The organism is Cognatishimia coralii (assembly GCF_037478305.1).
GTDB classification, from domain to species: Bacteria; Pseudomonadota; Alphaproteobacteria; order Rhodobacterales; family Rhodobacteraceae; genus Cognatishimia; species Cognatishimia coralii.
Genome location: NZ_JBBGAZ010000009.1, coordinates 1 through 57,671 on the forward strand (window position 1 = coordinate 1; position 57,671 = coordinate 57,671).

General features: G+C 56.7%; 54 protein-coding genes and 1 tRNA gene (1 of these 55 running past the window's edge). 24 read left to right on the top strand and 31 right to left on the bottom strand.

The annotated features are described in order from the left end of the window. Positions 1–331: 331 nt before the first annotated feature. Entirely contained in the window at positions 332–1,492 is a 1,161-nt protein-coding gene (locus tag WG622_RS14350) for an acetyl-CoA acetyltransferase (protein ID WP_339404244.1), read from the bottom strand. A gap of 214 nt (positions 1,493–1,706) precedes the next feature. On the opposite strand from WG622_RS14350, the gene WG622_RS14355 reads away from it, so the two are divergent. Further along, complete coding sequence (locus WG622_RS14355) at positions 1,707–2,591, top strand: UTP--glucose-1-phosphate uridylyltransferase (protein WP_339404245.1); 885 nt, start codon at positions 1,707–1,709, stop codon at positions 2,589–2,591. A gap of 42 nt (positions 2,592–2,633) precedes the next feature. On the opposite strand, the gene WG622_RS14360 is transcribed toward WG622_RS14355, so the two are convergent. The 3 genes from WG622_RS14360 to WG622_RS14370 form a co-directional block, all read right to left on the bottom strand. Next, entirely contained in the window at positions 2,634–3,428 is a 795-nt protein-coding gene (locus WG622_RS14360; protein ID WP_339404246.1) for a 3-deoxy-manno-octulosonate cytidylyltransferase, read from the bottom strand. Between the two features lie 11 nt (positions 3,429–3,439). Continuing rightward, complete coding sequence (locus WG622_RS14365) at positions 3,440–4,405, bottom strand: KpsF/GutQ family sugar-phosphate isomerase (protein ID WP_339404247.1); 966 nt, start codon at positions 4,403–4,405, stop codon at positions 3,440–3,442. A gap of 124 nt (positions 4,406–4,529) precedes the next feature. Beyond that, entirely contained in the window at positions 4,530–5,090 is a 561-nt protein-coding gene (locus WG622_RS14370) for a TetR/AcrR family transcriptional regulator (protein ID WP_339404248.1), read from the bottom strand. Positions 5,091–5,192: 102 nt separating this feature from the next. Between WG622_RS14370 and WG622_RS14375 the strand changes: the two genes are divergently transcribed. The 5 genes from WG622_RS14375 to WG622_RS14395 all read left to right on the top strand — a co-directional run bounded on the left by WG622_RS14375 (position 5,193) and on the right by WG622_RS14395 (position 9,773). Further along, complete coding sequence (locus WG622_RS14375; RefSeq protein WP_209357612.1) at positions 5,193–5,654, top strand: (2Fe-2S)-binding protein; 462 nt, start codon at positions 5,193–5,195, stop codon at positions 5,652–5,654. Positions 5,655–5,656: 2 nt separating this feature from the next. Beyond that, the gene (locus WG622_RS14380) at positions 5,657–7,903 is read left to right on the top strand and encodes a xanthine dehydrogenase family protein molybdopterin-binding subunit (protein ID WP_339404249.1); all 2,247 of its coding nucleotides are present in this window, start codon (positions 5,657–5,659) and stop codon (positions 7,901–7,903) included. An 8-nt stretch (positions 7,904–7,911) separates the two neighbouring features. Continuing rightward, positions 7,912–8,535: a hypothetical protein gene (locus WG622_RS14385; protein WP_339404250.1), complete on the top strand. Its 624-nt coding sequence runs from the start codon at positions 7,912–7,914 to the stop codon at positions 8,533–8,535. Positions 8,536–8,547: 12 nt separating this feature from the next. Beyond that, entirely contained in the window at positions 8,548–8,895 is a 348-nt protein-coding gene (locus tag WG622_RS14390) for a hypothetical protein (protein ID WP_209357615.1), read from the top strand. 212 nt (positions 8,896–9,107) lie between these two features. Beyond that, the gene (locus WG622_RS14395) at positions 9,108–9,773 is read left to right on the top strand and encodes a L,D-transpeptidase (protein WP_209357616.1); all 666 of its coding nucleotides are present in this window, start codon (positions 9,108–9,110) and stop codon (positions 9,771–9,773) included. Between the two features lie 85 nt (positions 9,774–9,858). On the opposite strand, the gene WG622_RS14400 is transcribed toward WG622_RS14395, so the two are convergent. The 19 genes from WG622_RS14400 to WG622_RS14490 form a co-directional block, all read right to left on the bottom strand. Beyond that, on the bottom strand, positions 9,859–10,125 hold the full coding sequence (locus WG622_RS14400) for a hypothetical protein (RefSeq protein ID WP_209357617.1): 267 nt from the start codon (positions 10,123–10,125) through the stop codon (positions 9,859–9,861). A gap of 165 nt (positions 10,126–10,290) precedes the next feature. After that, a complete protein-coding gene (locus WG622_RS14405) occupies positions 10,291–10,899 on the bottom strand; it encodes a TetR/AcrR family transcriptional regulator (protein ID WP_339404251.1) in 609 nt (202 codons plus the stop codon). Between the two features lie 77 nt (positions 10,900–10,976). Next, positions 10,977–11,498, bottom strand: a complete 522-nt coding sequence (locus WG622_RS14410; protein ID WP_339404252.1) for a GXWXG domain-containing protein — start codon at positions 11,496–11,498, stop codon at positions 10,977–10,979. A gap of 45 nt (positions 11,499–11,543) precedes the next feature. Beyond that, positions 11,544–13,157 (bottom strand): GMC family oxidoreductase, encoded by a 1,614-nt coding sequence (locus WG622_RS14415; RefSeq protein WP_339404253.1) that lies wholly within the window; start codon positions 13,155–13,157, stop codon positions 11,544–11,546. 65 nt (positions 13,158–13,222) lie between these two features. Further along, the gene (locus WG622_RS14420; RefSeq protein WP_339404254.1) at positions 13,223–14,341 is read right to left on the bottom strand and encodes a CaiB/BaiF CoA transferase family protein; all 1,119 of its coding nucleotides are present in this window, start codon (positions 14,339–14,341) and stop codon (positions 13,223–13,225) included. After that, positions 14,338–15,501, bottom strand: a complete 1,164-nt coding sequence (locus tag WG622_RS14425) for an acyl-CoA dehydrogenase family protein (protein ID WP_339404255.1) — start codon at positions 15,499–15,501, stop codon at positions 14,338–14,340. The genes WG622_RS14420 and WG622_RS14425 overlap by 4 nt, the downstream gene beginning before the upstream one ends. Positions 15,502–15,503: 2 nt before the next feature. Continuing rightward, positions 15,504–17,651, bottom strand: coding sequence for a 3-hydroxyacyl-CoA dehydrogenase NAD-binding domain-containing protein (locus WG622_RS14430; protein ID WP_339404256.1), 2,148 nt, complete (start codon positions 17,649–17,651; stop codon positions 15,504–15,506). Between the two features lie 9 nt (positions 17,652–17,660). Continuing rightward, positions 17,661–18,869 carry an acetyl-CoA C-acetyltransferase gene (locus WG622_RS14435; RefSeq protein WP_339404257.1) on the bottom strand — a complete coding sequence of 403 codons (1,209 nt, stop codon included), beginning with the start codon at positions 18,867–18,869 and terminating at the stop codon, positions 17,661–17,663. 97 nt (positions 18,870–18,966) lie between these two features. Then, positions 18,967–19,845 (bottom strand): SDR family NAD(P)-dependent oxidoreductase, encoded by an 879-nt coding sequence (locus WG622_RS14440; RefSeq protein ID WP_339404258.1) that lies wholly within the window; start codon positions 19,843–19,845, stop codon positions 18,967–18,969. 17 nt (positions 19,846–19,862) lie between these two features. Next, positions 19,863–20,768, bottom strand: a complete 906-nt coding sequence (locus WG622_RS14445) for an alpha/beta hydrolase (RefSeq protein WP_339404259.1) — start codon at positions 20,766–20,768, stop codon at positions 19,863–19,865. Between the two features lies 1 nt (position 20,769). Then, positions 20,770–22,236, bottom strand: coding sequence for a flavin-containing monooxygenase (locus WG622_RS14450; protein ID WP_339404260.1), 1,467 nt, complete (start codon positions 22,234–22,236; stop codon positions 20,770–20,772). A 93-nt stretch (positions 22,237–22,329) separates the two neighbouring features. Then, the gene (gene speB, locus WG622_RS14455) at positions 22,330–23,292 is read right to left on the bottom strand and encodes an agmatinase (protein ID WP_339404261.1); all 963 of its coding nucleotides are present in this window, start codon (positions 23,290–23,292) and stop codon (positions 22,330–22,332) included. Further along, positions 23,289–23,597, bottom strand: a complete 309-nt coding sequence (locus WG622_RS14460; protein WP_339404262.1) for a hypothetical protein — start codon at positions 23,595–23,597, stop codon at positions 23,289–23,291. The genes speB and WG622_RS14460 overlap by 4 nt, the downstream gene beginning before the upstream one ends. After that, a complete protein-coding gene (locus WG622_RS14465) occupies positions 23,594–24,016 on the bottom strand; it encodes a glutamine amidotransferase-related protein (protein ID WP_339404263.1) in 423 nt (140 codons plus the stop codon). Before WG622_RS14465 ends, WG622_RS14460 begins: the two co-directional genes overlap by 4 nt. Positions 24,017–24,026: 10 nt before the next feature. Then, a complete protein-coding gene (locus WG622_RS14470; RefSeq protein ID WP_339404264.1) occupies positions 24,027–25,373 on the bottom strand; it encodes a glutamine synthetase family protein in 1,347 nt (448 codons plus the stop codon). A gap of 9 nt (positions 25,374–25,382) precedes the next feature. Continuing rightward, the gene (locus WG622_RS14475; RefSeq protein WP_339404265.1) at positions 25,383–26,186 is read right to left on the bottom strand and encodes an ABC transporter permease; all 804 of its coding nucleotides are present in this window, start codon (positions 26,184–26,186) and stop codon (positions 25,383–25,385) included. After that, positions 26,183–27,073 (bottom strand): ABC transporter permease subunit, encoded by an 891-nt coding sequence (locus WG622_RS14480; protein WP_339404318.1) that lies wholly within the window; start codon positions 27,071–27,073, stop codon positions 26,183–26,185. Before WG622_RS14480 ends, WG622_RS14475 begins: the two co-directional genes overlap by 4 nt. A gap of 10 nt (positions 27,074–27,083) precedes the next feature. Beyond that, a complete protein-coding gene (locus WG622_RS14485; protein WP_339404266.1) occupies positions 27,084–28,220 on the bottom strand; it encodes an ABC transporter ATP-binding protein in 1,137 nt (378 codons plus the stop codon). Positions 28,221–28,286: 66 nt separating this feature from the next. Continuing rightward, positions 28,287–29,372: a polyamine ABC transporter substrate-binding protein gene (locus WG622_RS14490; RefSeq protein ID WP_209357632.1), complete on the bottom strand. Its 1,086-nt coding sequence runs from the start codon at positions 29,370–29,372 to the stop codon at positions 28,287–28,289. Positions 29,373–29,521: 149 nt separating this feature from the next. Here WG622_RS14490 and WG622_RS14495 point away from each other — a divergent pair, with 149 nt between their 5' ends. From WG622_RS14495 to WG622_RS14510, 4 genes are all read left to right on the top strand, one after another. After that, a complete protein-coding gene (locus WG622_RS14495) occupies positions 29,522–30,172 on the top strand; it encodes a GntR family transcriptional regulator (RefSeq protein ID WP_339404267.1) in 651 nt (216 codons plus the stop codon). A gap of 80 nt (positions 30,173–30,252) precedes the next feature. Further along, positions 30,253–31,635 carry a glutamine synthetase family protein gene (locus WG622_RS14500; RefSeq protein WP_339404268.1) on the top strand — a complete coding sequence of 461 codons (1,383 nt, stop codon included), beginning with the start codon at positions 30,253–30,255 and terminating at the stop codon, positions 31,633–31,635. 11 nt (positions 31,636–31,646) lie between these two features. Continuing rightward, positions 31,647–33,041: an aspartate aminotransferase family protein gene (locus WG622_RS14505; RefSeq protein WP_339404269.1), complete on the top strand. Its 1,395-nt coding sequence runs from the start codon at positions 31,647–31,649 to the stop codon at positions 33,039–33,041. Positions 33,042–33,050: 9 nt separating this feature from the next. Further along, entirely contained in the window at positions 33,051–34,352 is a 1,302-nt protein-coding gene (locus WG622_RS14510; protein ID WP_339404319.1) for an NAD(P)/FAD-dependent oxidoreductase, read from the top strand. A 27-nt stretch (positions 34,353–34,379) separates the two neighbouring features. On the opposite strand, the gene tmpB is transcribed toward WG622_RS14510, so the two are convergent. Then, entirely contained in the window at positions 34,380–34,970 is a 591-nt protein-coding gene (gene tmpB, locus WG622_RS14515; RefSeq protein ID WP_339404270.1) for a (R)-1-hydroxy-2-trimethylaminoethylphosphonate oxygenase, read from the bottom strand. Further along, a complete protein-coding gene (tmpA, locus tag WG622_RS14520; protein WP_339404271.1) occupies positions 34,967–36,103 on the bottom strand; it encodes a 2-trimethylaminoethylphosphonate dioxygenase in 1,137 nt (378 codons plus the stop codon). Before tmpA ends, tmpB begins: the two co-directional genes overlap by 4 nt. Positions 36,104–36,208: 105 nt before the next feature. Here tmpA and WG622_RS14525 point away from each other — a divergent pair, with 105 nt between their 5' ends. Then, positions 36,209–37,060, top strand: coding sequence for a LysR family transcriptional regulator (locus WG622_RS14525; protein ID WP_339404272.1), 852 nt, complete (start codon positions 36,209–36,211; stop codon positions 37,058–37,060). Positions 37,061–37,094: 34 nt separating this feature from the next. On the opposite strand, the gene WG622_RS14530 is transcribed toward WG622_RS14525, so the two are convergent. The 3 genes from WG622_RS14530 to WG622_RS14540 are packed head-to-tail and all read right to left on the bottom strand — an operon-like array spanning position 37,095 to position 39,611. After that, positions 37,095–38,153: a 4-oxalomesaconate tautomerase gene (locus WG622_RS14530; protein ID WP_339404273.1), complete on the bottom strand. Its 1,059-nt coding sequence runs from the start codon at positions 38,151–38,153 to the stop codon at positions 37,095–37,097. 33 nt (positions 38,154–38,186) lie between these two features. Further along, positions 38,187–38,858 (bottom strand): 4-carboxy-4-hydroxy-2-oxoadipate aldolase/oxaloacetate decarboxylase, encoded by a 672-nt coding sequence (locus WG622_RS14535; RefSeq protein WP_339404274.1) that lies wholly within the window; start codon positions 38,856–38,858, stop codon positions 38,187–38,189. Between the two features lie 21 nt (positions 38,859–38,879). Continuing rightward, the gene (locus tag WG622_RS14540) at positions 38,880–39,611 is read right to left on the bottom strand and encodes a PIG-L deacetylase family protein (protein WP_339404275.1); all 732 of its coding nucleotides are present in this window, start codon (positions 39,609–39,611) and stop codon (positions 38,880–38,882) included. Positions 39,612–39,825: 214 nt separating this feature from the next. Between WG622_RS14540 and WG622_RS14545 the strand changes: the two genes are divergently transcribed. Next, positions 39,826–41,010 carry a LysR family transcriptional regulator gene (locus WG622_RS14545; protein WP_339404276.1) on the top strand — a complete coding sequence of 395 codons (1,185 nt, stop codon included), beginning with the start codon at positions 39,826–39,828 and terminating at the stop codon, positions 41,008–41,010. Here WG622_RS14545 and WG622_RS14550 read toward each other — a convergent pair. Continuing rightward, the gene (locus WG622_RS14550) at positions 40,997–41,890 is read right to left on the bottom strand and encodes a LysR family transcriptional regulator (RefSeq protein WP_339404277.1); all 894 of its coding nucleotides are present in this window, start codon (positions 41,888–41,890) and stop codon (positions 40,997–40,999) included. The genes WG622_RS14545 and WG622_RS14550 overlap by 14 nt on opposite strands. Before the next feature lie 138 nt (positions 41,891–42,028). Here WG622_RS14550 and WG622_RS14555 point away from each other — a divergent pair, with 138 nt between their 5' ends. The 4 genes from WG622_RS14555 to WG622_RS14570 are packed head-to-tail and all read left to right on the top strand — an operon-like array spanning position 42,029 to position 44,219. Continuing rightward, positions 42,029–42,727, top strand: a complete 699-nt coding sequence (locus WG622_RS14555) for an alpha/beta fold hydrolase (protein WP_339404278.1) — start codon at positions 42,029–42,031, stop codon at positions 42,725–42,727. Further along, the gene (locus WG622_RS14560) at positions 42,728–43,060 is read left to right on the top strand and encodes an extradiol ring-cleavage dioxygenase (protein ID WP_339404279.1); all 333 of its coding nucleotides are present in this window, start codon (positions 42,728–42,730) and stop codon (positions 43,058–43,060) included. Continuing rightward, the gene (locus tag WG622_RS14565) at positions 43,060–43,902 is read left to right on the top strand and encodes a class III extradiol dioxygenase family protein (RefSeq protein WP_209357646.1); all 843 of its coding nucleotides are present in this window, start codon (positions 43,060–43,062) and stop codon (positions 43,900–43,902) included. Before WG622_RS14560 ends, WG622_RS14565 begins: the two co-directional genes overlap by 1 nt. Continuing rightward, positions 43,902–44,219, top strand: a complete 318-nt coding sequence (locus WG622_RS14570) for a YciI family protein (RefSeq protein WP_209357647.1) — start codon at positions 43,902–43,904, stop codon at positions 44,217–44,219. The genes WG622_RS14565 and WG622_RS14570 overlap by 1 nt, the downstream gene beginning before the upstream one ends. Positions 44,220–44,455: 236 nt before the next feature. On the opposite strand, the gene WG622_RS14575 is transcribed toward WG622_RS14570, so the two are convergent. Continuing rightward, positions 44,456–44,542, bottom strand: a tRNA-Leu gene (locus WG622_RS14575). A gap of 261 nt (positions 44,543–44,803) precedes the next feature. Between WG622_RS14575 and WG622_RS14580 the strand changes: the two genes are divergently transcribed. Further along, positions 44,804–45,781, top strand: a complete 978-nt coding sequence (locus WG622_RS14580; protein ID WP_339404280.1) for a complex I NDUFA9 subunit family protein — start codon at positions 44,804–44,806, stop codon at positions 45,779–45,781. 46 nt (positions 45,782–45,827) lie between these two features. Here the strand turns inward: WG622_RS14580 and WG622_RS14585 are convergent, their stop codons facing one another. Next, complete coding sequence (locus WG622_RS14585) at positions 45,828–46,631, bottom strand: undecaprenyl-diphosphate phosphatase (RefSeq protein WP_339404281.1); 804 nt, start codon at positions 46,629–46,631, stop codon at positions 45,828–45,830. A gap of 218 nt (positions 46,632–46,849) precedes the next feature. Here WG622_RS14585 and WG622_RS14590 point away from each other — a divergent pair, with 218 nt between their 5' ends. The 7 genes from WG622_RS14590 to WG622_RS14615 form a co-directional block, all read left to right on the top strand. Continuing rightward, positions 46,850–48,283 carry an NAD(P)-dependent oxidoreductase gene (locus WG622_RS14590; protein WP_339404282.1) on the top strand — a complete coding sequence of 478 codons (1,434 nt, stop codon included), beginning with the start codon at positions 46,850–46,852 and terminating at the stop codon, positions 48,281–48,283. A gap of 84 nt (positions 48,284–48,367) precedes the next feature. Beyond that, positions 48,368–52,906, top strand: a complete 4,539-nt coding sequence (gene gltB / locus WG622_RS14595; protein ID WP_339404283.1) for a glutamate synthase large subunit — start codon at positions 48,368–48,370, stop codon at positions 52,904–52,906. 144 nt (positions 52,907–53,050) lie between these two features. Beyond that, positions 53,051–53,425 carry a DUF4189 domain-containing protein gene (locus tag WG622_RS19245; protein WP_369077074.1) on the top strand — a complete coding sequence of 125 codons (375 nt, stop codon included), beginning with the start codon at positions 53,051–53,053 and terminating at the stop codon, positions 53,423–53,425. Between the two features lie 76 nt (positions 53,426–53,501). After that, positions 53,502–54,227 (top strand): monofunctional biosynthetic peptidoglycan transglycosylase, encoded by a 726-nt coding sequence (gene mtgA, locus WG622_RS14600; protein ID WP_339404284.1) that lies wholly within the window; start codon positions 53,502–53,504, stop codon positions 54,225–54,227. Between the two features lie 73 nt (positions 54,228–54,300). After that, positions 54,301–54,966, top strand: a complete 666-nt coding sequence (gene fzlA / locus WG622_RS14605) for an FtsZ-binding protein FzlA (RefSeq protein ID WP_303961274.1) — start codon at positions 54,301–54,303, stop codon at positions 54,964–54,966. A gap of 103 nt (positions 54,967–55,069) precedes the next feature. After that, complete coding sequence (gene queG, locus WG622_RS14610) at positions 55,070–56,122, top strand: tRNA epoxyqueuosine(34) reductase QueG (protein ID WP_438839174.1); 1,053 nt, start codon at positions 55,070–55,072, stop codon at positions 56,120–56,122. 42 nt (positions 56,123–56,164) lie between these two features. Beyond that, positions 56,165–57,671 carry the 5' portion of a hydantoinase/oxoprolinase N-terminal domain-containing protein gene (locus tag WG622_RS14615; protein ID WP_339404286.1) on the top strand. The gene runs 500 nt beyond the window's last position, so only the first 1,507 of its 2,007 coding nucleotides appear in the window; it begins with the start codon at positions 56,165–56,167; the stop codon falls past the right edge of the window.

Genomic DNA, 57,671 nt, shown 5'->3' on the forward strand with positions numbered 1-57,671 from the left:
CAGCTAAAAAACCAACCGAAGAGACAAACAAGACCAGATGCGCCCTAACTTCCGGCGCGCCCCGCCTCACTAACCTCAAGAATTTGTCCAGAACCGCGTCGCCGCCGCTCCGGTGAGGGGCGTTCTACGTATAAGGCGCAGAGGGCGCAAGAGGTTTTTTTAGAAATCTGACAAATTTCTGGCTTATCGCCGATGTTTGCCAGTTTTGAGGGCGCCGATAGGTCAGCCGGGCTGCCAATGTTTAGGAAATCTTCAATATCCGGAGCAATTCTTGCCAAAAAATCGCGCGCCGCGTGGAATCAATGCGCGCGGCGCGCCTATTCGGTGCACTTTACGCGCGATTCTCAAGAATCGAGCAGAAGTTCGCGACGCCCGATCCGCCCATATTGAACACCATGCCCAGATTAGCCTTCGACAATTGCATGTCACCCGCCGCGCCGGAAAGCTGTTGTGCGGCCAGGACATGCATCGACACTCCGGTTGCGCCCACAGGATGCCCTTTTGCTTTCAGGCCACCAGAGACGTTCACTGGAAGTTTCCCGTCGGGCAGAACCATGCCCTCGTTAATGGCACGCGCGCCCTGCCCTTTCGGAGCCAGGCCCATTGCTTCATAGATCAGCAACTCGGCGATCGTGAAGCAATCATGGACTTCGGCAAAACTAATATCATCCAGCGTGACACCCGCCGCGCCTAGAGACGTATGGATCGCTTTGGACGGACCTTCAAAGGCCAGAACATCACGCCGTGACATGGGCAGATAGTCATTGATATGAGTCGCAGCGCGGAACCCAATGTTATGGGCCATGTCTTCGGCCACATCATCAGCCGCGAGGATGATCGCAGCTGCACCATCGGAAATCAGGGAACAATCCGTCATGCGCAAAGGAGATGCGATGATTGGGTTGCGATCGGACACAGTATTGCAGGCTTCAAAACCCACATCTTTGCGCAGATGCGCCAGAGGATTGTTCAGAGCATTCGCATGGTTTTTCGCAGCGATACGCGCAAGCGTCGCGGATTGGTCACCATATTCTTGGAAATAGGCCTGAGCAAAACGGGCAAAGATCTGAGGGAAAGACGTCCCCGCCTCTTCTTTTTGATAGGAGGCACTGCCCAGAGCTTCGGTAACACCCTCGGTCGTCTGCGAGGTCATTTTCTCGGCCCCGATCACAAGTGCGACTTTGGCTTGACCCGCCTGGATGGCCGCGCGCGCAGAATAGAGCGCCGCCGCACCCGACGCACAGGCATTCTCAACCCGCGTGGCCGGTGTAAAGCGCAACGCTTCATCCGCATGTAGCGCCAGTGAGGACGCAAACCCATCAGGAACCAGACCGGCGTTGAAATTACCCAACCAAATGCCGTCAATGTCTGCATAGTCGACACCCGCATGGGTCACCGCCTCTTTGGTGACGTCGACGATCATGTCTTCCAAGGTCGACTCGTCGAGACGACCGAATTTAGTGTGACCCCAGCCTACAATGCGCGCATCCATGTAATTTCCTCCATTTTGCAGCCGCAGCGTAACCGCAACAGCGCAATTCTCAACCGTATCGACGTGGCGTCTTAAGGTTCGCTACGTTACGTTCCAAATCGGACGAGTGGGGAAAACCGCCACAAATTCTCCACGACTTCATACTAGTTTTGGCCCAATCCTTGATATACCCCGAAAACAACAGGCAAAGCTTTTCGTAAGAGTGAACAGTAGGATGCAGAATAAAGTCACCAAAGCCATTTTTCCCGTGGCAGGTTTGGGCACTCGGTTTTTGCCTGCAACCAAGTCCGTTCCAAAGGAAATCATGACCCTCGTGGATCGCCCATTGGTGCAGTACGCGATTGATGAGGCCCGGGCGGCTGGGATCGAGGATTTCATCTTTGTCACCTCGCGCGGCAAGGACGCGCTTGAGGATTATTTTGACCGCGCCCCAAATCTTGAAGCCGAACTTGTGGCCAAAGGCAAAACGGAACTCTTGGATATTCTTGAAAAGACAAACATGGGCTCCGGCCAGATCGCATATCTGCGCCAACACAAGGCGCTTGGCCTTGGTCACGCGGTCTGGTGCGCGCGCCGCCTGATCGGAAACGAGCCGGTCGCCGTTATGCTTCCCGACGATGTCATCGCCGCGGAAAAGCCATGTCTTCAGCAAATGGTTGAGGCCTATGCCGATATTGGTGGCAATATGGTGGCCGCGATGGAAGTTCCGGACGAGCAGACCTCATCTTTCGGTATTCTGGATGTGGCGAAAGACGCCAAGGGGCCAGTTCTGCCAGTGAAATCCATGGTCGAAAAACCTGCCAAAGGCACGGAACCGTCAAACCTTGCCGTGATCGGTCGCTATATCCTTGCGCCGGAAATCATGGGCCAATTGGACAATGTGGGTAAAGGCGCCGGCGGAGAGATTCAGCTCACCGACGCAATTGCTGCAGAGATCGCCAGCCCGCGCCCAGTGACCGGCTTTTGCTTTGAAGGCACGCGGTTTGATTGTGGCTCTAAGGCAGGGTTTTTGCAGGCGACCGTGGCGTTTGCTTTGGATCGGCCAGAGTTGCGCGATGATCTGGCGGGCTATCTGAAACAGATCGCGCCGACTCTGTGATCGCGGCGGCGGGGTAATCGGTGTGGCGGGCTGAAGCCCGCCCTACTGCAGATCGCGTAGAACGCTTTCGATGCGAGGGACGTCTTCGGGGTTATTCAATTCCCAGAACACACGCCCTTTGCCTTCGACTTCGACGCAGCGCACTGTGGTGTCATTATAAAGAAACCGCAACTGCTCGAGTCCTTCTAGGGTTTCCAACTGGCTGACAGGCCATGAAGAATAGGCCGCCAAGGCTTCGGGGCGATAGGCGTAGACGCCAACGTGGTGATAGACCGGAATGTCGGTGTCGGGCACCTTGTCCGGATCGATAAAGGGCAAGACCTCTTTGGAGAAATAGATCGCGTGGCCTTTGGCGTTGAACACCGCCGTCGTGCCTCCGACGCGGCCAGCTTTGCGATCTTCGACAAAGTGACCGTAGGTCAGAGCATCGCATTGCAAAACAGGCGTCGCGACCTGAGCCTCTGGGTCAGATTTCATTGCCGCGATGAGATCCTCGACAAACCAAGCGGGTGTCAAAGGCGCATCGCCCTGCAAGTTCACGATCAAATCCGCATCCAGTCCCGCTTTAGCCAAAGCATCTGCGCAGCGCGCCGTGCCATTCTCACAGGACTCTGAGGTCATAATAACTTCTGCCCCAAAGGCCTCGGCGGCGTCTTTAATGCGATCGTCATCAGTTGCCACATAGACGGCATCGACCCCTGCCACACCAATCGCGGCTTCCCAACTCATTTGGATCAGAGACTTCTTGGTGCCGTCCTTCTGGGTCAGCTCCGCCAAGGGCTTGCCGGGATAGCGAGAGGACGCATAGCGCGCCGGGATCAGGATAACTGTCTTCATGCTCAAATCCTCTAGGCCACGCCAGCGCGCAGCAAATCATGGACATGCAATATTCCCACAGGCGCGCCCGAGACATCGACCACAGGCAAAGCCGTAATCTTACGTTCGTTTACAATCGCAAGCGCTTTGGCTGCCAGCATGTCAGGCTCTATTTTGGTCGGATCCGTGTTGGCGATCTCACGCGCGGATTTGCCAAGCAGGCTGTCCATGTTGCGACGAAGGTCGCCATCTGTAATGACACCTTCCAGCTTGCCGTCCGCCACCACGAAGGCCACGCCGAACCCACCGGATGTCATCGTCAGCAGCACCTCAGCCATAGGGTCATCAGGCGCCACGACCGGCAGTTGATCCACACCATGCATCAGATCCGCAACGCGGCTCATTTGGCTGCCGAGTTTCCCACCCGGGTGAAACACCTGAAACTGATCAGCATCAAACCCGCGTTTCTCCATCACCGCCACCGACAATGCATCGCCCAGCGCGAGCGTCAGCGTTGTTGAAGTTGTCGGAGCCTTACCGATCGCGCAGACCTCAGGCGCTTTCGGCAATGCCAGCTTGTAGTCTGCCGCCTGCATCAAAACACTGTCAGGATTAGACGAAATCGCAATCAGAGGAATATTAAAGCGGCGGGTATAAAGCGTGATATCTCGAAGCTCGGCGGTCTCGCCAGAATTCGAGATAAGTATGCAAATGTCATGCGAGGTCACCATGCCCAGATCGCCATGGCTGGCCTCGGACCCATGCACGAAATAAGAAGGCGTCCCGGTGCTTGCCAATGTCGCCGCGATCTTGCGCCCGATATGGCCGGATTTCCCGACGCCAGACACAACAACACGTCCATCGATTCCCAAAATCCGCTCAACAGCCGGCACAAAATCCGACGGCAGTTCCTCGGCCATTTGATAAAGCGCGTCCGCCTCTTTTCGAAGCGCCTGTTTCGCAATGCCCTCAACAGAGCCGGTCTTTGGATCAGACATAGAAGTCCTGGATGGCTTGGCCCATCCACCTCATAACAGTTCGTGATCCTCTATTGGCACGAATTGCTGGTGATTTCCTAGTGCCGAAATGGATGGTGCTTCGCCAACGAAACCTGCACCACGTTCAGCGTTTGACCAAATTCAAAAAGGCTATCTTGCAGGCTCGAAGCCGCTTTCGCATATGGTCTGAGGATTCTGCCCCGTATTTGGCGGTTTTCCCCGAATAAAACAGGAAATCCGCGAGATCCTGATGCGACAAATCCGGATCGACGCTTTCTACACCCTGCTGCTCGAACATTTCGATGAACATGTTTTCCCAAGCCAGTTGGCCCTTCTGCATCTCTTCGGCCGCAATGTGATGCAGGCCTTCTAAAAGCTCGGCGAGGTCCGGGTATGTTTGAACAATTTCATACCACCGCAAAGGCCCAACCTCGTGAAAGATGTCGATGCGCTCTTCCAGCGATGCAGATTTCTCCCAAGCCGCGCGGACTTCGGCGATAGTTTTCTCAGTTTCAAGCCTCACCGATGCGCGCAGAATGTCATTCTTAGTTGCAAAGGCATTATATACCGTTTGCCGTGCCACACCCGCTGCCTCTGCGATGTCACCCATGGTGGTCTTTGAAACCCCATATTTCGCAAAAACCGTCTGAGCGGCGTCAAGGATGCTGAGTTCTCTTTTATTCATAACTTGGGTTTGACATTTCATTGGGAATCCGTCAATTTACAAAAATACATTAAATGTCCAAACCTTCATGGACATCCTCAGCCAGCATATAAAGAGGCTAGCATGCAACTTACGATCAACGGTACATCCCACGAAGTGGACGTCGAAGACGACATGCCACTGCTCTGGGTTCTTCGCGATGAACTTGGTTTAACTGGAACGAAATACGGCTGCGGCGTTGCGCAATGCGGAGCCTGCACCGTGCATATGGACGGCGTTGCCGTCCGGAGCTGTCAGGTCGCGGCAGCCTCTGCCGATGGCGCAGACATCACCACCATCGAAGGGCTGGGAACGCCTGCCTCACTGCATGCCGTCCAAGAAGCCTGGGTCGAGAATCAGGTCGCGCAATGCGGGTATTGTCAGTCAGGTCAGATCATGCAGGCCGCTGCGCTGCTAGACATGAACGATGCTCCAAGTGACGAAGAAATCGACATTGTCATGGGCGGCAACCTCTGCCGCTGTGGCACCTATCCACGCATCCGCGCCGCTGTTCACAGCGCCGCCGCGAAAATCCGGGAGGCATAATCATGGGTCGTCTCCGTACTATCACACGTCGTAGCTTTCTGGTCGGATCTGTCGCCATCGGCGGCGCAGTTGCTTTCGGGACCTATCGCGCTTTTGCACCCTCCGAAAACCCGAACGAAGAGAACCTCGCCAGCGGGTCCGCCACTTTTAACCCTTGGGTTGTCATCGATTCAGACAAGATCACTCTGATTGCAACCCATGCTGACAAAGGTCAGGGTGTTCAATCCGCCCAGGCAGCTTTGATCGCTGAGGAACTCGACGTCGAGTTGGATCAAGTCGAAATCAGCTTTGGCGTCCCAAGTGCAGCCTACGCCAACGGCGGCATGGGAGATGCCATGGCCGGCATCCCACTGTATGAATACAACGCGTCAGTGGAACGCACACGTGGATTTGTGAATGGCGCTCTGCGCGCGGTTTTGCCGATGATGGCAACCGGTGGCTCTTCGGCGATGCCCGACGTTTTCGACAAACTGCGCAACGCAGGCGCAACCGCACGCGAAACTTTGAAGCTCGCAGCGTCTCAGGTGTCAGGCGTTCCTGTAGATCAGCTCAAAACTGCGAAAGGCGCGGTGATCCTGCCCGACGGCTCCGAGCTGAGCTACACTTCACTCGCCGGCACCGCCGCCGAGATCGAACCGGTTCGGTTTGTCCAACTCCGTCAGCCTTCTGAATGGCGCATCCTCGGCAAATCCCATGGCCGGACGGACATGCTGCCAAAGTGTACAGGCACGCTGGAATATGGCATCGATTTCGAAATCGAGAACATGGTGCACGCGACGGTTAAGACAAACCCGAACAAGGGCGCAGCGATGAAGTCCTTTGACGCGGCCGAGGCCCGTCAGATGCGCGGCATTCAGGATGTCTTTGAGATCACCAACGGCGTGGCCGTCATTGCCAACAACACATGGCGCGCGATCAAAGCGGCGAACACGATTTCCTTTGAGTGGGAAAAGCCAAGCTACCCTCTGGAACAGGCCGAACACTGGAAAGTTCTGGAAGAGGCCATTGGCAAAGAAGAGCATCTGAACGCCGAAGCGCGTGAAGTCGGCGATGTTGAGACCGCCGAAGGCACTGAGGTCAAAGGCGACTATCGCTCTCCTTATGTAGCCCACGCGCCGCTGGAACCTCTGACCGCAACGATCCTCGTGACAGATGATCGTGTGGACATCTGGACAGGTCATCAAGTCCAACAGATGGTCGAAACCGTGGTTGCCGAAATCAGCGGGGTCGACGCCGAAAACGTGCATCTGCACAATATGTTCATCGGTGGCAGCTTTGGTCACCGCCTCGAGTTTGACTACATCCGTCAGGCCGCAGAGATCGCAACCAAACTCAAAGGCACGCCGGTCAAACTGACCTATTCCCGCGAAGAAGACTTCGCACAGGACTTCCCGCGCCACATCACAATCGGGCGCGGTATCGGCAAACACAAAGACGGCAAAGTTGTCTCGATGAATGTCGATATCTGCGGGGCTTCTGTGATGGCATCCCAGATGGGACGCATGGGGATGAACCTTCCGATGCCTGATACCCAGTTGCATGAAGGCGCATGGGATTATCCGATGCTGAACCTGAACAACAACCGGGTGCGGTCATTCCGCGTGAACAATCTCGCCCCAACATCGTCCTGGCGCTCTGTGGGTGCTGCTCCAAACGTGTTCATCTATGACACGATGCTGGATGAGACCATTCACGCAGCCGGTGCGGACCCAATGCTGGAACGCATCAGGCTGATGGGCCACGGCCAATCGGTGAAGGTTCTGGAAACCGCGGCTGAGATGTGTTCCTGGAACGGCCACAAGGTCGGACCAAACACCGGCCGTGGGGTCGCCTATGGCTTCAGCTTCGGTGTACCAGTTGCAACCGTTGTTCAAGTCACCAACACACCTGCAGGCATCAAACTAGACGAAGTCTGGGTGGCTGCCGACGTGGGCGTGGTGATCGATCCGAACAACCTCGACAACCTCGCCACTGGCGGCACGGTCTTTGGCCTTGGTCACGCGATCAACTGCGAAATCACCTACGCAGATGGTGTGGCGCAGCAAGAGAACTACTACGACCACGAAGCCATGCGCATCTGGCAATGTCCTCCAATCCACTTCAAAGCCTTGGAGAATATGGAGAAGGTTCGCGGGTTCGGAGAGCCTCCGGTGCCGCCAGCAGCGCCTGCGCTTGGCAACGCAATCTTCGCGGCGACAGGTCAGCGCCTGCGCGAAATGCCGTTCAACAAATTCGTAGACTTCGTGTGAGGCCAGCTATGACAAAGACACTTATCTCTGGCATCGCTTTGGCGCTCTGCCTGTCGACATCTGCCTTCGCCGCTGGCGAAGAGGGTGAAAACGTCACGATCAATCCACCTGCGTCTGTGTCCTTGGAAGAAGGCCTCGCGGCTTGGGATCGCGTCTACGAAGTCGCGTCCCACCCACGCTGTGCCAACTGCCACACCGGCGAAAGTGATCGCCCGATGTGGTCCGGCCCGGCCTATGGCAAGACCCGCGTGCATGGCATGAACATCCGCGCTGGCGAAAGCCGGATCGGCGCAGAGTTCCTGCTCTGCTCGACCTGTCACGCCTATAACGAAGGCGCGAATGACGCACCTCATATGGCACCGCAAGTTGCCATGAACTGGCAACTGGCTCCTGTAGAAGCGGACTGGTTCGGCAAGTCCTCGAACGAGATCTGCACCCAATTGCGCGACCCGGAACTGAACGGGGACCGCGACTATCTGGATCTGGCCAGCCACCTGGATCACGATTTGATCCTGCATTGGGCCTGGAACCCGGGCGGAGGCCGCGAACCCGCGCCTTATAGCCTGCAGGAACATGTAGATGACATTTTGGCATGGGGCGTCGCCGGATACCCTTGCCACAGCGATAATTAAGGAATTGAGAAAATGATTGATGCAAAAGGTCCATATCGTGTCGGTGCCCTCTTCGTGGCACTCAGCGGTCTCGTCCATCTTCTGGCGCTGTTTGTCAGTGGCTTCGCAAGCGGAGCACTGGTGCTCGTGCCCGCGGGAATTGTCTACCTTGGTTTTGCCTACGGGCTGCTTCAGGGATGGCGCTGGCTGGCCTATGTTGTCTTCCTCTTGATGATGGTCGGAAGCCTCGTGGCGCTTTCCTCTGCCTGGACAACACCGTCGGTTCCTACTTGGATTTACCTGACCATTGTCGCTCTGGACTGGCTTACCGTCCTGGCCCTCTTTGGAGCACTCTGGCGAAGCCGCCCCGTCGCGGCGTAAACACGCCACTCTGCATTATCTTCAAATCGCGGGCCTCTCGCCGAGGTCCGCGTTTTTTGTATCCGGCAGGGAAACAACCGAGCTTTCAAGTGTCACTCAATCAAGACACAAAGGCACTTCCGGAGCGGATCACGGGAAATTTAGTAGCCAAATATTAACAAAATAACGGATGTTGGGCTCGGTTGGGGCCTGTGTATGAGGCTATTGTAAAGATGTTTAATCGCAGAACATTTATGATCTCGAGCGCTGCTTTGTTTTCCGCGCCTATTTCGGCGCCGGTTATGGCTGCGCCTGTGACACGCCGATCCATGTGGGATGCATGGGACGCACAGGTGACTCCTGCAAACTTCGATCCTTACAAAACCAACCCCTGGGACCTGCACGCGCGCTTTCTGCCGCAAAAAGTCCGGGTGAACGATGGGCTCTCGCCCGGAGACATTCACGTCGATGCGGTGGCCCGCTATCTCTACCACATCGGAAACGACGGCACGGCGATGCGCTATGGCGTCGCGATCGCCCGCGGAGACCTCTACACACCGGGCGTCTACACCATCCGTCGCAAGGCCAAATGGCCAGTTTGGACCCCAACTGCTGCGATGATCAAACGCGAGCCTCACAAGTATAAACAGCACGCTGGCGGTATGAACGGTGGCCCAGACAATCCGTTGGGGTCACGCGCGCTCTACCTCTATCGCGGCAATCGCGACACTTATCTGCGTATTCATGGTACGCCGACGCCTCGGTCTATCGGCCTGAGGGCAAGCTCTGGCTGCGTGCGCATGGTGATGGCACATATCAACCACCTCTACGAGAATGTAGACCTCGGCGTTCGGGCACATTTTTATTCGCCTGATCCGACTGTCACGGCCCGCAGCTAGGCCGAAATTCATAGCCCAAAGAAAGAGCCGCGGATCCAAATGGATCGGCGGCCTTTTTGTTTCGTTACCTTAAAGTGTGCGCGCCCTAGCTCTGCGCTCGCGTGCAGATCGGATTGCCATTGGCAGTGCGCACCGGCAAATAGGTCGTCTCAATCGGTCCGCGATAGCGATAGAGATAGCAGCCATTGGATGGGTCAATCTTGATCCGGCTTAGATCCTGACCCGGGGCAGCCAGTCGCGCCAATTCCGCCGAGGCTGGACGGTCGTTACTTGAACTCGCCTGATTGGCAGCATCCGTACAAGCGCCAACGGCAAACACGCATATCACAGGTACAAGCCATTTCTGGATCATCGGAGTTTTCCTCATCAAATTGCGCGCCTGCCACCGGGAAAAGACACTAGAGACTTTGAAGACAGGATCAACTTTTCCAGAAAAACGGTGTATTGCACGGGCCAAGCTACCGTTAATCGACAATCAAGTGGCTCATTGTTTCCAGTTCACTGGCAATCAACGTACTCAGATGCTTTCGCTTTCACGCGCCATAGAGAGCTGTTCGGTGATCGCTCGGGCTTCGGCATCAGACATCCCAAGCGCGCGCAATTGCAACATCGCGAAATTATGCGCAGCCTCGCGCCAGCCGACCTGACCGTCTTGGATCAAAAGCATCGTGCTGAGAAGACCGCCGGCCATCTGCGCCCGAAACACCGTGACTTCGGACTTGGAAATCACAAAGCGACCACTTTCAATCCCAGTCATCAATGCCTTTTCAGGAACACCAAACCAGTATTTCTTAAGCTGGCTTTCGCGCAGAGCGAACTCTGTCACGAAGCGGCCAACCTGTGGGTCGTTGTGAAACTCTTCCAGCGGAAAAGCCAAGGCATAGGTCAATTGGATCGCTGGATCTTCGACACCTTCCAAAAGCGCCATCAGCTTTTCGTTGAACTGCTCGGTCACCTGATTGGCAACCTCAGAAAACAACGTGTCCATGTCCGGGATCAGATTATAGATGGTACTGCGCGCGACATTCGCCTCACGGGCAAGCTCAGACACCGAAACGCCTTTGTTCCGTTTCTCGGCGAAAATCTTCAAAGCCGCCGAATACAGTCTGTCTCTTGCTGCGTTCATCGTTTTAAGTCTGTCCCATCGTTGTCATCTTCGGTTTTGCCTGTCTTCGCGGGGCGCTGCAATCATTGATCGGTCCGTCAGTCGATCTTCTCGCGGTGCAGCTTAAAGAAATAAGGTTGATCCATGCCTTTGAAATCCATCCAGCCCAAAACAGAGTCAGGCCCAAGCGAGGCGAAGACATCATTGATGGGCTTTGCATCGTAACACATGGCCGCATGCTGACGTCCGCGGAAACTGATGGTACGCAGGCGCGCTTTGGGCTTACTCGTGCGGATCAGAGGTACAAGGATTGGAAACAGGACAGGCGCCAGAATATCCCGTAGCGGCAGATAGGTCGAAAGTTTGATCGGCAAGAGCGCCGGGTTGACCGAGACTTTCCCCCACAAAGGCACCTTATGTACCAAAGGATGCACCGCATCGGGGCCCTCAAAAGACTTGCCATACCAATAAGAGCTTTCCAGCATCCCATCCATATCGTGATCCGTATCCACGCCCTCGCCATGCCAGCGCCCGAGCATTTGCTCTTGGGTCGCGGGCGGTAGGCTGTCAAACAGGGCCATGGCCTCTTCGGTGGTCATCTTATCGTTCTGCTTTGGCATGGTTTCGTTCCTTACTCCCCGTAACGTCATCTGTGCAGGTCACCCCTAGATCCGAGCGTCCTCTATGATCATATCAGCGGCTTTTTCTGCGATCATGATCGTGGGCGCGTTGGTGTTGCCGCTGATCAGATTTGGCATCACCGAAGCGTCCACGACGCGAAGCCCCTGAACGCCCCGCACCCGCAGCCTCGTGTCCAGAACGGCATCCTCATCCGAACCCATGCGGCAGGTGCCCACAGGGTGATAAACTGTATCCGCCAAATCGCGGATCGCGTGATCCAGCTTTGCTTCATCCGTGATGTCTCCGAAGACCAGCTCTTTCACGACGGCCTTGTTAATCGGCGCGCTTTTCATGATCTCTTGCGTCTTTTTCAATCCGGCTTTCAAGCGGCGGAAATCGGCGTCCGACTCAAGGAAGCGCGGATCAATCACAGGCGCGTCGCGCATGTCTGCGGAGGCCAAGCGCACGCTGCCACGGCTTTCCGGCCGCAAGATGCAGACATGAACCGAGATCCCATGTCCCGGTAGAAATTTGCGCCCGTGATCCTGAATGCACCCCACACCGAAATGCAGCTGGATATCCGGCCAATCCGCCTCGCTTTCAACCGAGAAAAACGCGCCAGACTCGGCGATATTGGACGACCAGAACCCATGCCCGCGCCGCCGATAGGTCCTGATGTCGCGCAGAGACCGCCATACGGTTTGCGGGGAAATCCCCATCACATCTGGGCGATTGACCTTATAGCCCATGGTGACGTCGACGTGGTCTTGCAGGTTTTGACCCACCTGCGCGCGATCCGCTTTCACTTCGATGCCCAGAGCTTTCAAATCCTCCGCCGGGCCAATGCCCGATGCCAACAAAAGCTGAGGCGACTGGAACGCGCCAGCACAGACGATGACTTCGGCGCGCGCCGAGACCGTCTTGAGCTGGCTGCCCGCGTAATACTTCACACCCGTCGCACGCCCGTCTTCAATCACCAACTCCTGCGCATGCGCCTTGGTAATCACATGCAGAGAGCTGCGCTCCATGTTGGGATGCAGATAGGCCGCCGCCGCAGAACAGCGCTGGCCGCGCCGTTCGTTGTGGAACTGGGTGACCTGATACATCCCGGCACCCTGTTGCTCGGGCCCATTGAAATCATGGGTACGCCGAAGCTGAACCGCCTCGCAAGCCTCTAGGAAATCGTCATTGATCGCATAGGGCGTTGGCAAATCCGAAACATGCAACGGGCCGTCAGAGCCGTGCAAATCATCCCCACCGCGCATATTGCGCTCGGACTTCTTGAAATAGGGCAGCACGTCCGACCAGCCCCAGCCGTCGCACCCATTGGCGGCCCAATTGTCATAATCACGAGGGTTCCCGCGAATATAGATCATCGCGTTGATGGCAGAGCTGCCGCCCAACCCTTTGCCGCGCGGCTGATAGCCCACACGCCCGTTCAGCCCAGGCTGTGGCACTGTTTCAAAACCCCAGTTCAGATTGGTCAAACGACCGCCGTGCACAGCGCCAATGACCAAAGACGGCACCCGAACGAAAAGCGATTTCCCTTCGCCCCCGGCTTCAAGCAAACAAACAGAGACCTTTGGGTCTTCGGACAAGCGCGATGCAAGGGTCGCCCCTGCCGAGCCGCCGCCAACGATGACATAGTCAAATTCCATGTTGTTTTACCCTCCGCTTTGGCACGCGGCCTGCGATCTTTTGAAGCCTGAAAAACAGGTGATGCTTAGGTCAGTATGCCTTTCTTTTGAAGCTGCTCAATCTCTGCCAAGTCAAATCCGCATTCCCTCAACACTCCGACGGAATCCTCCCCTGATCCCGCCGGAGACTGAGGCACCCGCGCGACGGATCGGCTGAACCGAGGTGCGGGTGCCGGGTGAATGGTGCCGTCGATCGTTTGAAAAACGCCGCGCTCCGCCATATGTGGATGCGTTGAAGCCTCCCTCAACTTCAATACTGGCGTCACACAAGCATCCGAGGTCTCAAAGACCGCGGTCCATTCATCTCGTGATTTGGTTTGGAAATGGGCGGCATAGCGCGCGTGCATATCCGGCCAATGTTTGGGGTTCTGTTGATTTTTGGCATCCTCTGGCGGCAGACCCGCAAGCCGCAGGAACTCTGCAAAGAACTGAGGCTCGATGCAGCCGACAGCAACATGTTGCCCGTCCGCACATTCATAGGTGCGATAGAACGGCGCCGACCCATCCAGAAAATTCTGCCCTCGGGTTTCGCCTGCCATGCCCTTGGCAATCAGCATATTGATCAAGCCACCCATCGCGGCCACACCATCCACCATGGCCGCATCAACGACCTGACCTTTGCCAGAACGTGACTTCTCGATCAAAGCGGCCAGAATGCCGAAGACCAGAAACATCGAGCCGCCGCCGTAGTCTGCCACGTAGTTCAGCGCCGAATGTGGCGGTTTCCCGGGCGCTCCGAACATATTGAGCGTCCCGGTGAGCGCGAGATAGTTCATATCATGGCCCGCAGTCTGTGCCGCTGGGCCGTCCTGGCCCCAGCCAGTCATGCGGCCATAGATCAGGTGATCCCCCGTGTCCTCAGGCCCCAGACCCAGTTTCTCCATCACGCCGGGGCGGAAACCTTCGATCAGCACATCGGCGCTTTTCAAAAGCTGAAGGACAACCCGCTTGCCTTCGGCCGTCTTCAGATCAATCGCAAGCGAGCGTTTGCCGCGCCGGTTCACATCGGTGGGGTCCGGCTTGGCGCTTTTGCGGTCAATTGTGATGACATCCGCGCCCATATCCGCCAGCAATTGGCCTGCCAGGGGTGCAGGTCCGATCCCTGTGAACTCGACAACTTTTATGCCCTCAAGCGGTGTGCTCATCGGCCTGCGCCCCGATCATCCAGACCAAGGCCTCGGCCAATGATCTCTTTCATGATTTCAGAGGTGCCTGCATAGATCCGGCTGATCCGCGCATCCGCGTATAGCCGCGAGATCTCGTATTCATCCATGAAGCCCGCGCCGCCATGTAGCTGCAAGCAATCATCCACCACACGCGCTTCGATTTCAGACGTCTTGAGCTTGGCCTCAGCCGCCACTTCAGCGCTCAGCTTGCCTTGCAGATGCAGCTTGGTGCAGTGGTCGGTAAAAACCCAGCCCATATCCAGCTCTGTACGCATCTCGGCCATCTTGAAACGGCTGTTCTGAAACGTGCCGATGGGTTTACCGAAAGCCTTGCGCTCGGTGATATAGTCCATCGTCACCTCAAAGGCGCGCTCGGCGCGGCCCATGAAGGCCGCAGCCCCTGCAAGGCGTTCTTCGGCAAGACCCGACATCATGTATTTGAAACCCTTATAGGGGTCGCCCAGAACATTCGCTTTCGGGATCTTCACATCCTCAAAGAAGAGCTCTGCCGTATCCTGCGCATGCAGGCCCAGTTTCTTGAGCTTACGCCCGCGCTGAAAACCCTCCATGCCGGCTTCGACGATAAAGAGGCCCATGGCGTGCGGATTGTCAGGGTGGGTGCGCGCCGCAACCAGAACCACATCAGAAATCAGGCCATTGGAAATATAGGTCTTAGAGCCATTCAGAACCCAATGATCGCCCTTGTCCTCAGCACGCGTGCGAATACCCGCCATATCTGACCCGGTGCCAGGTTCAGTGATCGCAATCGCAAGGATCTTGTCGCCAGAAACGATCCCCGGCATCAGCCGATCTTTCTGTTCCTTGGTGCCGAATTTCTGGAAATACGGCCCCACGATGCGGTTGTGCAGCGGCAGGAAAAGACCCGAGCTATATTTGGTGATCTCTTCCATCAGAATCTGGTCATAGCGGAAATCATCCACGCCCAGACCGCCATAGGACTCATCTGCATACATGGCGAGGAACCCAGCCTCTCCGGCCGCTTTCCACACCTCTTTGCTAACCTGACCATCGGCCAACCATTGCTCGGCATGAGGAACGATATGCTCCTCACACCATTTCACAACCGAGTTGCGAAAGATCTCGTGCTCTTCTTCGTAAAGGTCGCGTGGGATCATCATGCTTAAGCTGCCTTCTGTTCTGAATCAAACATCTTGGCGATGGCGCCTTCTGGCACCACAAAACGCGCTCCGTATTTTTCTGCCAATTCAGCTGCACGTGCCAGGAAGAGGTCTTTTGTTTTGCCATGAATGAACTGTAGCGCGCCGCCTGTGTGAGGTGGGAACCCGATGGCGAAAATCGAACCGATATTGGCCTCGGTTTCCGTATTCAAGACGCCTTCATCAAGGCATCTTAGGGTCTCGATCACCTGACGATAGATCAGACGATCCACCGCATCTTCAATCGAGACATCGCGGTCCTCGACCACAAACTGGGAAAGCTCGGGCCAGAGGGTTTTCGTGCCATCTGCGTGATAGTCATAGAACCCCGCGCTGTCCTTGCGACCGCGACGGCCCAAGTCGACCATCGCGTGGCCGATATGACGGGTGGCCGCGTTGTCTTTGCCGAAGGCAGAATCCTCACCCAGGCGTTCGTCAAGTTCCTTATGGGTCTCCCACGCCTTGCGTGTGAGTTCCATCGAGACTTCGTCATGCACGGCCAGTGGTCCGACCGGCATGCCCGCTTTCCAGCCCGCGCGTTCAATCGCAACGGGGGACACACCGTCCTGCATCAGCGCCAGACCTTCGTCCAGATAAGTCGCAAACACTCGGCTGGTAAAGAAGCCCCGGCTGTCGTTCACCACGATCGGTATATAGCCAATCTGTGCCACATAGTCGTAAGCCTTGCGCAGGGTTTCCTGGCTGGTTTGCTTGCCACAGATGATCTCGACGATCTTCATCTTGTCGACCGGAGAGAAGAAGTGCAGGCCAATAAAGCGGGTCGGATCCGGGCAGAATTCCGCCAGAACGCTGATCGGCAAGGAGGACGTGTTGGAGCCATAGATCCCGTCATCCGCCAGCATCTCGAAGCTTTCTTTGATGACCTTTGCCTTGAGGTTGATGTCCTCAAAGACCGCCTCAACGATAATATCCGCGCCTTTATAATCCGCGTCCTTGTCGGTCGGCGTGATCAGATCCATCAACCCGTCCTTGCGCTCTTGCGTCATGCGTTTGCGCTTGATGCGTTTATCCGCCAGCGCGTTAGAATAGGCCTTGCCCTTCTCCGCATTCTCGACTGAAACGTCCTTCAGCACGGTCTCAAGCCCCTTATAGGCCTGCGCCCAGGCGATACCCGCACCCATCATGCCCGCGCCCAAAACGGCAGCTTTCTTGAACTTAGTCGGCGCACCCTCTGGGCGGATCTTGCCGGATTTCACGGCCTGCATGCCAAAGAAGAACGTCTTAATCGCAGCCTTCGCCTCGGGTGAACGCAAGAGCGCCACCAGACCACGGCTCTCGGCACGCAAGGCGCTGTCAAAGCCCATGCGCATCGAGTTTACCGCGATGTCGACGATCTTTTCAGGCGCAGGCATCAGGCCGCGGGTTTTGCCATAGAGCATCGTCGGCGCCATCGCCGCCGCCATGCGGACATTCGGCGCAGTCGCGTCGCCGCCCGGGTATTTAAAGCCCTTCTTGTCCCAGGGTTTGGTACCCGCCTTCGGGTTCGCCTTGATCCAGTCTTTGGCCGCCGGGATCAGCTGATCCTGGGTCTCAACAATGGCATCCACCATGCCCGCTGTCAGCGCAGCATCAGGACGCAGTTGCTTGCCCTCGGCCAAGAGGGGCAGCGCGGCTTCAAGGCCGAGCATTGCCACCATACGGCACACGCCACCTGCGCCCGGTAGAACGCCAAGGGTCACTTCGGGCAGGCCAACAACCGCTTTGGGATCCGCCACGACGATGCGGTGATCACAGGCCAAACAGATCTCATACCCTCCGCCCAGCGCTGCGCCATTGATGGCGGCCACGAAAGGCACCGGCAGTTTTTCCATCGCGCGAAACGGCGCTTTGTTGCGTTCGACATAGTCGTACATTTCCTGCGCGGTCTGGGTGGAGTTCAGCATGAAATCCAGATCCCCTCCGGCGAAGAAGGTTTTCTTGGCAGAGGCCAGAACGACCCCCGTCAACCCTTCTTCGGCCTTCAGGCTCTCGATCATTTCTTCCATGGCATCAAGCCAGGCAAAGGTCATCGTATTGGCGGATTTATCCTGCGCGTCAAAGGTGACCGTGACGATGCCGTCCGCATCTTTTTCGTAAGTATATTCAGACATTATCTTTCCTCAGACGCGTTCGATGATGCTGGCGATCCCCATGCCGCCACCCACGCACATACAGATCAAAGCGCGCTTTGCGTTGCGGCGCTCAAGCTCGTCGAGCATCGTAGAGACAAGGCAGGATCCGGTCGCACCCAGAGGGTGCCCCATGGCAATCGCACCGCCCACGACATTGAGTTTCTCGTCAGGAACTTTGAGGTCATTCTGAAGACGCAGGACTACAGAGGCAAAGGCCTCGTTGATCTCGACCAAATCGATGTCCTCTGGGGTCAGACCGGCCTTCGCCAAGGCTTTATTAGCAGCCGGACCCGGACCGGTCAGCATGATGGTCGGCTCAGTGGCTGTCACCGCAACGGACACAATACGCCCCCGTGGGGTCAAGCCCAGATCCTTGCCGACCTGCTCATTGCCCACCAGCACAATCGCCGCGCCATCCACGATGCCAGAGCTGTTGCCCGGAGTATGGACGTGGTTGATCTTTTCCACGTCGGCGTATTTGGCCAGAGCTACGGCGTCATAGCCAAAAGCGCCCATCTGTTCAAAACTGGGACGCAGCCCGCCAAGGATCTGCATATCGGTGTTTGGCTTGATAAAGTCGTCACGCTCCAGAATGACCAAGCCGTTTTCATCCTTCACTGGTACAACAGAGCGATCAAAATACCCGGCTTCTTGCGCGGCAGCCGCCTTCTTTTGGCTGTTCATCGCCAGTTCGTCCACGTCATCGCGGCTGTAGCCGTCCACGGTTGCGATCAGATCCGCACCGATGCCTTGCGGCACGAAATTCGTGGCAAAGACGGTTTCTGGATCCTCGGAAAACGGCCCGCCGTCCGAGCCCATCGGCACGCGGCTCATGCTTTCATAGCCGCCCGCGATGATCAGGTCTTCCCAACCAGACGCCACCCGTGCGGCCGCCGTGTTGAACGTATCCAGCCCGGAGGCACAAAAACGGTTCACCTGCGCGCCAGGCACGCTTTCGTCCCAACCGGCTTTTTGAAGAGCCACTTTTGGCAGAACCGCGCCCTGCTCTTGCACAGGGCTCACGCAGCCCAGCACTATGTCATCGACGCGCGACGTATCCAGATCCAGTCGACTTTGCATTTCGTCCAGCAATGTCGTGACCAAATTGATAGGTTTGACTTCGTTCAAGGATCCATCCGCTTTCCCCTTGGATCGCGGAGTCCGGATGGCCTCATAGATAAATGCAGCGTCTGTCATACCTGCGCCTCGCTTGCTTCTTAACTGATCGCGGGACCTAACCCGCGAATCTAAACATGGTCAAAATGCTACAATACTGTCCATTTTTGGACAAAGTTTATTTTCGAGTTTGCCCAGGTGACGTCCCGTCGCTTTTGTCGGAAAACGGCAGGCCATAATGATTTTTGATGAACTTCGGCAGCCCCATCACATAGCGACCCAGAAAATCGTCGGACTGCGCATAGAGACCCCGCAGCGCATAGGTCAGCCGGATCACACCAGGCGTGTAGCTGCGGGCTTTGCGTTTTTCGATGTCGTTCAAAACCCGCTCTGCTGCCTGCTGCGGCGTGAGGTAGGGCGTCAGACCCAAAAGCGGGCGCGGCATCCATTTTGATAGGGCTGCGACACCGGGGTGCCCGGTCACGCGCTCTCCCATTTCCGAGGCGATAAACCCGAAATAAGCGGCCCCTGCAGTGGCCTCGGTCGCCAGAAGCTCCAGCCGCATGACGCGCATCATCATGTCGACCGCCGCCTTCGACGTGGAATAGGCCGCGCCAAAGGGAAATGGGATAATCCCGGCAATCGATGACACCGCGAACAGATGACCCCCGCTTTGGATAACCGGCGCCAGGCAAGGCTGCAGGGTCCGGTACACCCCAAGCACATTCACATTGATGACGGACTCAAAATCCTTCGGGTCTTGCGCCCAAATCGGATCGATCTTTTCGATCCCAGCGTTCGCGATGGCCACATCCAGCCGCCCGTGGTCTGCCAGAACCTGCGCCACGATCTCGCGCATACGCTCCGCGTCACAGACATCGGCCACAGCCTTGGTCAGAGACATTCCGCTCAGGCTTTCAAGCGCCTCTGCATCCCGTTCCACGGCAATGACATGCGCGCCGCGGCGCATGGCCTCTTCGCTGAGGGCCCGTCCGATCCCGGCCCCCGCGCCGGTGATCAGAACCACTGCGTTCTTAAAATCTATCCGTTTTGCCATTTGTCCTCCATGGACCGTCACACGTGACGTTTTGCAAAGTCCCCGATCTGGCGAATTGTCTGATCCGCTGGTGCAAATTTTCCGTGATAGAAGGTCCAGACATGCGGCAGGTTCTCCTCCTCGTGGAACTCAACCTCTCCGCCTGCATCACGCAGCATGTCCCGCAAGGCATAGCTGTCGCTGGCGAGCAGCTCATCCTTCGCGACGACCAAAAAGCTGGGTGGGGGCGCATCAAAAGTCCCAAACACGGGCGAAAGATCAGAGTTTTTCGGATCGTGATCGCCAACATAAGCATCGCGCCCGCGTGTGATCCACCCGATTGGCAACATGATGTCGCTCGCGATGTTCTCGCTGAAAGACGCCCCTGACATCGACAGATCTCCCCACGGGGATATCGCGACACAAGCCAAGGGTTTCGGAAGCCCAAGCCTCTGCAGGCGCTGCAACAGCGTAAAGACCAATCCACCGCCAGCGCTGTCACCCATCAGGATGATGTCTTCGCCTGCATAGCCTCGTTCCAGCAACCCTTCGTAGGCGTATTGAGCATCATCAATTGCTGCAGGATAGGGGTGCTCTGGCGCGAGGCGATAGTCCACCATCGCGGCGCGCAGTCCAACCTCTCCGGCGATCCGAGCCACCATTGCGCCGTGGCTGATCTCATCGCCAAGCGTAAAGCCTCCGCCATGAAGATAGAGGATCACCTTCTTGGCCGATGCGGCCTGCATGCTGCACCACAGGATGTCGACAGATCCGGAACCGGACACCAAGCGATCCGGCGCGAAACTCATGTCGCGCGATGCCGGGAACATGGTCTTGGCATAAAGCCCCGCCGTCCAGCGCAGCTTTCGTTGATCGCGTAGAAAGGCCATCAGGGGCTTGGTGCCATAGCGCAGATGCGCGTTTACGAACCTGCGCGACAACATCCTAGGCCACCTTGTCTTTCGGTGCCGAGGCCACCAGTTCAGACGGATCCGGCTTTTCCGTGATCCGCAGGAACTCGTCCCAGTCATAGGGGAAGATCGTAGGCTGCCCGGAGGCATCCAGATACCAGCTTTGACAGCCGCCAACCCAGACCGTGTCTTTCACGCCTGCGGAAATGTAATTGGCAAACTCCTCAACCGCTTTTGACGTTGGCTCGATTGCGTCGGTTTCCCCATTACGCCACATATCAATGAGCTGCATCACATAGCCCATCTGGCGTTCCGCAATCCCAATGATCGTGTTGTTGCCAATTGGCGTACCTGGCCCCAGCATCAAGACGAAATTCGGGAAATGTTCCAACAAGACGCCACGGTGCGTGCGATACTGCCCCGCGCCCCAACTGTCTTCGATGCGATGACCGTCTCGGCCGACAAGGTTCATCGGGCGCATATAGTTGAAGTTGTGAAACCCCGTGGAATAGATCAGCACATCCAATTCGTGCAACCTGCCATCCTTAGTGCGGATGCCACCGCTTTCGATCTTTTCAATGCCTTCGGTGATCAGATGCGCATTGGGTTTTTGAATGGCCCCATAGAAGCTCGTATTGATCACAAGCCGTTTGCAGCCCACCTCATAATCGGGCCTTAGCTTGGACCTGAGATCTCTGTCGCGAATACGCAAAAGGTGGCCCTTGCAAAGAATATTCATCACCTGATTGGGCAGCCATTTTCCGACCGTCGCATTGATGAACACATTCTGAACCAGCCACCGATAGGCGGCTTTCCAACCCTGCATCCGCTCGGGCTTGCGCTGCCAGCGCCTGCGCAGCCATTCTGGGAAGCGAATGTTAGGAACAGGCGCCACCCATTGCGGCGTGCGTTGAAAGACCGAGACCTCGTTGCCGCCTTTGATCAACTCCGGGATCACCTGATGCGCGGTGGACCCGGTGCCGATCACGCCAATCCGCTTGCCTGTCAGGTCAACATCATGCCGCCACCGTGCCGTGTGCCAATGCGCTCCCGCAAAGTCGTCCTTGCCGTCAATCTCGGGCCATTTGGGATGGTGCAAAATCCCTGTCGCCGAGATCACAAGATCCACCGCAAACGTGTCGCCCTTGCTGGTTTCGACGTGCCATTTACCGTCATCCCCATAGACACAAGAGGTCACCGCCTCGCCGAAACGCGCATTGTCCGTAACGCCATATTTGCGGCCGACATGTTCCATGTATTCCTGTAGCTCGCCGCCAAACGCGAGGTGATGCGTCCAGACATAGGGCTCGAAGGAATAGCAATAATGCGGGGCAGGAATATCACAGGCGATCCCGGGGTAGGTGTTCTCACGCCATGTTCCCCCGACCTTGTCGGCTTTTTCGATCAACGTGAGATCTGTGATCCCCGCTTCGCGCAGCTTGATATAGACAAGCATGCCCGTCGCACCGGCACCAATGATCAAGACAGAGGGTTGACGCATCGCCTCTTAGCTCCGAAGAAATACATTAATGAACAAAACACTACACTGCTGTAGTATTTGTCAATGGTTTTCCGGACCAAAAGGCGAATGCCCCTACGTCGTTGCGCCTTGGCTTTCGTGACCACGCGCCACCAAACAGAGCCAGTCATGCGCAATCGTCGCCGCAGCAATCGCAGTTATTTCCGCGTGATCATAGGCCGGCGCGACCTCGACCAAATCCATGCCGACCAAATTCAGCCCCTCCAGACCACGCATCAACTCTAGCGCCTGCCATGACGCCAGACCACCCGCGACAGGCGTCCCCGTCCCGGGGGCAAAGGCCGGGTCCAGACAATCGATGTCAAAGGAAATATAGACCGGTCGGTCTCCGGCTCGAGACCTTAGCACGTCAAGCGCAGCATCGACGCCATGTCTGTGGACCCATGGCGCGGTTAATTTCTTAATACCAACATCCGCGTCATTGTGGGTACGTATCCCAACCTGCGTCGAGGAGGCTGCATCCACGATCCCCTCGCTGACCCCACGCGCGAACATCGTGCCGTGGTCGAGGCGCGAGCCGTCGTCCTCCCACGTATCGCAATGCGCGTCGAATTGGATCAATGTCAAAGGACCATGGTGTTTGGCGTGCGCCTTCAGCAACGGGTAGGACACAAAATGGTCGCCCCCAAGGCTTAACAACTTGGTACCCTGCTCCAAAATCTGATCGGCATGCGCCTCGATAGCCTCTGCGATCGAGCCCGGATGATGCGGATCCAAAGCGCAGTCTCCGTAGTCGACGACCGACAGCATATCAAAGGGATCGAACCCAAAGGGAAACGCCTTAAGCTCTGCCAATTGCACAGAGGCCGCGCGAATGGCGCGGGGGCCAAGGCGGCAGCCAGGCCGATAGGTGACCGCGCAATCATAGGGGATGCCCGTGACGGCAACATTCACACCCGACAGGTCTCGAGAATAACGGCGACGCAGGAAGCTGGTCACACCGCCATAGGTCATCTCGTGCCACCGCCCCATATTGCTGTCTGAACGGAATGCGAAATCGCCGTCTTGTTCGCTCATGACCCAGCCCTCGTTTCCTGTTCCAGCAATAGGGATTTCAGCACTCTTACCAAATCCGCAGCCGTGTCTGCGCGGTCATAAGACGCCTCGGCGGCCTCGGCTTCGGCCTGCGAGAACACCTGACCCGCGCGCAGCTTTGCAAGATCTCGCAAATAGGGCTCTCGGAACTCCGGATGGCCCTGCACCGTCAGTGCAAAGCCCGGATAGTACAGAGCCGCATTCTCGCAAAACTCGGAACGCGCCACCCGCTGCGCCCCTTGCGGAATATCTACGACCTGATCCTGGTGAAACGCAGACAAGGTCATGATGGGCTGGTCCGAGGTATCTTCAAGCGGCCCCTCAGATTGGTAGTCATGCAACCCAAGCCCCCAGCCTTTGTCGGATTTCCGAACCTCGCCCCCAAGGCCTGCGCGATAATCTGATGCCCGAAACAGATGCCAAACATCGGCTGTCCTGCTGCACGGCAAGACCGAATGAAATCCTCTAGAGGCGCAATCCACGGATGGTCTTCATAAGCTCCGAACTTTGATCCCGTGATGACCCAAAGATCGTGCTCCCTGGGTGAGGACGGGATCTGCCCATCCAGAACCGCATAGTCCGAGAAATCTGCGTCCAACTCAGCCAGCCAAGCGGCGACCATAGCGGGATAGTTCGAATAACGACCCGCCAATTCTTCAGGGGGCCGCCCCGTTTCCAGAACTCCGATAGACAGGCGCTTTGTCATAGTCACACCCTCATAGCCTCGACAAATAGGCGCTGTATTCCACCGGAGAGATCACCGTGGTCAGCTCAGCGATCTCTTCGCGGCGCACGATGGCATAAAGATCCCGGAACGCCTGCCCAAAGACATCTGCCGCAACCTCAGACTGTGCAAACCGCTCGACAGCCGTCGACCAGTCATGGGTCAGCAGTGGTTGCGGTTTCGCATCTGGGTGGTCAATCTGAAGCTGAAGATCGGGTTGGTGTTCAAGCCCGTAGAGGATGCCACCCAGAATCGCTGCCAAGGCGAGGTAGGGGTTCACATCGGCACCGGAAATCCGATGTTCCAGCCGCGCCGCTTTGCCAGAGGTTTCCGGAAGCCGGATTGCAGCCGCGCGGTGATCAAAGCCCCATTCAGGTGCGGATGGCGCGAAGCTCTTTGGCTGGAAGCGACGGTAAGAATTCAGATGCGGTGCAAAGACCGCCTGCAGGTCGCGCATTGTGGCCAGGGTTCCGGCAATCGCATGACGCATCGGGTCTGACAGGTCACCGGGGGTCTCTGCTGCCAGCACATTTGTGCCCGCCTCATCCACCAAAGACACATGCGCATGCATGCCATTGCCAGGATGCTGCGCATAGGGTTTCGCCATAAAGGTGGCCTCATACCCATGTTTGGACGCCACCATGCGCACCAACCGACGGAACAACAACGCTGTATCCGCAGCGGCTAAGACATCGTCCGTGTGGTGGAAATTGATTTCAAACTGACCGGGCCCGTATTCCGCAATCAATGTGTCGGTCGGCAGGCCTTGCTGCAGAGCGGCCTCTTTGATCTCTTCGAGCATCGCCGAATGACGCCCCAAAACCTCAAGATCGTAGTTCTGAGCTTCAGGCAAACGGTCTGGCGGCTCTGGCGCGTCCGACGCTGCGCCACGCGCTTTCACGATGTAAAATTCCAATTCTGTTGCAACGACAGGCTTCAAACCGCGCGCGGCGAAACGATCTACAACTTTGCGCAGAAGCTCTCTGGTCGACGACTCGCCGATCTCGTCCGAGGCGTCCTTCATTTCCACCAAGACCTGCGCCACATTGCCGTCGGCCCATGGCACGGGCGCCAAAGTGCTCGCAATGGGCGTCAAAATCCCATCCGGATCTCCGACAACGATCCCCTGCCCTGTTGCTTCGACTTCCCAACCAAGGATGCAAGGCGTGTATGTCGAAATCGGCAACCGCGCGGCCCCAGAGGTCAGCTTGCCGATATCCTCGCCGGGCAACCACTTGCCGCGCAAAATCGCGTTGATGTCACACAGCATTAGCTCGACGCGATCAGGCGTGCCGTGTTGGGCGCAGTAGTCCTGCCAGATCTTTTCAAAGTCGCTCACGGGTACCCTCTATGTTTTGCTGTCGAGATCACGCTGCAGGGCGGCGCGTTTGGAAATAAGAGATGCGGAGATCACGCCGGTGGCCACGATGGCGATCAGGATCGTGGACAGCGCATTGATTTCGGGGCTGACACCCAGGCGGATCGACGACCAAATCTTGATCGGGAGTGTCGTGGCGGACGGGCCAGAGGTAAAGCTCGCGATCACCAGATCGTCCAGCGATAGGGTGAAAGCCAACAGCCAGCCAGAGATGACGGCGGGGGCAATCACGGGCAGAGTGACAAGCCGAAAGGCCTCAAACGGCGTACATCCTAGGTCCAGCGCGGCTTCTTCGAGCGATTGATCAAAGCTTGCCAAACGCGCCGAAACCACCACAGAGACAAAGCACATAGAAAACGTCGTGTGCGCCAGAACAATCGTCAAAACACCGCGGTCCAGCCCGAGCGAGATAAACAGCAACAGCAACGAAAGCCCGGTGATGACTTCGGGCATCACGAGCGGCGCATAGATCATTCCAGAAAACAGCGTCCGCCCCGGAAACCGCCCTGCCCTGACCAGAACATAGGCGGCCATAGTACCCAGAACCGTAGCCAATAAAGACGAGAAAATCGCCACGCGTAGGGTCACATAGGCCGCATCCAGAAAGGCCTCGTTGCGGAACAGCTCGCCATACCATTTGGTCGAGAACCCCGCCCAAACGGTGACCAGTTTTGACTCGTTGAAGCTATAGATCACAAGGATCAGCATCGGCAGATAAAGAAACGCGAAACCAATCGTCAGAGAGGTCGCGTTGAACCAGCTAAACCGCCTCATTGCTCTGCCTCCCTCTGTTTCTGTTCATTGCGTTGGAAGAGGACGATTGGGATGATCAGCACCAACAAGAGGATGATCGCAACGGCGGAGGCAACAGGCCAATCGCGGTTGGAGAAAAACTCTTCCCAAAGCACTTTGCCGATCATCAGCGTCTTGGATCCGCCCAATAGCGCGGGGATCACGAATTCTCCGATCACCGGGATGAACACGAGGAAACAGCCCGCAATCACGCCGTTTTTCGATAGTGGCATGGTCACCAGCCAAAAGGCTGAAATGCGCGAGCAGCCGAGGTCTTCGGCGGCCTCAATCAGGCTTTCATCCAGCCGCTCAAGCGTTGCGTAGATCGGCAGGATCATGAAGGGCAGATAGGTATAGACGATGCCAATGTAGACCGCCGTTGAAGTGTTCAAAATCACCAGCGGATCGCCGATGATGCCGATGCCCATCAGGAATTGGTTCAGATAGCCCTCGGTGCTGAGGATACCGACCCAGGCGTAAACGCGGATCAGAAAGCTCGTCCAAAACGGCAGGATCACCAGCATCATCAAAGTCGGCCGCCAGTCCTCGCGCGCTTTGGCCATGCCGTAGGCCATCGGGAAACCGATCAGTAGCGCCAAAAGGGTCGAGATCGCCGCGATCTTGAGACTAGAGAGATAGGCCTTCCAATAGAGGTCATCGGTCGTGAGGAACTCGAAATTCTCAAGATCCAATTCGCTGAGGAAATCCCGAAATGCCTGCCAGCCACCGGAAATGTCCAGCGTCGGCGTGTATGGCGGGATCGCCAGCGCGATGTCTGACAGCGAGATCTTGAGCACGATCCCGAAGGGGATCAGGAACAAGGCCAAAAGCCAGAAGTACGGGATCCCGATCAGGGTGAGGCGACGCAGCTTCATGATGTCAGACCGCCAAAACGATACCGGCGGTGTCCGTCCAACTCAGCCAGACCGGATCCTTCCAGGTGAAATTGCGCCGCGCGATCCGGCGCGTGTTGGCGATCTGGGCTTTGATGACCGTGCCATTGTCGAGTTGCACGTGATAGGTCGAGATATTGCCGAGATAGGCGATATCGAGCACCTTGCCTTGCAGCACATTCGTGCGATCTGTGGGCTTTTTCGAGCTGATTGCGATCTTTTCTGGACGGATCGCCATGGCCGCAGAAGCCACTTTCGAGATCGGCTGATTTGCTGAGCCGATCAAGGCAGGTTGGCCTTCTGCCCATGTCAGTGAGACGCTCTCGCCATTTGCCTCGGCTGTGCCTTCGATGATATTCACATCGCCAATGAAATCAGCCACATAGACAGAGTTCGGCGTCTCGTAGATCACGTCCGGCGTGTCGACTTGCACGAGCTTTCCGTGGTCCATCACCGCCACGCGGCTCGCCACGGTCATCGCCTCTTCTTGATCGTGGGTCACGATCACAAAGGTGGTTCCGGTGCTCTCCTGAATGTCCATCAGCTCGAACTGCGTGTCCTGACGCAATTTGGCGTCCAACGCGCCAAGCGGTTCGTCCAGCAACAAGAGTTTCGGTGCTTTGGCCAAAGAGCGCGCCAACGCCACACGTTGACGCTGACCGCCGGAAACCTGATGCGGCTTGCGACGCGCGAATTTTTCCATTTTGGTGAGGCGTAGCATCTCTTCGACACGCGCTTCCATCTGGTCCTTGGGCATTTTCTCACGCCGCAGACCAAAGGCGATATTGTCCCAGATGTTCAGATGCGGAAACAGCGCGTAGGACTGAAACATCATATTCACTTCGCGCTTGTTGGGCGGGATGGCCGCGATGTCTTGGCCTGCCAGTTCGATCACGCCAGACGTCGGTGTTTCAAAGCCCGCCAGCATGCGCATCAACGTGGTCTTACCGCAGCCAGACGGCCCTAGCAGCGCAAAGAATTCGCGGGCGTAGATGTCGAGGTTCAAGTCACTGATCGCGACGAACTCGCCAAATTTCTTGGTGACATTCTTAAAAGTAATAAGTGGCTTTTCGCTCGCGTCGTTCCACGGCGCAAATGCGTTGCCTGACGTGTCTTGGTTCATGCCCGCCCCCAATAGGTGACGACCGCCCTACGCATGGCGCAAGGCGATCGACGTGGTCTTCAATGATCAGGTGCCGGACTTGATCTTGGTCCAAAGTCGCGTCACGACACGCTGAACTTTGGCCGGATAAGGTGTGGTGATGAACAGTTTTTCCAAAGTCGCAGCATCTGGATAAACCGCTGGATACTCGAGGATTTCCTGATCGATGAACTCTTGCGCTGCAAGGTTGCCGCTTGCATACCAAACATAGTTGGTGGCCGCCGCCGCGTTTTGGGCGTTCAGGATAAAGTTGATGAACTTATGCGCCGCTTCTGGGTTTGGCGCATCGGTTGGGATCGCCATCTGGTCAAACCACATCTGAGCCCCCTGCGTGGGGATCGAATAGTCGATCTCGTGACCGTTTTCGGCCTCGGCTGCACGGAACTGCGCGAGGAAGACATCGCCGGACCAGCCGACCGCAACGCAGATATCGCCGTTCGCAAGCGCGTTGATGTATTCAGAGCTGTGGAACTTTTGAATATAGGGGCGCACGGCGTCATAGACGGCCTCTGCCTTGGCGATAACCTCTGGATCATGGCTGTCAGGATCCTCGCCGATGTAGTTCAGCGCAGCCGGGATCATCTCGGTTGGTGCATCCAGGAAATGCACGCCACATTCGGCGAGCTTCTCCATATTGGCCGGGTCAAACACCAGATCCCAGCTATCAAGCGGGGCGTCTTCGCCCAGAACCTCGGTGACCTTGCCGATATTATAGCCGATGCCCGTTGTGCCCCACATGTAGTTCACAGAATAGGCACCACTTGGGTCATATTGATCGGTGCGCTCTTGAATGACGTTCCAGAGGTTGCCGTGGTTGGGCAATTGGCCCACGTCCAACTTCTGGAAGGCCCCCGCCGCGATCTGGCGTTGCAGGAAGGTCGCCGACGGCACCACCACGTCATAGCCAGAGCCACCCGCCAAAAGCTTGGTTTCCAAAACTTCGTTGCTGTCAAAGACGTCATAGATCAGCTTGATGCCGGTCTCAGTCTCGAACTTCTCAAGCAGACTTTCGTCGATATAGTCGGACCAGTTGTAGACGCGTACTTCCTCAGCGGACAGCGAAGATGCAGCACAAAGCGCAGCCGCTGACACAAGGGTCAGGTGTTTCTTCATTTTGGTAGCTCCCGGTTGTCAGTTTTATTTTGATTGGTGTAATTTTGATCAAAAGATACGATTCGGCGCAAGCGTTTCGACATTCTCGCCCCGGATCGCCCCGGATCGCCCCGACAACGGGCGCAAATGTCGCCCAAAGGATAAGCAAATTGAACGCCGAACCAAAGAAAATCACCGAACATGAGGTAATCTATCGCCGCATCAGCGACGCGATCTTGTTTGGCGAATTGGTACCAGGTCAGGCCGTCACTCTGCATGGTTTGGCAGAGATGATCGGCAGCGGCGTTATGCCCGTGCGCGACACCGTGCGGCGCCTGACATCTGCGGGCGCTCTGCGCCGGTTGGGAAATCGGCGGATCGAAGTGCCGCGACTGAACGACGCCGAGGTAGAAGAACTAAGCTTTGCGCGCTGCGCGATTGAGCCGAAGCTCGTTGAAATGGCGGTGAAAAACAACGCCAAAACCTTATCAAAGTCTTTAAAAGATATAGATCTGGAACTGGATCAGGCCATCGCGAGCGGACAGATCGAGGGCTATCTTCTCCACAATTTCCGGTTTCACTTTCATCTGTATCAACACGCGAATGCCAGTATCCTGCTCAGCATGGCCGAGGCTCTGTGGCTGAGAACTGGCCCGTCTCTGAGAGTCGTCTGTGGAAGATATGGCACCGCGAATCTGCCAGATATGCACGATGAAACTATCTCGGCCATCCGCGACGGAGACGCTGGGCGCGCCGCTCAGGCGATCCGCACAGATATTTTGCAGGGAATGGGGCAGATTAAGAAATCTTTGCGGGAATGATTGCCCGCGCGGATTGACGCAAAATCAATTCCTTCATAATTTGATCAAAATATTCGAAACACAAGATCCACAGGTGACTCGTGTCGTTAGAAAATGAAAAGTCTTGGCTCGGGGATTTGCCCAAGGCCTTTGGCACCTATCTGGGCGGGCGACGTCTGGACGAGGTGGAATGTATTGTGCCGGACCTCGCAGGCATGTCACGCGGCAAAACCATGCCCGCGCACAAATTCGATCCCGTTCAAGCGCTCTTTTTGCCGGTTTCGTTGTTCTATCAAACCATTTCCGGTGAATGGGTCGATATGGAGATCCAGAACCAATGGCTTGAAAGCGATATCGTCCTGCGCCCCGATCTGTCGACCGCTTGCGCTGTGCCTTGGGCGGATGATGCCTCGGTTCAGATCATCCATGATCTTGAAACCCGTGATGGCGAGCCTTTGGGCATTGCGCCTCGCAACGTGCTGAAACGCGTTCTGTCGTTCTATAAGGAAAAAGGCTGGCAACCCATCGTCGCGCCGGAACTCGAGTTCTATCTGACCAAGCCCAACGACGACCCCAACGCTGAAATCGAACCGCCAATTGGTCGCACCGGTCGGCGCGGCTCGAGCCGTCAGGCCTATTCCATGGTCGCTGTGGACGAATTCGGCGAGGTGATCGACACAATCTATGATTTTGCCGAAGCCCAAGGGCTGACGATTGACTCTGTCATCCAGGAAAGCGGCGCGGGGCAGATCGAGATTAACCTCAACCACGGTGATCCCCTGCAACTGGCTGATGAGGTGTTTTACTTCAAACGCAGCATCCGCGAGGCGGCGCTTAAGAACGGCGTTTTTGCGACCTTTATGGCGAAACCGATCCGCGATGAGCCGGGCTCGGCCATGCATTTGCATCAATCCGTGGTCGATATCAAAACCGGCCAGAACATCTTCTCTGATGGCACCGGCGCGCCTACGCAGGCCTTTCACGATTTTATCGGCGGCAGCCAGAAGTACCTTATGGAGGCCGTGCCCTTCTTGGCGCCTTACGTGAACTCCTATCGTCGCATTTCCATCGAAGGCTATGCGGCCCCGGCCAATCTGGAATGGGCCAGCGACAATCGCACCACCGGCCTGCGTATCCCAATTTCTGGCCCCGAGGCGCGTCGCGTCGAAAACCGCGTCATCGGCTCGGACACCAACCCATATCTGTCGATCGCAGCTTCCTTGGCCGCGGGTTATCTGGGCATGGTGAAGGGCGAAAAAGCGCGCCCCGAAGTCACGACCAATGCCTACGGACATCCGGGATCCGACCAGCTTCCGTTCTCGCTGCGCGCAGCAATGGAAAGAATGGAAGAGGCCGAGTCGATGCCAGATATGCTTGGTAAAGAATTTTGGCAGCTCTTCTCTGATATCAAAAATGCAGAGCTCGAAGAGCACCAACGCGAAATCAGCCCATGGGAACGTCAGCATCTGCTGCTCAATGTGTAAAGGTCAATGAAATGAATATGATCACCAACCATTTGCCGACGGCGGAACTTCAGGCGCTGGATGCGGCGCACCATATGCATCCCTTCACGGACTCAAATGCGCTGGCCGCGAAAGGCGCGCGCGTTATTACAGGTGCCAAAGGCGTGCATCTGCGCGACAGCGACGGTCAAGAGATCATGGACTGTATGGCCGGTCTGTGGTGCGTCAATATCGGCTATGGGCGGGACTCTATCGCCGAGGTCGCACGGCGTCAGCTTTTGGAACTTCCGTATTACAACACTTTCTTTCAGACGACTCATGTGCCCGCGATTGCCTTGGCTGAAAAGGTCACGTCGCTCGCGCCGGACCACATGAACCATGTGTTTTTCGCGGCCGGAGGCTCAGACGCCAATGACACAAACATTCGTCTGGTGCGCCACTATTGGGCACTGAAGGGCAAGCCTGAAAAGCAGGTCATCATCAGCCGCAAAAACGCCTATCACGGCTCAACCGTTGGCGCGGCGTCTCTGGGTGGCATGCAGGCGATGCACGGGCAAGGCACTTTGCCGATCCCAGGGGTCGTGCACATCAACCAGCCGCATTGGTATCTTGAGGGCGGCGACATGACGCCCGAGGAATTCGGCCTGCAACGCGCGCGCGAACTCGAAAAAAAGATCGCGGAACTCGGCGAAGACAATGTCGCCGCCTTCATCGCGGAACCGATTCAAGGGGCCGGTGGCGTGATCATCCCGCCGTCGACCTATTGGCCAGAGATCCAGCGGATCTGTGACGCCCATGAGATCCTTTTGATCGCAGACGAAGTCATCTGTGGTTTTGGGCGCACCGGAAATATGTGGGGCTCTGACACGTTCTCCATTCGCCCCGATATCATGACCATCGCCAAGGGTCTGTCCTCTGGCTATGCGCCGATTGGCGGCTCGATCCTGTCTGATGAAGTTTTCGACGTCATGGCGACTGACGAGTTCTACCACGGCTACACCTACTCAGGGCATCCGATGTCCTGCGCCGTCGCCTTGGAAAACCTGCGGATCCTTGAAGAGGAAAACCTGATTGGCAACGTGCGCGATGTGACAGCCCCCTATCTCGCAGAGAAATGGGCCGGCCTAGGCGAGCATCCTTTGGTGGGCGAAGCGCGCATTTGCGGTTTGGTCGGCGCGCTGCAACTGACACCGGACAAAGCATCCCGCGCAGCCTTTGCGGAGGGCCCCGGCAATGTGGGCGTGATTGCACGTGACCTCTGTTTTGAAGACAACTTCATCATGCGCCATGTGGGTGATCAACTGATCATTTCACCGCCCCTGATTTTCAGCAAAGAGAATATCGACACTCTTGCTGAGAAGGCTTGGAAAGTGCTGGACAAAACCATGGCCAGTGCGACTGAAAAAGGCCTTATGAAAGCGGCATAGATGCAACGGCTGGACCTGCTGACAGCCAACGATGGGATTGGGGAATACCCCCAATCCTACTATGCGGCCGTCAATCCAAAACTGGATCCATTCCCCAAAGCCTCGGGCGAAATCTCTTGTGATGTCTGCGTCGTGGGCGGAGGCTTTACCGGTCTCTCCTCAGCGATCCATCTGGCCGAGAAAGGCTATGACGTGGTCTTGCTCGAGGCCCAGCGCGTCGGCTTTGGCGCGTCGGGGCGCAATGGGGGACAAGTCGGCTCGGGTCAAAGGCAGGATCAGGATTTTCTGGAAGAGCGACTGGGCAAGGACGCGGCACGCACCCTCTGGAACATGGCCGTTGATGCTGTTCAAATGGTACGCAGCTTTTGCGCCGAGGAGATCATCGATTGTCCGTTCCACGAAGGCGTCATCCACGCCGCACATCGCAAACGCTTTGTGGCCGAGGATCATCGCTACGCAGAAAAACTGCGCCGCGACTATGATTATGACCTGATCGACGATCTGTCACAGGCCGAGATCCGCGACCAGCTGGCCAGCCCTTTGTATTTTGGTGGCACCCTTGATCTTGGTAGTGGGCACATCGATCCCCTACGCTATGCTCTGGGTTTGGCGCGCAAGGCGGCCTCACTAGGTGTTAGGATATTTGAAGAAAGCCGTGTGCAGTCTTTGGAGACATCCGGGCCTAATGTGATCATGACCGAAGACGCAACAATCGCGGCGAAATTCCTTGTCTTGGCCTGCAACGGCTACCTTGGAAATTTGCGCAAAGACGTGGCCGCAAGGGTCATGCCGATCAACAATTTCATTATCGCGACAGAGCCCCTTGGACCGGAACGCCAAGAAGACTTGATCCGCAACAATAGAGCCGTCGCGGACAGTAAATTCGTCATCAACTACTTCCGGTTTTCTGATGACCATCGTCTGCTTTTTGGCGGCACTGAAAGCTATGGCTACCGCTTCCCAAAGGACATCGCGGGATCCGTGCGCAAGCCGATGGAGCAGGTCTTTCCCCAGCTTTCTGGAACGCGCATCGACTATGCCTGGGGTGGAACGTTGGGGATCACCCTAAACAGAATGCCGCATTTCGCGCGGCTTTCAGATACGGCGATTTCGCTCTCGGGCTTCTCAGGTCACGGGGTCGCCATGGCCACAATGAGCGGGAAAATCGCGGCCGATACGATCTCAGGGCAAGCCGAGAAATTTGACGCGATTTCGATGCTGCCCAGCACACCGTTCCCTGGGGGTGCGATGTTCCGCTGGCCGCTTTTGGTCATGGCGATGGTGTATTATTCGCTGCGAGATAGACTTTGATCACGCCAGATCTTGGGCATTTAAGTCTCAATCACGTCCGACATGTGCATCGACCAATCTCTGGACGCGTGGTGCGAAATGCCGAAAATCCGGCGTTTCCATGCCAGCCACTTTGCCAGCTTCGTCTAGATAGCGGACCGCAATAATTTCCTTGAGGTTGGGGTTCTTTTCGAACTCGGCCACCTCCTTGTCGCTCATCGGACCGCCTTGCAGGTTCAATGAATGCACCGAGGCTTCGGAAAGGCGTTCAAAATAAGACGGCTTGGTCGCACAAAGGTACCTTTTCGCCGCCACGTGATAGCGGCAGCAATCAGTCACGACCGAGGGGAAGAACCTTTCGAGAATCTCGGCCCCTGCGTCTTCGTGGTGCCGGTCTTCGGTATCCTCCATCGTGAAACTCCCGAACTCGGAGGTGAAATGGCCGATATCGTGCAAGAGCGCCCCCACGATGATTTCGTCCGGCTGGCCATTCTGTTCCGCAATGGTCGCCCCTTGCAGCATATGCTCGCCCATCGTGACCTCTTCGCCGAGGTATTCCTCAGACCCACGGCGCTCAAAAATCGACGCAAGAAACTCGACGATGTTGTCAGCGGTCAAATCTTGTCTTGGTGTGGTCATTCCGCGGCCTCCTGTGTCGAACGAAATAGCGCGTCGCGGGTTGAACGTAACCCGTCTTTGTCCGCGTAACACCCCTGCAACCAGCGCGTGCCTGTCCCGGAATAGGCCTTGCGCGCATGAAGAACCCGCGTGTTGTCCACCACAAAGGCCTCGCCCGGTTCTAGGCGAAATACAACTTCCATCGCGGGATCATCAATAATCTCACCCAACCGACGATAGGCCGCGTACCACAGTTCCATTTTGTCGAAGGGTACATCCGTCACTGCAGCCAAAGAGCGATTGTTGAAACGCACCCCAATCAATTCTCCGTCCGGAGCGAGTTCGATCAATGGGCGGCGCGAAGTCAGGCAAACACCCGCTTCACCCGCATATTCAAACCGCGCGCAATATTGCGCCAGCACGTCAAAATACTCTGGAGTTTCCTCTTGCAAGCGACGGACGCAGGCAAAGCCGTCCACCACCATATTCTCGCCGCCCGCAGCAGAGCTTTCTAAGCAATAGAGGACCTGAACCGTCGGGACCGGATCGCGATAAGGGTTGTCGGTATGCGCCTGGAGCCCCAGTCCCGTGAACGCCAAGTTCGTCGGGTTCACTTCGGTACGCACATCAAAGTGTTTGCCGTAGTTGGTTTCGCGCACAAAGCCAAAGAAATCGACCACTTGAAACAGAGCGCCCTCTTGGATCGGGCCACCTGTGATTTTGCCGAACCCAAACCGGGCGACCTGCTCTACCCACTGCGCCAAGGTTGCACCATCCTCAGACAGAGACGGAAATGCAGCGGTAGGAACATCGGCCTGCAACCCAGCATCCCAGACCGAGATCTCATCGGACAGCCAGCCGATATCAGCGCGCGCCTTGATGTCATAGGCATGTGCAATCAGCCATTCGACGCTGAAGGCCACGCTCTTTTGTTCGGGCGCGAAGGTCACATGCACCATGGTTTCACCGGCCTCGACGGACGCAATGCGTGTGTTGTCAGGAATATCGCGCAGAGCAATCAGACGCTGACCATTCCCAGGCGCGCGCGTTTCAGTGTCCTGCGCATTGTCGCGCAGCCAGATTGCATGAAACCGCAACTCTGCCTCAGCATGGAGCGTTAGAAAGCGTCCTTCCTGGTCCATTGTAACATGCATGAGCAAAATCCTACTGCTGAGTGACGTGAACAATGTCTTTACGATGCGCCGCACTAAACCATAAACTCAAATAACAAATGACCCACATGAGAGGCGTTTTACTTTATGAATAACACCTCCTATTCGTTGCCGCCCTTGGAATGGGTGCGCGCGTTTGAAGCTGCCGCGCGTCTTGGCAGCTTTACTGCTGCTGCAAACGAAACAGGCCTGACCCAACCCGCGATCAGTCAGCGGATTGGACAGCTGGAAAAACATCTGGGGACGCGACTGTTTGTCCGCAAAGCGCGAACGATCACTTTGACGGTTGAAGGGGAAACCTGGCTGCCACATGTCCAAACAGCGCTTCGCGGGCTGAGCGACAGCTCAGAAACGCTGTTTGCGCGTGGTAGACGTCGTTTAACGATCTCGGCCAGTCAGTCGGTGATTTCCCTTTGGCTCGCCACGCGGTTGGGTCGCGTGAGCGCAGACACTGGCGCGGAGATTTCGGTTAAATCCTATATTTTGGGTGGCCAGACCGCGACCGAGGACTCCACTGTTCAAATCAGATATGGAGCCGGCGATTGGGCGCATCCCTATCAGACTCCTTTGTTTAAAGAAGCCATCGCACCGGTTTGCGCGCCCCGTCTCACCTCCCAAGCATGGACGCATTTGCCCCGCATTGCCTGCACCGGACCGCGCCCGGATTGGGACCAGTATTCCAACAGATTCGGCATTCCATCCACGCCGGTCCCAACCCTACGGTTCGACACATTGCACGGGGCGATTGCAGCCGCCAAGGCAGGGCTTGGAGTCGCGCTTGTTTCCATTCCCCTCTGCGCCGAGGACATCGCCAGCGGCGCTCTCGTTCAGTTGGGGGACGAGGTTCTCAAACCACCCGAAACCTATTGGTTGCTCGCGTCACGAAATGTCATAGGGCGCCGCCAATGGACGGCGCTTTCAGCGGCTTTAACCGCCTAAAGGTTTCAAAAGTAATAGGGCGCGAACAGCGAGCCTATTTGGGTGCAGGGAACACGAGACCGTCAAAGAGTTTACGGGTTGTACGCAGTGTTCCAGCGCGCAACACCACCCCATCTTGGCTGAGCTCCAACATGACATCGGCGGCTCCGCTTGGGTGTTCCACCGACACTAGGCTGCCCCCTGATAGTTGGGCCACAGAAGCCGCAGGCGACCCTTCAAGCGTGCAAGCGGTCGCGACGCTGACAGCGGCGAATACACCAATCGTGGCGTGGCATCTGTGGGGAATGAAGCTGCGGGTCGATATCGCGCCACCGGATTTTGGTGCCGAGACCAAAGTCATCTTGGGCACTGATTTTTCTGCGACGTCGCCCAAATTCATCATCGGGCCGCACTCCAGTCGGATCGCTTCTATGCGCGCCTTAAGCTCGATGTCCGCGTCCAGCGCCTCTCGGCTTTCCTGCCCCGTCAAACCAAAGTCTGCGGCGCGCATGACGACGCAGGGCATGCCGTTGTCGATCAACGTGCAGTATACGCCGCCAACAACATCCACGGCATTGCCTGTGGGCAAAAGGGCACCCGTCATGGACCCCGCGAGATTCTCAAACATCAAAGGCACAGCAGCATGCTGGCCGGGTACTCCGTCGATGCGGGCCTCGCCGTCATAGTCAACGCGACCGTCAGGCGTTTGGATCTTGGCTGACGCAATCTCACCGGTGTTCAGCATATGAATGCGCACGTCGGTTTCGCCATTTTGGGCGGGCACCAATCCACGCTCAATCGCGGCTGGCCCGACGGCGGCCAGAATATTGCCGCAGCCCTGAGCATCCGAGACAAGCGCCTGATCGACAAAGACCTGCAGGAACAGATAGTCGACGTCGGCATCGTCACGCGTGGGCTCGGACAAAATCGCAACCTTCGAGGTCAGCGGGTCCGCCCCGCCGATCCCGTCGATTTGCCGCGCATCCGGAGAGCCCATGACGCGCAACAACAGTTCGTCGCGCTCCACCGCGTCGGACGGCAAGTCCTTTGCCAGAAACACCGCGCCTTTAGACGTGCCGCCTCGCATCCAGAGGCAGGGAATTCCATCTGTCATTCAAAAAGCCCCTTTATGCGTTGTGTTATCGGATCAGATATATTTCAGGCCTTTTTCTTCCAGCCGTGGACGCATGTTGTAGATATCTAGACCCAATTCGCCCGCCGCAAGGCGTTGGCGTTTGGCTTCTTCGGCGTCAAGACGTTCCTGCGCTTTGACCAGAACCGCTTCGGCTTCATCGCGTTTGACCACCACGACACCATCGTCGTCCGCCACAATGACGTCGCCTGCTTCGATCGCTTGGCTTGCGCAGACGATGGGGACGTTCACGGACCCAAGCGTCTCTTTTACGGTGCCCTGCGCGGAAACGGCTTTGGACCAGACCGGGAAGTTCATCTCTGTCAGATCTTTGACATCGCGCACACCTGCGTCGATCACCAAGCCAAGACAACCGCGTGATTGCGCGGAGGTCGCGAGCAAGTCGCCGAAATAGCCGTTGTCACAGGGCGAGGTTGGCGCGAGGACAAGGATATCGCCCTCCTGCAACTGCTCGATGGCAACATGCACCATCCAGTTGTCGCCCGGGGCTGCGCTGATCGTGACCGCTGAGCCTGCGATCTGCGCGCCTCGGAAAATCGGAGACATATAAGACGCCAAGCAACCCTTACGGCCCTGTGCTTCATGCACGGTCGCAACGCCTGCTTCGCCCAGTTTCTTAATGGTTTCCGCATTGGCGCGTTCGATATTTTGAACAACAACACCCATATCGATTTCCTCCAGCTCGCCTTAAAGTTCGTCAACAGTGCGTGGGAAGATGCTTTGGAAGCCTTCCGCGTATTGCACGTCGCGGCCACCGGCCATGCCGCCGGAGTTGCGTTTAAAGTGGTTCGCACGCTGTTGCGCCACGCGGGTGTAGTATTCCCACAGGTGCACCTGACCGTTCATACATTCCATTGCCGCGCGCTTTTTGTCCCAAACATTGGTGATGTCGAGGAAGTGGTCTGGCTTCCAACCCATTTGCTCGGTCTGGTGCGGCTCAAACAGGTAAAGCTGCGGAGCGCCCAAAACTTTCTCGCCCGGGTTATGGCCCCAGGCCTGCGCGATCATCCGGCATTCCAGAGCGATCTGCGTCATATACATGTGGTCGGTATTATAAGGGTCGTACTGTGAGTGGCTGAGCATGAAATCAGGCTGCACTTTGCGGATCAGGTCGACCAGCTTGTATTTGTCGTCTTTTTCCAGATGCAGCGGGTAGTCACCCAGATCAAAGCATTCCAGATGATGCACGCCCAGAACCTCTGCTGCCGCTTCGGCTTCGCCGCGGCGAATATCCTTAACCTCTTGCAAAGATTTGCCTTCTTTCCAGAGGCGCGCGCTTTCGCCACGTTCGCCAAAAGACAAGCATGCTACGGTTACATCGTACCCCATTTCGGCGTGCTTTGCGATGGCACCCCCACAGCGCCATACAAAATCGGCGGCGTGGGCAGAGATCACGAGGGCGGTTTTCTTGTCAGACATGGCTGAATTCCTAACATTTCGCGTTTGGTGAAATCTTTCAGTCAGGACTGAGAATCGCAACTTCAATTGGCAACAGAGGCAATAAGCTGAAGCTATAATTGCGCTGAGGCTTTTTGGCGAGTAGCCTGCTAAAATGTAGGGCGAAGCCGCTGTTCAAGAACGGTTAAGCAAGGCGTTTTTGACATAGCGGACTCGGTTGAGGAGTATTGGAAATTTGCAAAATTGGAATCTGCGCCATTTCAGAGTTTTTCTATCCGTCGTGGAAACGGGATCGCTGACTCAATCCGCAATCCAGTGCAACATTTCACAACCTGCCGTCTCACAGTTGATTGAAAAACTAGAGGCTTTCGCCGGTGGTGCTTTGTTCCAACGGTCTCCGAACGGCTTGTTCATCACCGAAAAAGGCGAGATTTTAGCATTTCGTGTAAAACGCGCCTTGGAACGCCTGGACAGTGCACTTACTGAAATATCCCCACGTCTGATGGTAACCGCGAGCTGGCCACTGTTGCGAGCCCTTGAAGCAGTGGCGGAAACCAAGAACTTTACGTTGGCAGCGCGGCGCATTGGATTGGCCCAATCAACAATTCATCGCTCGATTACACGTATTGAAGCCGAGGCAAAGGAAGCGCTGTTCCAAAGGACGTCAACTGGAATTCTGGCGACAAAAGCATGTAGTCGCCTGGCAAATACGATACGTCTGGCAACCGCCGAAATCGACCAAGCTATAGCGGATCTGGCGGAATTTGATGGTCGAGAGGTCGGGGTGATCTCGGTCGGCACCTTACCTCTGGCGCGGTCTTATGTATTGCCCCAAGCCATTGTGATGTTTCGGCAAAAACATCCAAATCGACAATTGTCGGTTGTAGATGGCCTTTATGATGATCTCCTCCACTCGGTCCGGCGGGGCGAGCTGGACTGCATGATAGGCGCGCTGCGGTTTCCGTCGCCGATTGACGACGTGGTGCAGGAAGAACTGTTCAAAGATCAATTGGTCGTGGTCGCCAAACCGACGCATCCTTTGGTTAACAAGGCCGCTGTTTCGGACGAAGAGCTGGTTTCGCAGCAATGGGTGCTCCCACGAGACGGCGCGCCGGCTCGATCACAATTTGACGCCCACTTCGAACACATAGGCCAGCCAAAAAGTCTGATTGAATGCGGCTCTATTCTTTTGATGCGTGAAATCCTGATGGAAAGCGACTTTCTTGGATGTATCTCGCTTCGCCAAGCTCAGGCTGAAATCGACAAGGGGCTGTTGGCGCCGATCAACACAGGCATCAAATGGGAGGGGCGCCCGATTGGGGTGACCCATCGAAAGGATTGGGTGCCCACGAAGGCGCAGTCTCATTTTCTAGAGATGATCCGCAAGGCCGCAGCTCAGGCGAACATCAAAGCGACTTGACCGCAGAGACCACAAGATCCCGAAACCATTTCTGCGTCACAGAGCCATGAGTGCGTGCAGACCACACCAGCCCGATTTCAAGCGAGGAGGGCAGCGGGAATTCAGCCATGGTCAGATCAGGTAGTAGGGTCATCGCGAATTTGCGTGGGAGCGTGGCAATCAAATCAGATCCTTGCACAATGGTTTGAATATCTCCGGGACTGGGTACCGTCACGACGGGTGTCAGCTCGTTGCGCGACTCTGTTGGCAATTGATCTAAATAGTCAGAGGTCCAGCCGTCCCCATAGGCAACCGCAACGTGCTGGGCGCCGATATAGCGCTCTAGTGTCAGCCGGCGCGACGCCAGAGGATTGCTTGGATCCATGACGCAGACATAGGAGTCCTTCAAAAGAGAGCGGCAATAGTAACCGTCTTCTTCGGGGCGCATCGGGCCAATCAACAGATCGGCTGCGCCTTGCACCAAATGGCTCGCGCCCTGTGTGCCGGAATGCATGATGGTGAGCTGAGATTTGGGCGCAGACTTTCGCAATTCTTTGATCACGGGAGCCATGATCCAGATGCGTTCAAAGTAGTTGCAACTGACGCGAAAATTCTTTGTAATCTTGTCAGGGTCCAAATCTTGCGGTGTGATCATGGTCTCAAACCGCTGCAACATCGCATCGACCTCACCGATCTCGGCGATGCATCGATCTGTCGGGACAATTCCGCCGGCTTGCCTTAGAAACAGAGGATCGTCAAAGACGTCCCGCATGCGATTGACTGCATAGCTGACCACCGATTGGTTGACACCAAGCGCATCCGCGGCCGCGGAGAAGGATTTCAGCTCAAAGACCATGCTCAGCACACGCAGCGCAAAGAAGTCGATTTTATAGGGATCCATGAGGGTTGCTCCTTGGTCGCGCTCTGCTGTGAAATCGGAAACTTCGATACGATATCTACAAATCAGATATACGTCATTCATTTTATCGCATTGTCGAATTTTACCGATTTTGACAGGTAGGTCTATAAAGGAGACCCCATGCAAGCGACGCTCGTTCTGATTCCCGGTTTGCTCTCGGACAATAGTGTCTGGGAACCCGTGGCGGCTTTGGCGGATATGCCGACCTATTTCGCCGATGCGACCAAGGATCCCTCAATCGAAAGCATGGCCGCACGGGTCGTGTCCGAGACCAAAGGACCTTTGATCGTCGTTGGGCATTCCTTGGGTGGTCGCATCGCAATGGAAGTCACGCGCCAGGCCCCAGATCGGGTGACTCGTTTGGTCTTGGCCAATACCGGGCATCACCCTCTGAAAGAGGGCGAAACCGAGAAACGCCAGGCAAAGATCGATGAGGGCTATGCGGATTTCGCGGGCATGATCAAAGGCTGGTTGCCTCCAATGATGGCAGCGAGCCGTCACGACGACACGGCGCTGATCGATAGCCTCACCAGCATGGCCCTAGAGATCGGACCCGAGGTTCACGAACAGCAGATCAAAGCCTTGGTCAACCGCCCGAACGCGACGGAATACCTGCCTCAGGTGCGCTGTCCTGTTTTGCTTTTGACAGGCACCGAGGACGTCTGGTCACCTGAAAAACAGCACCGCGAAATTCAAGAGATGGTGGCGGATGCAGAATTGCATGTGGTGGAAAACGCAGGTCATTTCCTGCCCGTTGAACAGCCTGACCTGACGGCTGAACTGATTACGAACTGGTTGAATTCCAAAGAGGAGGAGTGAATGGACAAGATACCTGAGACCCCCTTGTTCGACCGCGAAGGATCCTTGCGCGGCTACAAAATGAACAAGATGGCCATGGCCCTTGGCACGCAAGAGGGGCGCGACGCCTTTTTGGCGGATGAAGAGGCCTTCATCGACAAATTTGGTCTGGATGCAGAAAGCAAAAAGGCTGTGATGGATCGCGACTGGCAGGAAATGATCCGCTTGGGCGGCAACCTGTTTTACGTGTTGAAAATCACCGCAGTTGACCCAACGCCGATTATTGCAGTCGGCGCTGCGCAAGCCGGCATGTCTGTCGAAGACTTTGTAAGAGAACGTTTGGGGAAAGAATAATGGCACAGCTTATCGGAGGGCTGGGAACCAGCCACGTACCATCCATCGGTGTTGCTCTGGACAAGGGCATCGATCAAACTCCGGATTGGAAACCGTTTTTTGACGGCTATGACTATCCGAAACAGTGGGTCGCCGACAAAAAGCCTGACATCGCGATTCTGGTGTTCAACGATCACGGCAACTCAATCTTTTTGGATCGCGTCCCAACCTTCACACTGGGTGTCGCCGAGGAATATCTGCCTGCGGACGAGGGCTGGGGCCGTCGTGACATTCCGTCTTTTGAAGGCGCTGTCGATTTTTCCTGGTATCTCGCGGATAAGATGGTCGAGAACCACTTTGACCCGATGATCGCCCGCGAAATCGATGTGGACCACGGGTTTCAGGTTCCAATGGAACTCTTCTTTGGCAGCCAGAAAGAAAACTGGCCGGTCAAAGTCGTGCCGATCTTTGTGAACACCGTGCAGTTCCCGATCCCAACGCCTCAGCGTTGCTGGGACCTCGGCGTTCTTCTACGCAAAGTTATTGAGTCCTACCCAACGGATGAGAAGATCGTCGTTCTTGGCACCGGCGGGTTGTCTCACCAGTTGCAAGGTGCGCGCGCAGGATTCCTCAACCCAGAAGCTGATCAGGAATGGATCGAAACTTTTGCAAGCGATCCGGAAAAATGGCGCAATCTGACCCGCGAAGACTATGTTGAGAAATTTGGGTCCGAGGGTGCTGAGCTGATCATGTGGCTCGTCATGCGGGGATGCATGGACACCGAAGTCGATCAAAAGCACAGCCACTACTTCTCGCCCGCGTCCATGACCGGTGCTGGTTGTGTTGTTCTGGAGAACAAATAATGGCTTTCTTTACTATGCATTGCCACCACCATCCCGACAAGGACGAAGCCCGTGACGCGGTGCGCCCTACGCACCGCGAGTGGGTCAAATCCGGCGGCAATGGGCTCGCGTCAGTTCTGATCGGTTCGGCTTTTCTTCATGATGACGGTTCGCCAGCTGGGCACTGGGGCATTCTTGAAGCGGACACCCGTGAAAACGCCCAAAGCTTTGCGGAAGGCGATCCTTTCAACAAGAATGGCATCGTCGAACGGATCCAGATCACCGCGCTGCCGGATGGTTTTCAAGCACACCGGATTACGGAACGCATGAGCGGCTAAACGCTGCAATTCAAAACAAGAACCTACAATGCGACCGGCGCTCTCGTAGTGCCGGTTGTTTTTTTCCGCTATGGTAAGCAACTTTGGGGCTACGATCAGTGTGTTGTCGGTAGAGGTCGACAAGGCTGAAACAATCACCAATTGCTTTTCAGAGCAGGGATACTGGGCAACTGGGTGCAGACACTCGACGTTGCAAAAATATTTGCCAACAAAAACAGATTTTTACGGTGAGTTTTTGGTGCCCAGAAGAGGACTCGAACCTCCACGTCCATACGGACACTAGCACCTGAAGCTAGCGCGTCTACCAATTCCGCCATCTGGGCTTAGATGTCGTGAAGGGGGATTTAGATATCTCCCCAAGGAGAGTCAACGCGGATTTTTACATTTTTGCGAAAAAGTATTTGGGGCGATTGTTTCTCTCGTTCGCCCATTTGAGACATCAGAATTTGAGCTAGAAATCGAGGGATTGCGCCTACGCTCGCGTCAAGAGCTGGGATTAAACCGCGCATGCGATCAGTTGCGACTTGTTCCTAGGGCGACAGGCGCGTATCACAGGGTCAACTTGACGAAAGCGGAGGCCACGCATGTCTAAACTTGTCACGATCTATGGCGGTTCAGGATTTGTCGGACGCTATATCGCGCGGCGAATGGCGAAAGAGGGATGGCGCGTACGCGTTGCGGTGCGACGCCCCAATGAGGCTCTGTTCGTAAAACCCCACGGATCCGTTGGTCAGGTCGAACCCATTCTTTGCAACATTCGCGATGATAGCTCTGTGGCACAGGCCATGTCTGGTGCGGATGCAGTGGTGAACTGCGTGGGCATCCTGAACCAAGTCGGCAAGAATAAATTCGACGCGGTGCAGCACGAAGGTGCTGAGCGTATCGCGCGTCTTGCTGCGGCGGCGGGTATCGAAACCATGGTGCATCTCTCTGCCATTGGCGCGGATGCCGAAGCAGACAGCGACTATGCGCGCACCAAAGCTTTGGGTGAAGAAGGCGTGCTGGCACATATGCCGAACGCTCTGATCCTGCGGCCTTCGGTGATTTTCGGCCCTGAAGATGACTTCTTTAACCGTTTCGCGGATCAGGCGCGGTTCGGCCCAATCCTGCCAATCGCGGGTGCGGACACAAAATTTCAGCCGGTTTATGTGGACGACGTCGCTCAGGCGGCCGTTAAGGGCATTCTTGGTGAAGCGGCCGGAACCTATGAACTGGGTGGACCAGAGGTGAAATCTCTGCGCGGCTTGCTGCAGGATATGCTCACCAGCATTCACCGTCGTCGTTTGATTGTGAATCTGCCCTTCTTTGCAGCCGGTCTGGTCGCCTTTGGCTTTGATCTCTTGCAAACGATCACGCTTGGGCTGTTCACCAATTCGATCGTGACGCGCGATCAGCTTAAATCACTGCGCAACGACAATGTGGTCGCAGCCGACGCAAAGACCCTGGCGGATCTTGGTATTCAAGAGACTCCGATGAACAGCGTTTTGGACAGCTATCTCTGGCGCTTCCGTCCGTCTGGACAATACGATGCCATCAAGAACTCGGCCAAGAACCTGAGCTAATCACTTACAGACCACAGCGATACACGAGGCCCTTCGGGGCCTCTTTTTATGTGTAGGCAAAGACCAGAAGAATTGCGCCAAGGATCACGCGATAGATCACGTAGGGCGTAAAGCTGACCGACTTCAAAAGGCGCATCATCAACTGAAGGGCCAAAAGCGCGGAGATAAAGGCCAGGGCTGCCGCGATTGCGCAGTCTCGGATCATGCGCGGAGTCCAGTCGGATCCCGTCTCAAGCAGCAAATACCCCCCGCTTGCAATGATCGCAGGAATGCTCATCAGCATTGCCAAGCGCGCACTGCTTTCGCGGTCATAGCCAAGCGCGCGGGCGCCCGTGATGGTAATGCCTGACCGCGACGTGCCGGGGATCAGGGCAATGGCCTGCCATAGGCCCAGTTTGATTGCGTCCCTCAACGTCCAATCAGTGTCTTTCTTGGTCACTTCGCCGCGCTGATCCATCCACCAAAGCAAAAGACCAAACCCAAGCATCGTCCAACCGATGACCGCCATTGATCGCAAAGCATCATTCAGGCCGGTCACGGCCAGAAACACGCCAAAGATCATGACGGGGATCGTCGCTATCAACAGATGAAACGCAAGCCGAGCGCCTGGCGTGGTCAGCCGCCCCATCAACATCATGGGGATGCCCGCCAACCCAATTTTCACATCGCGCCAAAAATAGAGCACAACGGCCCCAAGCGTTCCCACATGCACCGCAACGTCCAGAAGCTGCCCCTGATCCGCAGCACCCATGGCTTGGGGCAGCAGTATGAGGTGTCCTGAAGATGAAATGGGTAGGAACTCGGTAATGCCCTGCACAACCGCCAATAGAATCAAATGATAAAGCGCCATTAAAACTGCCCGCGTTGCCTGCTTTCTCCGTATATTCTATCGCGATTTTAATTGATAGGAGGGCATTAGGTCCGGTTCGGATTTAATTTTTCGAAATTTTCTTCCTTTTTCACTCTTTCTGCGACGTTTTTTCCAAAATAGGTCAGCATATTTTACTTTTATCTGGAAAGATGCTTGTTTATGACCTGCGCTACGAAGAATTTTAGGAGGCAGCGACTGTGGCCAAGCAACCGATGCTGAAATTTGTGACTGTGGAACGGGATATGCCCGAAAAACGGTCAGCCGAAGTGCGCAACGAGGATTTCCTCGAAATATATGCGCCGTTCATCAAGGCCAAGGCCGAAGAACAAGCCAGCCGCTGCAGCCAATGCGGCGTGCCCTATTGCCAAAGCCACTGCCCGCTGCACAACAACATCCCTGATTGGCTGAACATGACGGCGACGGGCCGTTTGGAAGAAGCCTATGAACTGAGCCAGGCTACCAACACCTTCCCCGAGATCTGCGGCCGCATCTGCCCGCAAGACCGTCTCTGCGAAGGCGGTTGTGTCATCGAGAATTCCGGCCACGGCACCGTGACTATCGGCGCGGTCGAAAAATACATCACCGACACCGCGTGGGAAAAAGGTTGGGTCAAGCCGATCACACCTTTGGCCGAGCGCGCTGAGTCCGTCGGCATCATTGGCGCAGGCCCCGGTGGTCTGGCTGCAGCCGACATGCTGCGTCGCGCGGGCGTTCAGGTCACTGTCTATGACCGCTATGACCGCGCAGGCGGCCTTCTCACCTACGGCATCCCTGGCTTTAAGCTGGAAAAAGACGTCGTCATGAAGCGCAACGATCAGCTGACCGAGTCTGGCGTGACCCTCAAGCTGAACTGCAACGTTGGCGAGGATATCTCTTTTGATGACATCCGCGGCGCGCATGACGCTGTGATCATCGCAACCGGCGTTTACAAATCCCGCGATCTGGGTGGGCCGGGCGCAGGTGCGAAAGGCATCGTGAAGGCGCTGGACTATCTGACTGCCTCGAACCGTCTGAACTTCGGTGACACCGTGCCGGAATTCGAGAGCGGCGAGTTGAATGCCGCAGGCAAAAAAGTCGTCGTGATCGGCGGCGGGGACACCGCGATGGACTGTGTGCGCACCGCGATCCGACAGGGTGCCGAAAGCGTGAAATGCCTTTATCGTCGTGACCGCGCGAATATGCCGGGTTCGCAACGCGAAACCAACAACGCCGAAGAAGAAGGCGTGATCTTTGAATGGCTCTCCGCCCCCAAAGGCTTCACCGGCGATGCCGTCGAAGGTGTGATGGTGCAAAAAATGCGTCTCGGCGCGCCCGATGCATCTGGCCGCCAGTCCCCCGAGGTGATCGAAGGCGCGGATTATGTCGAAGAAGCGGATCTGGTGATCAAGGCACTGGGCTTTGAACCCGAAGACCTGCAAACGCTTTGGAACCAGCCTGACCTGCCCGTGACCCGCTGGGGCACCGTGAAAGCAGAGTTCACCACCGGCGCGACCGATCTGGAAGGCGTTTATGCGGTGGGCGACATCGTGCGCGGCGCGTCCCTTGTGGTCTGGGCGATCCGCGATGGCCGCGACTGCGCCGAAGCGATCCTCAAGAAATTCGACGCCGCCAAAACCGTCGCTGCGGAATAACCGCTTACCTGAATTCGCTGGCCAGATGCTGCGCGCTCTGGCCGGTCTCAAGATTGACCTACCGCACAAAGGAAGGCCTACGATATGACGAAATATGATGAAAACTGGGTCCGCGACGAAGAAGCCAAGCGGGCATATATGGCCGAAAACGGTCTTTATTCTGAATCCGAGGAACACTCCTCTTGCGGTGTGGGCCTCGTTGTCGCTGTCGACGGCAAACGCAGCCGCAAAGTCGTGGACGCGGGCATCGACGCGCTGAAAGCGATCTGGCACCGCGGTGCTGTGGACGCAGACGGGAAAACCGGCGACGGCGCGGGTATTCACGTGCAGCTGCCTGGTGAGTTCTTCTACGACCAGATCAAACGCACCGGCCACGAGCCAAACAAAGACGAACTTTTCGCCGTCGGTCAGGTCTTCCTGCCCCGCACCGATTTTGGCGCTCAGGAAACCTGCCGGACCATCGTGGAATCCGAAATCCTGCGCATGGGGTACTTCATCTACGGCTGGCGTCATGTGCCCGTCGATGTGACCTGCCTTGGCGAGAAAGCCAACGCGACCCGTCCAGAGATCGAACAGATCCTGATCAGCAACTCAAAGGGCGTTGACGAGGAAACTTTTGAGCGTGAGCTCTATGTGATCCGTCGCCGCATCGAAAAAGCTGCCGCTGCCGCTGGCATCGGAGAGCTTTATATCGCGTCGCTGTCCTGTCGCTCGATCATCTATAAGGGCATGATGCTCGCCGAGCAGGTTGCGGTTTTCTACCCAGACCTGATGGACGAGCGCTTTGAGTCCGCCTTCGCGATCTATCACCAGCGCTACTCCACCAACACCTTCCCGCAATGGTGGCTGGCCCAGCCGTTCCGCATGCTTGCGCATAACGGCGAGATCAACACACTCAAGGGCAACCTCAACTGGCTGAAAAGCCACGAGATCCGCATGGCCTCTGAGTTCTTTGGCGACATGGCCGAAGACATCAAACCTATCGTTCCGGGTGGCGCGTCTGACTCCGCCGCTCTGGATGGGGTTTTTGAGGTCATGGTCCGCGCAGGTCGCTCGGCCCCGATGGCGAAAACCATGCTGGTGCCAGAAAGCTGGTCCAAGACGGCGGTTGATCTGCCGAAGCCTTGGATCGACATGTATTCCTACTGCAACTCTGTGATGGAGCCATGGGACGGCCCGGCCGCTTTGGCGATGACCGACGGTCAATGGGTCTGCGCGGGTCTGGACCGTAACGGCCTGCGTCCGATGCGCTATGTGGTGACGGGCGATGGTCTGCTGATTTCTGGCTCTGAGGCGGGCATGGTCCCGATTGACGAAGCCACTGTGGTCGAAAAAGGCGCTCTTGGTCCGGGTCAGATGATCGCGGTCGATATGGCCGAGGGCAAACTTTACCACGACACCGAAATCAAAGATTCCTTGGCGCAGGCCCGCCCCTATGGCGACTGGGTTGGCAAGATCCGCGATCTGGATGCCGAGCTTCAGGCCGTGACCGAGACACCCTCTTTCACTGGCAACGATCTGCGTCGTCGTCAGGTGGCGGCTGGTTATTCTATCGAAGAGCTGGAACAGATCCTCGCGCCCATGGCTGAGGACGGCAAAGAGACGCTCGCGTCTATGGGCGACGACACCCCCTCGGCGGTTCTGTCCAAACAGTATCGTCCGCTCAGCCACTTCTTCCGTCAGAACTTTAGCCAGGTCACCAACCCTCCGATCGACTCCTTGCGCGAATTCCGCGTGATGTCGCTGAAGACCCGCTTTGGCAATCTCAAGAACGTTTTGGATGAGGACGGCAGCCAGACCGAGATCATCCTGCTGGACAGCCCATTCGTGGGCAACGCACAGTTTGACACGCTGATTGGCGCCTTTGACGACACCGTTGTGACCATCGACTGTACCTTCCCAGCCGGCGGCGAAGCGGGCGCATTGCGCGCGGCGCTGAACCGTGTGCGGGACGAGGCCGAAGACGCTGTGCGCTCCGGCGCGGGTCACATCGTTCTGACCGACAAAGCCCAAAGCGCGGACGCAGTGGCCATGCCGATGATCCTCGCGACATCTGCGGTGCACAGCCATCTGACCCGCAAGGGCCTGCGGACTTTCTGCTCTCTGAACGTACAGTCTGCCGAATGCATCGACCCGCATTACTTCGCGGTTCTCGTGGGCTCTGGCGCGACCGTCGTGAACGCCTATCTGGCCGAGGACTCCCTTGCCGACCGCATCGAACGCGGCCTTCTGGACATCGACCTGACCACCGCCGTCGCCCGCTATCGCGAGGCGATTGACCAGGGTCTTCTGAAGATCATGGCGAAGATGGGGATCTCTGTGATCTCGTCCTACCGAGGCGGTCTCAACTTCGAAGCCGTGGGCCTGTCCCGCGCGATGGTTGCGGAATTCTTCCCCGGCATGACCAGCCGTATTTCCGGCATCGGCGTTGCGGGCATTCAGAAGAAAGCCGAAGAAGTCCACGCCAAGGGCTTTGGCGGCGCAGACTCGATCCTGCCCATCGGTGGTTTCTACAAAGCGCGTAAGTCTGGCGAGAGCCACGCATGGGGTGCGCAGACCATGCATATGATGCAAGCGGCCTGTGACCGTGCGTCTTATGACCTTTGGAAGCAATACTCCAAAAAGATGCAGGCGAACCCGCCGATCCATCTGCGCGACCTCTTGGCGATCAAGCCTCTCGGCGAAGCGGTGCCTTTGGAAGAAGTCGAGAGCATCACCTCGATCCGTAAGCGTTTCGTAACGCCGGGCATGTCGCTTGGTGCGCTTTCTCCCGAAAGCCACAAGGCGCTGAACGTCGCGATGAACCGCATTGGCGCGAAATCTGACTCGGGCGAAGGTGGTGAAGATCCAGCGCACTTCCACCCAGAGCCAAACGGCGACAACCCATCGGCAAAGATCAAACAGGTGGCGTCCGGTCGTTTCGGTGTAACCGCCGAATATCTGAACCAATGCGAAGAGCTTGAGATCAAAGTCGCCCAGGGTGCGAAACCGGGCGAAGGCGGCCAGCTGCCGGGCATGAAAGTTACCGACCTGATCGCGCGTCTGCGCCACTCGACCAAAGGCGTGACGCTGATCTCCCCTCCTCCGCACCACGACATCTATTCGATCGAAGACCTCGCGCAGCTGATCTATGACCTGAAACAGATCAACCCACGCTGTAAGGTGACCGTGAAATTGGTGGCGTCTTCGGGCGTTGGCACGATTGCGGCGGGTGTGGCCAAGGCGAAAGCCGATGTGATCCTGATCTCGGGCCACAATGGTGGTACTGGTGCCTCGCCTGCGACCTCGATCAAATACGCGGGTCTGCCATGGGAGATGGGCCTGACGGAGGCACACCAAGTCCTCGCGATGAACAACCTGCGTGAACGCGTGACCCTGCGGACCGATGGCGGCCTGCGCACTGGGCGCGACATCGTCATGGCAGCAATGCTGGGCGCTGAGGAATACGGCATCGGCACCGCGGCTCTGATTGCGATGGGCTGTATTATGGTCCGCCAGTGTCAGTCCAACACCTGCCCTGTCGGCATCTGTACTCAGGACGAAGCCCTGCGTGGCAAGTTCACCGGGACTGCAGACAAGGTCGTGAACCTGATCACCTTCTACGCGCAAGAAGTTCGCGAAATCCTCGCAGAAATCGGTGCGCGGTCGTTGGACGACGTGATCGGTCGCGCGGATCTGTTGGCGCAGGTCTCTCGTGGCTCCGCACACTTGGATGATCTGGACCTTAACCCGCTCTTGATCACCGTCGATGGCGCTGCCGAGATCGTCTACAACCGCGATAAAGAGCGTAACGCTGTACCAGATACTCTGGACGCAGAAATCGTCCGTGATGCGGCACGATTCCTGCAGGATGGCGAGAAAATGCAACTGTCCTACGCGGTGCAGAACACGCACCGGACTGTGGGCACGCGAACCTCGAGCCACATCGTTAAGAACTTTGGCATGCGCAATTCTCTGCAAGAGGATCACCTGACGGTGAAACTCGCAGGCTCTGCGGGTCAGTCACTCGGGGCCTTCGCAGCTCCGGGCCTCAAAATCGAGGTGTCGGGTGACGCAAACGATTATGTGGGCAAAGGCCTGTCCGGTGGCACAGTTGTGGTGCGGCCTCCAATGAACACTCCCCTTGTTGCCAGTGACAACACGATCATTGGCAACACGGTGCTCTACGGCGCAACCGACGGCCACCTCTTCGCCGCCGGTCGTGCCGGAGAGCGATTTGCGGTCCGGAACTCGGGCGCAAAAGTGGTGATTGAGGGCTGTGGCAGCAACGGCTGTGAGTACATGACCGGCGGCGTCGCCGTGATCCTTGGCAGCATCGGCGCGAACTTTGGCGCAGGGATGACCGGCGGCATGGCGTATCTTTACGACCCGGAAGGCACAGCCGAAGCTGTGATGAACATGGAGACCTTGGTCACCTGTCCCGTCACCGTCGCGCATTGGGAAGAACAGCTGAAAACTCTGGTGGAACGGCATGCCAAAGAGACCGGCAGCCGCAAGGCGCAAGACATTCTGCAGCATTGGGATCTGGAGAAAGGCAACTTCTTGCAGGTCTGCCCGAAAGAGATGCTCGACAAGATCGCGCACCCGATTTCGGTCGAAGACGCGGCGATCCCCGCGGAATAATTCCACCATATCGCGAAATCAACCAAAGGGCGCTCAACCAGAGCGCCCTTTTTGCGATGCAGCGCCGCAACATAAACCTTTAAGCGGAAAGCCGTGGACGTTGGTTTATATTCAATGCCTTCGAGACATCGCAAATTTTCGGGCATGAAAAATACAATACTCCGAGCCAGTCTATTGGGGCTCGTTTTGGCGGTATCATCGAGCAGTGGACACGCCGGGGAATGTGGATACGAAAAATGCTGGGGCGCAGTTGCCTTCGGGCACAAAGGACGCATCAGTTATAGCTTCGGCAAATGGTCAGAGCGGGCAGCCCATAGGGAAGCAACAAAATCCTGCCGATGGATGTGCTCAGAAGTGCATACATTCTACAATGAATGCGCTGCAGTTGCGCGAGGAGCGGACCAGAAATGGGCGATCTCGACTGCGCGGACCCGAGATCTGGCTAAGGACAAAGCCAAGAAGGCCTGTAGCGCGACGTCTTACGAATGCCGCGTGATTGTTTGGGCCTGCTCACGCTGATTTCTTGCGAAAACCAGCAGTGACGCGTATCTCGTGAATAGATAGAGTGGTGATGCAGTCAATCGGGTCCAGATAAATGGCCAAAAAGGCAAGACCTAGAAAAAAGACAACAAAGAAGGTCGGGTGGTTCAAACGACAACGCCAGCGGATTCGGTTGGTGGTTGTGCGCGGATTGCTCGGAGTCAGTGCTGTGTTTTTATTAGCGATTGCTTTTTACGGGTTGGTCGATCCTCCGACCACATGGACCATTTATTCAGAACGCGAACGCCTCGGAGAGGTCGATTTCCAATGGGTCGACGCTGATGACGTTGCACCCGTTGTGTTCCGCTCTGTTGTGGCGGCTGAGGACGCCAATTTCTGCGACCACTGGGGCTTTGACATGAGCGCTATCCGAGACGCCATTGCGGATGGCGCAGACCGGGGTGCTTCGACCCTGACCCAACAGACTGTGAAAAACGTCTACCTCTGGCAGGGCCGCAGTTGGGTGCGCAAGGCGCTCGAGGCGGTGACCACGCCCTTTGTCGAGCTGATCTGGACCAAACGGAGGATCCTAGAGGTCTATGTGAATGTTGCCGAGTTTGACGAAGGCGTCTTTGGCGTGGACGCGGCAGCTCAGCATTATTTCGGGGTTTTACCCTCGCAACTTAGCGCAGCGCAGGCCGCGCGGCTGGCGGCGATCCTGCCCAACCCGAAACAACGTTCGGCCAGCCGCCCCAGCAACGCCGTGGTCAGACGCGCGGCACAGATTATCGATGGGGCAGCGACAATCCAAAAAGACGGGCGCGCCGCTTGTTTTGAATAAGCCACCACTCAGTGGTTGAATCCTTTGTGTGATTTCTGCAATTAGAGAGAGACTTCGTCTCATCCGGTGACATATGGCCCGTCTCTTTCACGCCCCTCTTTCTCCTTTCTGCCGCAAAGTGCGCCTGAGCCTTGCGGAAAAGAAAATTGAATGTGAGCTGGTTGAAGAACGCTATTGGGAGAAGGATGCAGATTTCCTGCGCCGTAACCCGGCTGGCAAAGTGCCCGTGCTGCGCATGGGCGAGAGAACCATGTCCGAAAGTGCGGCCATCTGCGAGTATCTGGAAGAAGCCTATCCAGAACCTGCTTTGCTGCCGAAAGGGGCGGATAAACGCTATGAAGTCCGCCGTCTGGTCAGCTGGTTTGACGATAAATTCCATGCCGAGGTGACCAGCAACCTTCTGTATGAGCGGGTCAATCGCAAGCTGCATGGCACAGGCTATCCGATCAGCTCGAACGTCAAAGACGGCGCGAAAGCGATCAAGTATCACCTGGACTATATGAACTGGCTGCTGGAGCATCGCCGTTGGTTGGCAGGCGACACAATGAGCCTCGCGGATTTCGCAGCAGCAGCGCATCTGTCATCGTTGGATTATATCAGCGACGTGGATTGGAACCGCTCGCAATCGGTTAAGGACTGGTACGCGACGATCAAGTCTCGTCCGGCCTTCCGGTCCATTCTGGCAGATCACGTGCCGGGCTTCCCGCCGCCACCCCATTACGCGGATCTGGATTTCTGATAGGTAGCGGAGGGGCCGTCTGCCCCTCTGAGCGGTCGCGCGTCGCGCGCCCACCCATTCACCCCGAGGATATTTCGGGCAAGAGAAAGCGTTCGGTTTGGATCTGAAAGCACGACTATTGGCCGAAGCCGAGGCGGTGGGATTTGACCTATGCCGTATCACGCGGCCTGATGCTGTGCCTTGGGTGCCGGAAGGCCTGCGTGGATTTTTGGAGGCTGGGCATCACGGTCAGATGGGCTGGCTCGCGGATCGGGTGCATTGGCGTGAAAACCCTGCGGCTTTGTGGCCTGAGGCGCGCTCTGTGATTGTATTGGGCGAAAGCTATACGCCCGAGGTCGATCCGCTGGCGGTGCATGGGATGGCAGATCGTGCGGCGATCTCGGTTTATGCTCAGAACAAGGACTATCATGATCTGGTCAAGAAACGCCTGAAGCGCTTGGCCCGTTGGTTGATTGCCGAAGTGGGATCCGAGACGGAGGTGAAGATCTTTGTCGACACGGCACCCGTGCCTGAGAAAGCATTGGGACAGGCGTCGGGGCTTGGGTGGCAGGGCAAGCACACCAACTTAGTCAGCAGAGATCTGGGCAGTTGGTTCTTCATCGGATCGGTCTTTACCACGGTTGAATTAGAGCCTGATCCACCTGAGATCGACCATTGCGGGTCCTGCCGCGCTTGTCTGGATGCCTGCCCAACGAATGCCTTTCCAGCCCCAAATCAGATCGACGCGCGACGATGCATTTCTTATCTGACCATTGAACATCACGGGCCGGTGGATGAAGGGTTACGCCCCCTCTTGGGCAATCGCATTTACGGCTGCGACGATTGTCTGGCGGCCTGCCCCTGGAATAAATTCGCCGTGGAAGCGCGTGAGATCCGATATCACGCGCGGGACGATCTGATCGCACCCAAGCTGGGCGAATTGGTCGCGTTAGACGACACTGCGTTCCGCGCGAAATTCTCGGGCAGTCCGATCAAACGCATCGGGCGCAACCGCTTTGTGCGCAATGTGCTCTATGCGATGGGGAACTCGGGGATCGCCGACTATATCCCCCAGATCGAAGGACTCAGCCAAGACCCCGACGCCACGGTCGCAGATGCCGCGCAATGGGCCTTGGCGCGACTGCGGGATGTCGCGAATGGGGTTGATCGGGGATAATCCACAGGGTAGCCCTCGGCGACCACGAGGGGAGAGAGCGACATGAGCCTGGCGCTGGGTGTTGATACCGGAGGAACCTATACGGACGCGGTGCTTATCCGAGACGAGGCCGAGGTGATCGCCTCTGCGAAATCCCTGACAACGCGCCATGATCTGGCCGAGGGTATTGGCGGCGCGGTTGAGGCGGTTTTGAGCCAATCCGGCGTAGATCCTTCGGACATTTCTCTTGCCTCCTTGTCTACCACTCTGGCGACCAATGCTTTGGTTGAAGGCCAAGGCGGCCGCGTGGCGTTGGTGCTGATCGGGTTCAAGGAAAGCGACCTAGCAAAACATGGCCTGAGCGATGCGCTGGCGGGTGATCCGGCGGTCGTGATTGAGGGCGGGCATACCCATGCAGGAGGTGAAAAAGCGCCTTTGGATGAGGTCGGGCTTTTGTCCTGGCTGACAGAACATGGGGACGGTGTTTCAGGCTTTGCCGTCGCCGCGCAGTTCGCCACCCGCAATCCGGCGCATGAGCAAGAAGCGCTGCGGCTGATCAAAGAAGCCACAGGTAAACCGGTCACCTGTTCGCACCACCTGTCTTCGAAATTGAACGGGCCCAAACGTGCCCTGACCGCGATCCTCAATGCGCGGTTGATCGGGATGATCGACGGACTGATCTCGCGCGCGGAAACGCGGCTGACAGAGCTGGGCATCACTGCCCCCTTAATGGTCGTGCGCGGCGATGGCGCATTGATTTCGGCGGACTTTGCCCGAGAGCGCCCGATTGAAACGATCCTGTCGGGCCCTGCGGCCTCTATCGTCGGTGCACGCTGGATGACGCAGGCCGACCACGCCCTCGTCAGCGATATCGGCGGCACCACGACAGACGTCTGCCTTCTTACAGGCGGACGCCCTGCGATTGACCCGGACGGTGCGCGTGTTGGTCCGTTTCGCACGATGGTCGAGGCCGTTGCGATGCGCACGACGGGCCTAGGCGGCGACTCCGAAGTACATTTCGTGGGCGAAGGCCTAAAGGGCGGCGTCACCCTTGGGCCTCGTCGCTTGCTGCCCATCTCATTGATGGCGCTTGATGCGCCCGAGATGGTGCACGAGGTTCTGGACCGCCAATTGGGCAACAGCGCGCCCGGAGATCACGATGCGCGTTTTGCGCGGCGTGTCCTGGGTCAGACACCTGTAGGTCTTGAAGGGCGCGGGGCGGATCTTTTGGACCGTTTGGGCGATAATCTGCGCCCCTTTGGAGATGTGCTTCGCAATCGCCTTGACGCGAAGGCTCTGCGCCGTCTGGTGGAGCGCGGATTGGTGCAGATCGCTGGCGTGACTCCATCGGATGCAAGCCATGTTATGGGCAAGGTTTCGGTTTGGGATCGTGACGCGGCAGAAAAGGCGCTGATGCTGTTTGGCCGCCGTCGCACGGGCGCGGGCAATCCCTTGGCGAAGTCAGCCGTAGACATGGCAAAGATCATCATCGATCAGCTTACGGATCAGACCAAATGGGCTTTGCTAGAGACTGCTTTCGCCGAAGAGGCCCATGATTTTGCCGGAACCT

What these genes read in the sequence shown, in the direction of transcription:
- WG622_RS14350 (WP_339404244.1), bottom strand. Translation starts at nt 1,492, where the DNA reads ATGGATGCGCGCATTGTAGGCTGGGGTCACACTAAATTCGGTCGTCTC.
- WG622_RS14355 (WP_339404245.1), top strand. Translation starts at nt 1,707, where the DNA reads ATGCAGAATAAAGTCACCAAAGCCATTTTTCCCGTGGCAGGTTTGGGC.
- WG622_RS14360 (WP_339404246.1), bottom strand. Translation starts at nt 3,428, where the DNA reads ATGAAGACAGTTATCCTGATCCCGGCGCGCTATGCGTCCTCTCGCTAT.
- WG622_RS14365 (WP_339404247.1), bottom strand. Translation starts at nt 4,405, where the DNA reads ATGTCTGATCCAAAGACCGGCTCTGTTGAGGGCATTGCGAAACAGGCG.
- WG622_RS14370 (WP_339404248.1), bottom strand. Translation starts at nt 5,090, where the DNA reads ATGAATAAAAGAGAACTCAGCATCCTTGACGCCGCTCAGACGGTTTTT.
- WG622_RS14375 (WP_209357612.1), top strand. Translation starts at nt 5,193, where the DNA reads ATGCAACTTACGATCAACGGTACATCCCACGAAGTGGACGTCGAAGAC.
- WG622_RS14380 (WP_339404249.1), top strand. Translation starts at nt 5,657, where the DNA reads ATGGGTCGTCTCCGTACTATCACACGTCGTAGCTTTCTGGTCGGATCT.
- WG622_RS14385 (WP_339404250.1), top strand. Translation starts at nt 7,912, where the DNA reads ATGACAAAGACACTTATCTCTGGCATCGCTTTGGCGCTCTGCCTGTCG.
- WG622_RS14390 (WP_209357615.1), top strand. Translation starts at nt 8,548, where the DNA reads ATGATTGATGCAAAAGGTCCATATCGTGTCGGTGCCCTCTTCGTGGCA.
- WG622_RS14395 (WP_209357616.1), top strand. Translation starts at nt 9,108, where the DNA reads ATGTTTAATCGCAGAACATTTATGATCTCGAGCGCTGCTTTGTTTTCC.
- WG622_RS14400 (WP_209357617.1), bottom strand. Translation starts at nt 10,125, where the DNA reads ATGATCCAGAAATGGCTTGTACCTGTGATATGCGTGTTTGCCGTTGGC.
- WG622_RS14405 (WP_339404251.1), bottom strand. Translation starts at nt 10,899, where the DNA reads ATGAACGCAGCAAGAGACAGACTGTATTCGGCGGCTTTGAAGATTTTC.
- WG622_RS14410 (WP_339404252.1), bottom strand. Translation starts at nt 11,498, where the DNA reads ATGCCAAAGCAGAACGATAAGATGACCACCGAAGAGGCCATGGCCCTG.
- WG622_RS14415 (WP_339404253.1), bottom strand. Translation starts at nt 13,157, where the DNA reads ATGGAATTTGACTATGTCATCGTTGGCGGCGGCTCGGCAGGGGCGACC.
- WG622_RS14420 (WP_339404254.1), bottom strand. Translation starts at nt 14,341, where the DNA reads ATGAGCACACCGCTTGAGGGCATAAAAGTTGTCGAGTTCACAGGGATC.
- WG622_RS14425 (WP_339404255.1), bottom strand. Translation starts at nt 15,501, where the DNA reads ATGATGATCCCACGCGACCTTTACGAAGAAGAGCACGAGATCTTTCGC.
- WG622_RS14430 (WP_339404256.1), bottom strand. Translation starts at nt 17,651, where the DNA reads ATGTCTGAATATACTTACGAAAAAGATGCGGACGGCATCGTCACGGTC.
- WG622_RS14435 (WP_339404257.1), bottom strand. Translation starts at nt 18,869, where the DNA reads ATGACAGACGCTGCATTTATCTATGAGGCCATCCGGACTCCGCGATCC.
- WG622_RS14440 (WP_339404258.1), bottom strand. Translation starts at nt 19,845, where the DNA reads ATGGCAAAACGGATAGATTTTAAGAACGCAGTGGTTCTGATCACCGGC.
- WG622_RS14445 (WP_339404259.1), bottom strand. Translation starts at nt 20,768, where the DNA reads ATGTTGTCGCGCAGGTTCGTAAACGCGCATCTGCGCTATGGCACCAAG.
- WG622_RS14450 (WP_339404260.1), bottom strand. Translation starts at nt 22,236, where the DNA reads ATGCGTCAACCCTCTGTCTTGATCATTGGTGCCGGTGCGACGGGCATG.
- speB (WP_339404261.1), bottom strand. Translation starts at nt 23,292, where the DNA reads ATGAGCGAACAAGACGGCGATTTCGCATTCCGTTCAGACAGCAATATG.
- WG622_RS14460 (WP_339404262.1), bottom strand. Translation starts at nt 23,597, where the DNA reads ATGACCTTGTCTGCGTTTCACCAGGATCAGGTCGTAGATATTCCGCAA.
- WG622_RS14465 (WP_339404263.1), bottom strand. Translation starts at nt 24,016, where the DNA reads ATGACAAAGCGCCTGTCTATCGGAGTTCTGGAAACGGGGCGGCCCCCT.
- WG622_RS14475 (WP_339404265.1), bottom strand. Translation starts at nt 26,186, where the DNA reads ATGAGGCGGTTTAGCTGGTTCAACGCGACCTCTCTGACGATTGGTTTC.
- WG622_RS14485 (WP_339404266.1), bottom strand. Translation starts at nt 28,220, where the DNA reads ATGAACCAAGACACGTCAGGCAACGCATTTGCGCCGTGGAACGACGCG.
- WG622_RS14490 (WP_209357632.1), bottom strand. Translation starts at nt 29,372, where the DNA reads ATGAAGAAACACCTGACCCTTGTGTCAGCGGCTGCGCTTTGTGCTGCA.
- WG622_RS14505 (WP_339404269.1), top strand. Translation starts at nt 31,647, where the DNA reads ATGAATATGATCACCAACCATTTGCCGACGGCGGAACTTCAGGCGCTG.
- tmpB (WP_339404270.1), bottom strand. Translation starts at nt 34,970, where the DNA reads ATGACCACACCAAGACAAGATTTGACCGCTGACAACATCGTCGAGTTT.
- tmpA (WP_339404271.1), bottom strand. Translation starts at nt 36,103, where the DNA reads ATGCATGTTACAATGGACCAGGAAGGACGCTTTCTAACGCTCCATGCT.
- WG622_RS14525 (WP_339404272.1), top strand. Translation starts at nt 36,209, where the DNA reads ATGAATAACACCTCCTATTCGTTGCCGCCCTTGGAATGGGTGCGCGCG.
- WG622_RS14530 (WP_339404273.1), bottom strand. Translation starts at nt 38,153, where the DNA reads ATGACAGATGGAATTCCCTGCCTCTGGATGCGAGGCGGCACGTCTAAA.
- WG622_RS14535 (WP_339404274.1), bottom strand. Translation starts at nt 38,858, where the DNA reads ATGGGTGTTGTTGTTCAAAATATCGAACGCGCCAATGCGGAAACCATT.
- WG622_RS14540 (WP_339404275.1), bottom strand. Translation starts at nt 39,611, where the DNA reads ATGTCTGACAAGAAAACCGCCCTCGTGATCTCTGCCCACGCCGCCGAT.
- WG622_RS14550 (WP_339404277.1), bottom strand. Translation starts at nt 41,890, where the DNA reads ATGGATCCCTATAAAATCGACTTCTTTGCGCTGCGTGTGCTGAGCATG.
- WG622_RS14555 (WP_339404278.1), top strand. Translation starts at nt 42,029, where the DNA reads ATGCAAGCGACGCTCGTTCTGATTCCCGGTTTGCTCTCGGACAATAGT.
- WG622_RS14560 (WP_339404279.1), top strand. Translation starts at nt 42,728, where the DNA reads ATGGACAAGATACCTGAGACCCCCTTGTTCGACCGCGAAGGATCCTTG.
- WG622_RS14565 (WP_209357646.1), top strand. Translation starts at nt 43,060, where the DNA reads ATGGCACAGCTTATCGGAGGGCTGGGAACCAGCCACGTACCATCCATC.
- WG622_RS14570 (WP_209357647.1), top strand. Translation starts at nt 43,902, where the DNA reads ATGGCTTTCTTTACTATGCATTGCCACCACCATCCCGACAAGGACGAA.
- WG622_RS14580 (WP_339404280.1), top strand. Translation starts at nt 44,804, where the DNA reads ATGTCTAAACTTGTCACGATCTATGGCGGTTCAGGATTTGTCGGACGC.
- WG622_RS14585 (WP_339404281.1), bottom strand. Translation starts at nt 46,631, where the DNA reads ATGGCGCTTTATCATTTGATTCTATTGGCGGTTGTGCAGGGCATTACC.
- gltB (WP_339404283.1), top strand. Translation starts at nt 48,368, where the DNA reads ATGACGAAATATGATGAAAACTGGGTCCGCGACGAAGAAGCCAAGCGG.
- WG622_RS19245 (WP_369077074.1), top strand. Translation starts at nt 53,051, where the DNA reads ATGAAAAATACAATACTCCGAGCCAGTCTATTGGGGCTCGTTTTGGCG.
- mtgA (WP_339404284.1), top strand. Translation starts at nt 53,502, where the DNA reads ATGGCCAAAAAGGCAAGACCTAGAAAAAAGACAACAAAGAAGGTCGGG.
- fzlA (WP_303961274.1), top strand. Translation starts at nt 54,301, where the DNA reads ATGGCCCGTCTCTTTCACGCCCCTCTTTCTCCTTTCTGCCGCAAAGTG.